Here is a 57424-nt window from a genome sequence, read left to right as displayed (position 1 = left end):
GAAGGACTCGAAGGTGATCGTCGCGATCAACAAGGACGAGGAAGCGCCGATCTTCTCGGTGGCCGACTACGGGCTCGTCGCCGACCTGTTCGTCGCCGTGCCCGAAATGATCAAGGCGCTGTAAGCGCGCCTGCAGCGGAAGACCCCAGGGGCGCTCGCCAGAGGCGCCCCTTTTTTTGCCAGTTGGAGACTGAAATGACCTACCGCGCCCCCGTCAAGGACATGCTCTTCGTGATGAAGGAGCTGGCCGGCATCGACGAACTCACGAAGCTGCCCGCGTTCGAGGACGCGGGCTACGACACCGCGCAGGCGGTGCTCGAGGAATGCGCCAAGTTCAACGAGGACGTGGTCGCGCCGCTCAACGTCGAGGGCGACCGCAATCCGTCGACCTTCAAGGACGGCAAGGTCATCGCCACGTCCGGCTTCAAGGAAGCATTCAAGCAGTTCGGCGAGGGCGGCTGGCAAGGCCTGCAGCATCCGACCGACTTCGGCGGCCAGGGCCTGCCCAAGCTGATCGGCGCGGCCTGCGGCGAGATGATCAACTCGGCCAACGTGAGCTTCGCGCTGTGCCCGCTGCTGACCGACGGCGCGATCGAGGCGCTGCTGACCGCCGGCTCCGACGAGCAGAAGCAGACCTTCCTGCCCAACATGCTCTCGGGCAAATGGACCGGTTCGATGAACCTGACCGAGCCGCAGGCGGGCTCCGACCTGTCGCTGGTGCGCACCCGCGCCGAGCCGCAGGCCGACGGCACGTACAAGATCTTCGGCACCAAGATCTTCATCACCTGGGGCGAACACGACATGGCCGAGAACATCGTCCATCTCGTGCTCGCGCGCGTGCAGGGCGCGCCCGAGGGCGTGAAGGGCATCTCGCTGTTCATCGTGCCGAAGTTCCTGGTCAACGCCGACGGTTCGCTGGGCGCGCGCAACGACGCCCACTGCGTCAGCATCGAGCACAAGATGGGCATCAAGGCCAGCCCGACCTGCGTGCTCCAGTTCGGCGACCACGGTGGTGCGATCGGCACGCTGGTCGGCCAGGAGAACCGCGGCCTCGAGTACATGTTCATCATGATGAACGCGGCCCGCTTCGGCGTCGGCGTGCAGGGCATCGCGGTGGCCGAGCGTTCGTACCAGCACGCCGTGGCGTACGCGCGCGACCGCCTGCAGTCGCGCCCGGTCGACGGCTCGATGAACAGCGCCGCGCCCATCATCCACCACCCCGACGTGCGCCGCATGCTGATGACGATGCGCGCCTACACCGAGGCCTGCCGCGCGATGGCGCTGGTGGGCGCGAGCGCGTTCGACGCGGCGCACGAGCATCCCGATGCGGCCGTGCGCGCCGAGAACCAGGCGTTCTACGAGTTCATGGTGCCGCTCATCAAGGGCTATTCCACCGAGATGAGCATCGAGGTGGCCAGTCTCGGCGTGCAGGTGCACGGCGGCATGGGCTTCATCGAGGAGACCGGTGCCGCGCAGTACATGCGCGACTCGAAGATCCTGACGATCTACGAAGGCACCACCGCGATCCAGGCCAACGACTTCGTCGGCCGCAAGACCGCGCGCGACGGCGGCACCGCCGCCAGGGCGATCGCCGCGCACGTCGAGCCGACGGAGCAGGCGCTGGCCGCCTCGTCGAACGCAGACGCCCAGGCCTTCGGCAAGCGCCTGACCGCCGCGCGCGAGGCCTTCCTCGACGCCGTCGGCTTCATCGCCGGCAACACCAAGTCCAGCCCGAACGCCGCGTTCGCCGGCTCGGTGCCGTACCTGATGCTGGCGGGCAACCTCGTCGGCGGCTGGCAGCTCGGTCGCGCGCTGCTCGTCGCGCTCGACAAGCTCGCCGCCGGCGACGACACCGCCTTCATGACCGCCAAGATCGCGACCGCGCGCTTCTACGGCGACCACATCCTCAGCAAGGCCCCTGGCGTCCGCGACTCGATCGTCGACGGCGCCGCCGGCTGCCTTGCCATGCCCCTCGAAGCCTTCTGAACATGAACATGTCCATGACCCGCCGTCCGCTCCCCGCCGCCCTCAGCAAGCTGCGCCTGCCCGTCATCGGCTCGCCGCTGTTCATCATCAGCAACCCGAAGCTGGTGATCGCCCAGTGCCAGGCCGGCATCGTCGGCTCGATGCCCTCGCTCAACGCGCGTCCCGCCGAACTGCTGGACGAGTGGCTCGCCGAGATCACCGAGACGCTGGCCGCCTACGACAAGGCGCATCCCGAGGCTCCGTCCGCGCCGTTCGCGATCAACCAGATCGTGCACAAGAGCAACGACCGCCTCGAGCACGACATGCAGGTCTGCGCGAAGTACAAGGTGCCCATCGTCATCACGTCGCTGGGCGCGCGCACCGACGTCAACGACGCGGTGCACTCGTGGGGCGGCATCGTGCTGCACGACATCATCAACAACGCCTTCGCGCACAAGGCCATCGAGAAGGGCGCGGACGGCCTGATCGCGGTGGCCACGGGCGCCGGCGGCCACGCGGGCGTCAAGAACCCGATCGCGCTGATCCAGGAGATCCGCGAATGGTTCGACGGCCCGCTGGCGCTGTCGGGCGCGATCGCCACCGGCGACGGCGTGCTGGCCGCGCAGGCGATGGGCGCCGACTTCGGCTACATCGGCTCGGCCTTCATCGCCACCGACGAGGCGCGCGCTTCCGAGGGCTACAAGCAGATGATCGTCGCCTCCACCAGCGACGACATCGTCTACTCCAACCTGTTCACCGGCGTGCTGGGCAACTACCTGCGCGGCTCGATCACCGCGTCCGGCCTCGACCCCGACAACCTGCCCACCAGCGACGCCAGCAAGATGAACTTCGCCGGTGCCGGCGCGGCCAAGGCTTGGAAGGACATCTGGGGTGCGGGGCAGGGCGTCGGCGCCGTGAAGAGCATCGTGCCGACCGCGCAGTACGTGCAGCGCCTGGCCGACGAATACGCCGCGGCCCGCGCGCGTCTCGCGCTCGCCTGAGCGCGCGTCACGCCTGCGCGCGCGCCTCGCGCGCGGGGCGGCGCGCCTTCAGGTGGCCGCTGCGCACCAGGATCAGCGTGGGCGTCTCCACGAACGGCGAGTGCCAGGCGCCCGGGTGCAGCCGGATCCAGCTGCCGGCCGGGTGCTGCTGCGCTTCGAGCAGCTCGCCCTTGACGACGAAGATCTCCTCGCCGCCCGGATGCGCGTGATGGCGCGTGCGCGTGCCCGGCTGCCACAGGACCAGGCTCAACGCGTGGCCCGCGGTGCACAGGTTGGCGATCAACATGCCAGGCGTGCGGCCCTCGCGCCACGGGCGCTCGTCGCGCGTCACGGTGATCTCGTCGCAGCGTGCGCCGGACGCGTCACGGTACGCAAACACCTGGGCGCCGGCCGGGCCCGCGCACAGCTCGGCGCCGCCGTGGCGTATCGCGAAGTCGCCGCCTTCAAGCACGCGGCCGGCGCCGATGTCGACCGTGCCGTTCAGCACCAGCAAGTCATGGCAGGCGTCGGCGGCGAGGCGCGCGCCTTCGTGCGGCCCGAGCACCATCACGCCGCTCCACAGCGGGTCGTGGGCGTCGGTGAACGGGACGAGGCGGCTCGAGACATCGAGCAGGTCGACGTGGGCGTGTTCGATCATGCGGAAGGCTGGGTCCGGAAGCGTGCTCGACGTTGGATCGGAGGATACCGCACGGCGTATGGGGTCGCCGTGTCTCGTCGGCATTGAAGCGCTTCGCGGGCCGCTCAGGGCTTGAGCGCGCTGCCTAGCCGCGTCAGCGGCGGCTGGGCCGCGAGCCAGCGGCGGGCGGCGGCCTCGTCGGCGAACGCGCAGGTCTCGTAGAGTCCGCGCAGGAACGATTTCGGGCCCGGCTGGGCCAGCGGCGCCAGGCGCGCATCCGTCGTCAGCACGATCAGGTAGATGTTCGGATTGGTGTAGCGCGCGCCGTAGCGGATCGCGGCGATCGGGTCGATGGCCTCGCGATCGATCGAATGGCCGTCGATCGCGAGCAGGTCCTTGATCACGAAGCGCAGGTCGTCGAAGCGCGGGTCGGCGCAGATCTCCTCGGCCGAGCGCACGTACTCGCCGGCGCTGACGGTGCCGGAGAAGCGCGTGCAGACCCCGCGGGATTCCCAGACGTTCGAGTACGGCATGGCCCCCTCATTTCCGCGCGCGGCCCGGTGCGGCGCTGCCTGATGTTGATCCAGCCCGGCCGGGCTGGCAAGGTCGAGCTAGGCGGACTCGACGACCAGGCTGCTGTCGCACCCGCTCGCCGCCGAGATCCAGCGCCGGGCCAGCCGGCTGACCAGCGGCGCGAGAACGCCCGGCAGCCGGGGCAACGCCGTCCCCGGCGCGTCGACCAGGCCGCAGCGGTAGAGTGAGGCGTCTGAATTCCACAACAGTGCGGCGCAGGCACCGGTCCGGCGGCCACTGACGAGCACTCCGATCGGGCAGGGCTCCGCCGCGCAGCAGACGCCGCAGCCGTTGCAGGGCGCGGCTTCGGGCGGTTTGGCCGGGGCGGCGGGGTGGAGTCGGATGACCTGGCGGGACATGGGTTGCGCGACTGTGACAGAAGCCCGCATCGTCGAGTCGGCGGAGAAAGTCCACGTTTCCGTGGCAGACCGGGTCCGGCAGCATCTCAGGGTAAGTGCTACATTCATGGTCTGAAGAGTACCCAGTCCTTCTGTGTCCCCTTGCTGGCCCCACAGCAGCAGGGCGTTTGCAATCCGCCAACCGGCTGAGCCGGGCCGCGGAAGGTTGATCAACCCATCGTAGCTTCGGAAACCGAAGCGAAAGGTGAGCGAAAGATGATGGAACAAAGCAGGTCCAACTCCTACCTGTTCGGCGGCAACGCGCCCTACGTGGAGGAGATGTACGAGGCCTATCTCGAGAACCCCGGCTCCGTGCCGGACACGTGGCGCGCCTATTTCGACGCGCTGCAGCACGTTCCTGCCGCCGACGGCTCCGACTCCCGCGACGTCCCGCACGCGCCGGTGATCGAGTCCTTCGCGCAACGCGCCAAGGCCAATGCGTTCGCCGTCAAGGCCAGCTCGACCGACCTCGCCATCGCGCGCAAGCAGGTCCACGTCCAGTCGCTGATCGCCGCCTACCGCTTCCTGGGCTCGCGCTGGGCCGACCTCGATCCGCTCAAGCGCACCGAGCGTCCGCGCATCCCCGAGCTCGATCCGGCGTTCTACGACCTGACCGAAGCCGACATGGACATCACGTTCTCGGCGACGAACACGTATTTCTCGACCAACGAGAACATGACGCTGCGCCAGATCCTGCAGGCGCTGCGCGAAACCTACTGCGGCACCATCGGCGCCGAGTACATGCACATCACCGACCCCGGTGAGAAGCGCTGGTGGCAGGAACGCATCGAGGCGATCCGCAGCAAGCCCACCTACAACGCCGCGGAAAAGAAGCACATCCTCGACCGCCTGACCGCGGCCGAAGGCCTCGAGCGCTACCTGCACACCAAGTTCGTCGGCCAGAAGCGCTTCTCGCTCGAAGGCGGCGAGAGCTTCATCGTCTCGATGGACGAGCTGGTGCAGCGCGCCGGCGTCAAGGGCGTGCAGGAAGTCGTCATCGGCATGGCCCACCGCGGCCGCCTGAACGTGCTCGTCAACACGCTGGGCAAGATGCCCAAGGACCTGTTCGCCGAGTTCGACCACACGGCGCCGGAAGACCTGCCGTCCGGCGACGTCAAGTACCACCAGGGCTTCTCCAGCGACATCACCACGGCCGGCGGCCCGGTGCACCTGTCGCTGGCGTTCAATCCCTCCCACCTCGAGATCGTCAACCCGGTGGCCGAAGGCTCGGTCAAGGCGCGCATGGATCGCCGCGGCGACGCCAAGGGCCTGCAGGTGCTGCCGGTCATCGTCCACGGCGACGCGGCCTTCGCAGGCCAGGGCGTGGTCATGGAGACGCTGGCGCTGGCGCAGACGCGTGGCTACTACACGGGCGGCACGGTCCACCTGGTCATCAACAACCAGATCGGCTTCACCACCTCCGACCCGCGCGACACGCGCTCCACGCTGTATTGCACCGACGTCGTCAAGATGATCGAGGCGCCGGTGCTGCACGTCAACGGCGACGATCCGGAAGCGGTCGTGCTGTGCACGCAGCTCGCGCTCGACTACCGCCAGCAGTTCAACAAGGACGTGGTCGTCGACATCGTCTGCTTCCGCAAGCTGGGCCACAACGAGCAGGACACGCCCAGCCTGACGCAGCCGCTGATGTACAAGAAGATCGCGGTGCACCCGGGCACGCGCAAGCTCTACGGCGAGAAGCTGGTCGCCCAGGGCGTGCTGCCGGAGTCGGGCCCCGACGACATGGTCAAGGAGTTCCGCGCCGCGATGGACGCCGGCCGCCACACGCGCGACCCCGTGCTGACCAACTTCAAGGGCAAGTACGCCGTCGACTGGTCGCCGTTCCTGCACAAGAAGTGGACCGACGCCGCCGACACCGCGCTGCCGGTGGCCGAGTTCAAGCGCCTGGCCGAGCGCATCACGACGATCCCGAGCAACTTCAAGCTGCATCCGCTGGTCGAGAAGGTGATCGCCGACCGCGCCGCGATGGGCCGGGGCGAGATCAACGTCGACTGGGGCATGGGCGAGCACATGGCGTTCGCATCGCTGGTGGCCAGCGGCTACCCGGTGCGCCTGTCGGGCGAGGACTCGGGCCGCGGCACGTTCACCCACCGCCACGCGGTGCTGCACGACCAGAACCGCGAGAAGTTCGACACCGGCACCTACACGCCGCTGCAGAACGTCACCGACAAGCAGGCGCCGTTCGTCGTCATCGACTCGCTGCTGTCCGAGGAGGCCGTGCTGGCCTTCGAGTTCGGCTATGCGTCGTCCGACCCGAACACGCTGGTCATCTGGGAAGCCCAGTTCGGCGACTTCGTCAACGGCGCCCAGGTGGTGATCGACCAGTTCATCGCCTCCGGCGAGGTGAAGTGGGGCCGCGCCAACGGCCTGACGATGATGCTGCCGCACGGCTACGAAGGCCAGGGTCCGGAGCACAGCTCGGCGCGCCTGGAGCGCTTCATGCAGCTGTCGGCCGACACCAACATGCAGGTCGTGCAGCCGACGACGGCCAGCCAGATCTTCCACCTGCTGCGACGCCAGATGGTGCGTGCGTTCCGCAAGCCGCTGGTCATCATGACCCCGAAGTCGCTGCTGCGGAACAAGGACGCCACGTCGCCGATGTCGGAGTTCACCAAGGGCGAGTTCCGCACGGTGATCCCCGAGCTCGACGCGTCGGTGGACGCGGGCAAGGTCAAGCGCATCATCGCCTGCTCGGGCAAGGTCTATTACGACCTGGTCAAGAAGCGCGCCGAGCGCAAGTCGCACGACGTCGCGATCATCCGCGTGGAGCAGCTCTACCCGTTCCCGCACAAGGCGTTCCAGGCCGAGGTCAAGAAATACGCGAACGCGACCGAGATCGTGTGGTGCCAGGACGAGCCGCAGAACCAGGGCGCCTGGTTCTTCGTGCAGCACTACATCCACGAGAACATGCTCGAGGGCCAGAAGCTCGGCTACGCCGGCCGTCCGGCCTCGGCATCGCCGGCCGTCGGCTACGCCCACCTGCACCAGGAGCAGCAGATCGCGCTGCTGGAGCAGGCGTTCGCGAAGCTCAAGGGCTTCATCCTGACCAAGTAAGACCTCGCCCGCCGGACGTGGCGCCTCGTTGCTTCGCCGACGGGGCCCGCCACGGCCCACGCACGCGTCCTCATTCACAAGAAGAGAAAATTCATGGCAATCGTAGAAGTCAAGGTTCCGCAGCTGTCGGAATCGGTGTCGGAAGCCACCCTGCTGCAATGGAAGAAGAAGGTCGGCGACGCCGTCGCCGTCGATGAGATCCTGATCGAGGTCGAGACCGACAAGGTCGTCCTCGAAGTGCCGGCGCCGTCCGCCGGCGTGATCGTCGAACTCACGCAGGCCGATGGCGCGACCGTCGCGGCCGAACAGCTGATCGCCAAGATCGACACGGCCGCCACCGCGGGTGCCTCGGCTCCGGCCGCGGCCGCGGCCCCGGCTGCGGCGCCTGCCCAAGCCGCCGCGCCGGCGCCCGCGCCCGCCGCTTCTGCTGCCGGCGGCAAGGGCGACATCGCGATGCCCGCCGCCGCCAAGCTGCTGGCCGACAACAACCTGAAGACGTCCGACGTCGCCGGCACCGGCAAGGACGGCCGCGTGACCAAGGGCGACGTGCTCGGCGCCGTCGCCGCCGGCACGAAGCCGGCCGCACCCGCACCGCTGGCCGCGCCTGCGCCCAAGGCCGCGCTGCCCGCGGTCGCCGCGCCCGTGATGCAGATGGGCGACCGCCCCGAGCAACGCGTGCCAATGTCGCGCCTGCGCGCGCGCGTCGCCGAGCGCCTGCTGCAGTCGCAGTCGCAGAACGCGATCCTGACCACCTTCAACGAAGTCGACATGGCCCCGGTCATGGCGCTGCGCAAGAAGTACCAGGAGAAGTTCGAGAAGGAACACGGCGTCAAGCTCGGCTTCATGAGCTTCTTCGTCAAGGCCGCGGTCGCCGCGCTCAAGCGCTACCCGGTGATCAACGCCTCGGTCGACGGCAACGACATCGTCTACCACGGCTACTTCGACATCGGCATCGCCGTCGGCTCGCCGCGCGGCCTGGTCGTGCCGATCCTGCGCAACGCCGACCAGATGACGTTCGCCGAGATCGAGAAGAAGATCGCCGAGTTCGGCCAGAAGGCCAAGGACGGCAAGCTGTCGCTCGACGAGCTGACCGGCGGCACGTTCTCCATTTCGAACGGCGGCACCTTCGGCTCGATGCTGTCGACGCCCATCATCAACCCGCCGCAGTCGGCCATCCTGGGCGTGCACGCCACCAAGGATCGCGCCGTGGTGGTCGACGGCCAGATCGTCATCCGCCCGATGAACTACCTCGCGATGTCGTACGACCACCGCATCATCGACGGCCGCGAAGCCGTGCTGGGCCTGGTCGCGATGAAGGATGCCCTCGAGGATCCTTCGCGTCTCCTGTTCGACATCTGAGGACGCGACCAACATGAGCAAGAACTTCGACGTCGTCGTCATCGGCGGCGGCCCCGGCGGCTACATCGCGGCGATCCGCGCGGCGCAGCTGGGCTTCAACACGGCCTGCGTGGACGAGTGGAAGAACGACAAGGGCGGCCCGGCCATCGGCGGCACCTGCACGAACGTCGGCTGCATTCCGTCCAAGGCGCTGCTGCAGTCGTCCGAGCACTTCGAGCACGCCGGCCATGCGTTCGGCGACCACGGCATCACGCTGAAGGACCTCGCGATCGACGTGCCCAGGATGCTGGCCCGCAAGGCCACCGTCGTGAAGCAGAACAACGACGGCATCGCGTATCTGTTCAAGAAGAACAAGGTGACGTTCTTCCACGGCCGCGCGAGCTTCGTGAAGGCGGTGGACGGCGGCTACGAGCTGAAGGTGGCGGGTGCGGCGGAAGAATCCGTCGTGGGCAAGCACATCATCGTCGCGACGGGCTCCAACGCCCGCGCGCTGCCGGGCGCGCCGTTCGACGAGGACAAGATCCTGTCCAACGACGGCGCGCTGCGCATCGGTGGCGTGCCGAAGAAGCTGGGCGTCATCGGCTCGGGCGTGGTCGGCCTGGAGCTGGGCTCGGTGTGGCGCCGCCTGGGCGCCGACGTGAAGATCCTCGAGGCCATGCCGTCGTTCCTGGCGGCGGCCGACGAGTCCATCGCCAAGGAGGCCGCCAAGGCCTTCACCAAGCAGAAGCTGGCGATCGAGCTGAACGTCAAGGTCACGAAGGTCGACTCCTCCGGCGACGGTGTGAAGGTTTCGTACACCGACGGCAAGGGCGCCGAGCAGGTGCTGGAGGTCGACAAGCTGATCGTCTCGATCGGCCGCGTCGCCAACACCATCGGCCTGAATCCCGAGGCCGTCGGCCTGAAGCTGGACGAGCGCGGCATGGTCGTGGTCGACGGCGAGTGCAAGACCAACCTGCCCAACGTCTGGGCCATCGGCGACGTCGTGCGCGGCCCGATGCTGGCGCACAAGGCCGAGGAAGAGGGCGTCGCGGTCGCGGAACGCATCGCCGGCCAGCACGGCCACGTCAACTTCAACACCGTGCCCTGGGTCATCTACACGAGCCCCGAGATCGCGTGGGTGGGCCAGACCGAGCAGGCGCTCAAGGCCGAGGGCCGCGAGTACAAGTCGGGCCAGTTCCCGTTCCTCGCGAACGGACGCGCGCGCGCGCTGGGCGACACGACCGGCTTCGTCAAGTTCCTCGCGGACGCGAAGACCGACGAGATCCTGGGCGTGCACATGATCGGCCCGATGGTCTCGGAGCTGATCGCCGAGGCCTGCGTCGCGATGGAGTTCAAGGCCTCGGCCGAGGACATCGCGCGCATCTGTCATGCGCATCCGTCGTTGTCCGAAGCCACGAAGGAAGCCGCGCTGGCCATCGACAAGCGCACGCTGAACTTCTAACCCGGTCACGGCCGGAGTCCATGCGGGCCAAGACCTCTCGCCACAAGCGATGAGGTTGCGGCCCGCAGTCATGTCCGCTTTCGAAGACGCCTAGATGCCCACGGTCACCGAGCTCTATCAACAAACGCTGGCCGAGCGCGGCTTCAAGGCCGACGACGCGCAGCTCAACGCCGTCGCCGCGCTGCAGCGCTGCGAGGACGAGTGGGTGGCGTACAAGTCGCGCCGCTCCAACGCGATCACCAAGATCCTGGTGCGGCCGCCGATCCCGCGCGGCGTCTACATGTACGGCGGCGTGGGCCGCGGCAAGAGCTTCCTGATGGACTGCTTCTTCCAGGCCGTCCCGCTCAAGCGCAAGGTCCGCCTGCACTTCCACGAGTTCATGCGCGAGGTGCACCGCGAGCTGCAGGACTTGAAGGGCATGGCCGACCCGCTGCAGGAGCTCGGGCGCCGCATCTCGCTGCGCTACCGGCTGATCTGCTTCGACGAGTTCCACATCTCGGACGTCACCGACGCGATGATCCTGTACCGGCTGCTGCTGTCGCTGTTCGACAACCGCGTCTCGTTCGTCACCACGTCCAACTTCAGGCCCGACGACCTCTACCCGAACGGCCTCAACCGCGAGCGCATCCTGCCCGCGATCGCCCTGCTCAACGAAAAATTGCAGGTCATCAACGTCGACGCCGGCACCGACTACCGCCGCCGCACGCTGACCGACGCCAAGCTGTACCACACCCCGCTGGGCCCGGAGGCCGATGCCGACATGGCCGCCACCTTCGACCAGCTCGCCGAGGCGCGCGACGAGGATCCGCTGCTGCACATCGAGCACCGCGAGATCCGCGCACGCCGGCGCGCCGGCGGCGTCGTGTGGTTCGACTTCAAGCAACTGTGCGGCGGCCCGCGCTCGATGAACGACTACCTCGAGCTGGCCACGCAGTTCCACACGCTGATGCTGTCGGACGTGCCGCAGATGTCGCCGCGCCTGGCGGCCGAGGCGCGACGCTTCACGTGGCTCATCGACGTGCTCTACGACCGCCGCGTCAAGCTGGTGATCTCGGCCGAGGTGGCGCCCGAGGATCTGTACACCGACGGCCCGCTCGCGCACGAGTTCCCGCGCACGATCTCGCGGCTGCGCGAGATGCAGTCGCAGGAGTACCTCGAGACCGACAAGCGGGACGTCGACACCGGGCTGACCTGAACGCCTGGGTCAGACCATCGTCAGCGGCGCCGCGCGGCGCGCCAGCGCCAGGCCGGCCAGGAAGCTCGCGCCGACCAGCGCGACGATGGCCAGCGCCAGCAGCGCCGCGTGCAGCTCGGCCCAGCTCGCGACCGCGGGCGACATCTGCGCCGCGGCGCCGAGCGCCGCCGTGCCCAGGCTGATGCCGCTGATCGCGACGCACATCACGCGGGACGCGCGCGCCGCGCCCGCGCCCGGGCGCTGGATCAACCGCGCGACCCACCAGCCGTTGAGCCCGTCGGTGACGATCATGCCGACGACGAACGCGCCGGCCAGCAGCGCCACCGCCGCCAGCCCGTGGCTCGCGGCGCCGGTGGCCGCCATCAGCGCGGCCTGGCTGACGGTGTCGAACGAGGCGGCGAACAGCACGCCCACGCCGAAGACCGCGCGCCGGCTGCACGCGCGCAGCGCGCGGTCGAACAGGCGGCTGCGCCAGCCCGTGGGCGCGACGGCCGCGCCGGGCGCCGTGCGCCGCCAGGCCACGAGGTTGAGCGTGCCGAGCAGCACCAGCATCGCGATCGAGGCCCAGGCGCCGAACGGCTCGAGCCAGCCGGGCGTGGTCCAGGCGTGGGCGCCGAGCGCCACCGCGAAGGCCACCGCGATCACCACGGCGCCATGGCCGAGCGAGAACCACAGGCCGGTGCGGCGCGCCAGCACGGGCCGGGCCTCGGCGTTGCAACGCGTCATCGCGTCGATGGCCGCGAGATGGTCGGCGTCGACGCCGTGGCGCATGCCCAGCACCCCGGCGACGACGGCGAAACCGAGCAGTTGCGAAAGCGTGTGGGCGGTGTTCATGAGGCTGCACGACTATAGACTGCCGCCCGCATGCATGAGGCATGCCATGGAGGTCGGGCAGGCGCTGCATCCGCGCCGGTGCCGTCCCCGTATACCTCGCAGGCGTCCGATGCTTGGCCGTCGCCGCTTTCCTGGATCCCATGACACGACGCCCCGACAAACCGCTGATCGCGACCGCGCTGAGCCTGGCCTGCGGCCTCGCGTGCGCGCAGGCCTCTCCGGCGGGCGCGCCGGAGCTCGTCGCGAGCGTCCAGCGGGTCGAGGTCGACGGCCACTACGCCAATGGCGTCGGCACCTCGGACGCCGCCTCGCAGGGCACCGTGCGCGGCGAGCGCCTCACCGACCTGCCGCTGCTGCGCCCCGGCGAGGTGCTCGAGACCGTGCCGGGCCTCGTCGTCACGCAGCATTCGGGCGACGGCAAGGCCAACCAGTATTTCCTGCGCGGCTACAACCTCGACCACGGCACCGACTTCGCGACCTGGGTCGACGGCGTGCCGATCAACATGCCCACCAACGCGCACGGCCAGGGCTACACCGACCTCAACTTCCTGATCCCGGAGCTGGTCGAGAAGATCGACTATCGCAAGGGCCCGTACTTCGCGGAGGACGGCGACTTCTCGTCGGCGGGGTCGGCGCGCATCCGGCTCGTCGATCATCTCGACCAGGGCCTGCTGAACCTGAGCGCCGGATCGAACGGCTACCGCCGCATGCTGCTGGGCGGATCGACGTCGCTGGCGAGCGGCCCGCGCGTGCTGGGCGCGCTCGAAGTGCAGCGCGACGACGGCCCGTGGACGACGCCGGAGGGCGTCCGCAAGTTCAACGGGCTGGTCAAGATCAGCGATGGCGACCATGCCCGCGGCTGGTCGGCCACGGCGATGGACTACACCAACCACTGGACGTCGACCGACCAGGTGCCGCTGTCCCTGATCCAGGACGGCACGCTGGGCCGCTTCTCCGCGCTCGACCCGACCGACGGTGGCAACAGCACGCGCGCGTTCGTCAGCGGCGAGTGGCACGCGCACGACGACCGCGGCTACACGAACTTGTCGGCCTGGGCGGAGCATTACAAGCTCAAGCTGTGGTCGAACTTCACCTACTTCGAGGACGACACGACCCGCGGCGACCAGTTCGAGCAGAAGGAGGCGCGCAACGTCGTCGGCGGCCAGGCGGTGCGCGGCTGGCAGCATGCGCTGTTCGGCAACGACTCGACGACCGAGGCCGGCGTGTCCGTGCGCCGCGACCACATCGACGTCGGCCTGCTGCATACGCAGGCCCGTATCCCGTTCGCGACGGTGAGCAACGACCATGTCGGCGAGACCGAGGTCGCCGCCTACGTGCAGAACACGACGACCTGGACGTCCTGGCTGCGCACGTTGCTGGGCCTGCGCGACGACCACGTCTTCATGGGCGTCAAGGCCCTGCAGGCGCCGGCCGACGGCGGCCATGCGTCGGGCAACAAGCTGTCGCCCAAGGTCTCGCTGATCCTCGGGCCGTGGGCGAAGACCGAGTTCTTCGCCAACGCCGGACGCGGTTTCCACAGCAACGACGCGCGTGGCGTCGTCGCGAATGCGGGCACGGCGGACGCGGTGCCGGCGCTGGTCGCGAGCAAGGGCGAGGAGCTGGGCCTGCGCAGCGAGATCGTGCCGGGCCTGCAGACCTCGCTGGCGTTCTGGCGCCTCGACAGCGACTCCGAGCTGGTCTATGCCGCCGACGCCGGCGACACCGAGGCCAACGGCGCCAGCAAGCGCCACGGCATCGAGCTGAACAACCACCTGGTGCTCAATCGCTGGCTGCTGGTCGACGCCGACATGGCGTGGACGCACGCGCGCTACGCCGACGCGAACGCGAACGGCGCGACGGGCAACTTCATCGGCAATGCGGTCGGCCGCGTCGGCCTGCTGGGCGTCACGCTGCACCAGCTCGGGCCGTGGTCGGCGGGGCTGGTCACGCGCTTCATCGGCGCGTATCCGCTGTCGCAGGACAACGCGCTGCGCGCACCGTCGGCCATCGTCAGCAACCTGCTGCTGCGGCGCGAGCTGACGCCGCGGGTGTCGCTGCAGCTGGACGTTCTCAACCTGTTCGACCGCAAGTTCTACGACATCGCCTACGAGCAGGACTACCGCGTCGCGCCCACGGCGCCGGTCGTTCCGAACGGCGTGACGGTGCATCCGGGCGAGCCGCGCGCATTCCGCGTCAGCCTGGACATCAAGCTCTAGCCGCCATGAAAAACGGCGCCGATCGGCGCCGTCTTCGTCAGGTGATCGCCTCGACTCTGACGAGCACCAGCGACAGGTTGTCGCCGGATCCGCGTGCGCGCTGCCGCGCCTTGCTGATCAGCATCTCCGTGGCCTCGCGCGGCGACAGTGCGTTGATGATGGCGCCGATCTCGCGTGCGGTGAGGTAGTGCCACAGGCCGTCGCTGCAGGCCATCAGCGAGTCGCCGATCTCGAGGAAGTCGATGTGGTTGAGTTCGACCGGCGGATCCTGCTGCGTGCCCAGACAGCCGGTGAGCAGGTTGGATTGCGGGTGCGTGTTGGCCTTTTCCTCGGTCAGGCGGCCCTCGTCGATCAGGCGCTGCACGTAGGAGTGATCCTTGGTGCGGCGCACCAGCTCCGCGCCGCGAAAGTGGTAGATGCGCGAGTCGCCGGCGTGCACCGTGTAGGCGTTGCGGTTGGGCATCACGAGGAAGGCGGCCAGCGTGCTGTGCGGCTCTTCCTCGGCGGTGATGGCCGTCAGCTTGATCATCAGGTGCGACTCGACGATCAGGTCGGTCAGCATCTTGGTGGGGTCGTCGCGTGCGGGCGAGAAGCGCTCGAACACCTGGCGCGCCGTCATCACCACCTGGTCGGCCGCGGTGCGCCCGCCGCTCTTGCCGCCCATGCCGTCGGCGACCAGGCCCAGCGCGCATCCGGGTATACGCGGGTGCACCAGCAGCTCGATCTGGTCCTGCTGGTAGGCGCGGTCGCCCTTGTGCAGGCCGGTCGAGGCCGAAATGCGGAAGCCTTGCGTGGTCGTGTTCATGACCGTCAATATAAACTGTCATCGCACCCGCCACCGGGCTTGCCTCATGAATGAATCCCTGCATTCCCCACAACGTCACCTGATCGAGCTGCGGATGGCCCATGCCGACCTCGACCAGCTGATCGACGCCGCCGGGGAGCAGGCCACGATCGACGAGCTGGCGCTCAAGCGACTGAAGAAGCGCCGTCTCATGTTGCGGGACCAGATCTCGCTCCTCGAAGCTGAACTCGACCCTCCCTCAAAAGCCTGAGACCGAAGACGTCCCGGGCACGCCCGATGTGCCCGCGCTGGTGCAGGCGACGCTGCGCGCGTTGTCCGCCGAGGGCCCGCTGGCGCGCGAGGACGACGCCTACCTGGAGCGCAGCGGCCAGCTGATGATGGCCGGCGCAGTGGCGCAGGCGATCGAGGATCGCTCGACACTGGTGGTCGAGGCGGGCACCGGCGTCGGCAAGACCTTCGCCTATCTCGTGCCGGTGCTGCTGGCCGGGCGCCGTGCGCTGGTCAGCACGGCGACGAAGAACCTGCAGGACCAGCTCTTCTACCGCGACCTGCCGCGCCTGACCGAGTCGCTGGGCGTGCCGGTGTCGACCGCGTTGCTCAAGGGCCGCTCGAGCTACCTGTGCCCGTATCGCATGGAACGCGCGCGCACCGAGGCGAGCTTCGCCGACCGGATGGCGATCCGCGCGCTGTCGCGCATCGAGACCTGGGCGCAGTCCACCGTGACGGGCGACCTCAGCGAACTGGAAGGTCTCGACGAGCGCTCCGAAGTCATCCCGCTGGTGACGTCCACGCGCGAGAACTGCCTCGGCAGCGAGTGCCCGAAGTTCGCCGTCTGCCCGGTGATGAAGGCGCGCCGCGAGGCGATGGCGGCCGGCGTCGTCGTCGTCAACCACCACCTGTTCTTCGCCGACATGGCGTTGCGCGAGGGCGGGGTGGCCGAGCTGCTGCCGTCGGTGGACGTCGCCGTGTTCGACGAGGCGCACCAGATGGTCGACATCGGCGTGCAGTTCCTCGGCCAGACGCTGGCCACGGGGCAGGCGATCGATCTCGCGCGCGACCTCGTCGGCGCCGGCCTGCAGCAGGCGCGCGGGCTCGCGCCGTGGACGGAGCTCGCGGCGCGCATGGAGCTGCTCGCGCGCGAGGTGCGACTGGCCGCGGGCGGCCCGCGCGCGCACGCCACGGGCGGCGGCACCGGGAGCACGCGGCGGCCGTGGGACCAGGTTGAGGCCGAAGGGCTGTTGCCCGAGGCGCTCGCGGCGTTGGCGTCCCACTGCGCACAGCTGGTGGAAACGCTGGAGCCGCTGCAGGAGATCGGCCCCGACTTCACCAAGCTGCGTGGCCGCGCCGACGCGTTGCGCAGCCTGTGCGTGCGCTTCCAGGGCGGCGCGGCCGAGGGCCAGGTGCGCTGGGTCGACCTCACCACGCACCAGGCGCGCCTGGTCGAGTCGCCGCTGGACATCGGCGGCCCGCTGAGCGTGCAGCGCGAGGCGGTGCCGCGCGCGTGGATCTTCACGTCTGCGACGCTCGGCGATGACGCGGCGCTGACCTGGTTCTCCGAGCCCGCCGGCCTCGAGGACGCGCGCAAGCTGCGCGTCGACAGCCCGTTCGACTACGAGGCCAACTCCTGCGTCTACGTGCCGCCGCGCTTCGCCGCGCCGGCCGACGCGCACCACGCCGAGAGCGTCGGCCGCGCCGCCGCGCACTGCGCCGCCGCGCTGCGCGGGCGCACCTTCGTGCTGACGACCACGTTGCGCGCGATGCGCTCGGCCGCCGACGCGCTGCAGGCCGAGCTGACGAAGCTGGGCGCGTCGCTCGAGATCCTCGTGCAGGGCACGCTGCCCAAGCGCGCGATGCTGGAGCGTTTCGCGCGCGGCGGCTGCGTGCTGGTGGGCTCGCAGAGCTTCTGGGAAGGCATCGACGTTCCCGGCGACGCGCTGCAATGCGTGCTGATCGACAAGCTGCCGTTCCCGCCGCCCAACGACCCGCTGATCGAGGCGCGCGTCAAGCGCCTGCAGGCGCAGGGCCGCGACGCGTTCAACGACTGCTTCGTGGCCGAGGCGGCGGTGTCGCTGAAGCAGGGCGCGGGGCGGCTGATCCGCACCGTCTCCGACCGCGGCCTGCTGGTGATCTGCGACTCGCGCCTGCGCACCGCGCGCTACGGCGGCCGCCTGCTCGCCGCGCTGCCGCCGATGCGCCAGCTCGACGACGGCGGACAGGCGCTCGATTTCCTGCGCACGCTGGCGCTGAGCCACGACTAGCCAATCGACGCGCGGTTGCTGGCGTCGGAATTCTTCCCGGCGCTGCCGCTCGGATCCTTCAAGAGAAGTTCAAGGGAGCGGCGGAACCGGCTCTGCCGGGCCGCTCGCGGCCGGCCCCTCGGGGGCAGGGAGCGCCAGCGACCGTGGGGCCGTCATGTCACCAGAACTTCCACCAGGCCGACTTGGGCTTGGTGTCGGAGAACGTGCTGTCCGGGAAATTCTTGTTGAGGACGCGCTGGGCATCGTCGCGCAGCTGCGTCAGGCCCAGCTTGTCGTAGGACAGCACCATGACGTGCAGCGCCTCGGCCGTCGAGGCCGTCTGCGGGAACTCGATCACCGACTCCTTGGCGCGATTGGCGGCGGCCACGTAGGCGCCCCGGCGCATGTAGTAGTTGGCCACGCGCACTTCGTACTCGGCCAGCATGTTGACGGTGAAGTCCATGCGGATGCGCGCGTCCGGCGTGTACTTGGAGTCGGGGAACTGCTCGGACAGCTGCTTGAACGACTGGTAGGACTCGCGCGCGGCGGCCTGGTCGCGCTCGGCCAGGTTCTGGCCGGTGAACGTGCTCAGCCAGCCGAGGTCGTCGTTGAAGTTGATCACGCCCCGCAGGTAAAGCGCATAGTCCAGCGCGGGGCTGGACGGGTGGAGCTTGATGAAGCGGTCGATCGTGGCCAGGGCCTGCACCTTGTCGGCCGTCTTCCAGTACAGGTAGGCGAGCTCGAGTTGCGCCTGCTGGGCGAGAATGGAGCCCGCCGCCTTGCCTTCGATGCGGTCGAGCGCCTTGATCGCGCGGTCGTAGTTCGCGCCCTCGGCGTCGTCCATCGCGTCGGCGTAGAGCTTCTCCACCGGCGTGGCGGCGTCCTTCTCGGCCTGGGTCGTGCCGCAGGCCGCCAGTGCGGCGGCCAGGGAGATCGGCGCCAGGAGCGTGACGAGGCGGCGGAAGGCAATCGAGAAGGTCATTGGCAAGGCGCCTTGCAGCGCTGGGTCGCAGGACATGTTGGAAAGAAGCCCCGGAATTATATGAGCAGTGCCCCCACAGACATCGAAACGGACCAGCGGCCCGACGAGATCGAGCCCGACGACGACGCGTCCGAGATCCGCAGCCACGCCGTCACGCTGGCCCAGCACGGCGAGCGGCTGGACAAGCTGCTGACGTCCCTCGCGCCCGAGTTCTCGCGCGCCCACCTGCAGGGGCTGATCGCCGACGGCCGCGTGCAGGTCGAAGGTAAAGTTTCGTCCACGCCCTCGACGAAGGTGAAGGCGGGCTGGCGCGTGCAGGTCGAGCTGGTCAAGCCGGCGCAGGACCAGGCGTTCAAGCCCGAGGACATCCCGCTGGACATCGTCTACGAGGACGAGCACGTGCTGGTCGTCAACAAGCCGGTGGGCCTCGTCGTGCATCCCGCGGCGGGCAACTGGTCGGGCACGCTGCTCAACGGCATCCTGTTCCGCGACCCGAAGGCCGCGGCGCTGCCGCGCGCGGGCATCGTGCACCGGCTCGACAAGGACACGTCCGGCCTGATGGTGGTCGGGCGCACGCTTGAAGCCGTCACCGGCCTCATGCGCGACATCGCCTCGCGCGTCGTCAGCCGCAAGTACCTGGCGCTGGTGCATGGCCGGCTCAAGCTGGACCAGGACTCGATCGAGGCGCCGGTCGGGCGCGACCCCAAGGTGCGCGTGCGCATGGCCGTCGTCAACAGCGGCAAGTGGGCCAGGACCGACATCGACCTCGTCGCCTACGCCGAGGGCATCGGCGCGGTGCGCTGCACCCTGCACACGGGGCGCACGCACCAGATCCGCGTGCACCTGGCGTTCCGCGGCCATCCGCTGGTGTCCGACGAACTCTACGGCGGCCGCCCCGCGCTGGGCATGACGCGCCAGGCGCTGCACGCCGCGCACCTCGCGTTCAAGCACCCGGTCACCGGCGAGAAGCTCTCGTTCGACGCCACGCCGCCCGACGACTTCCGCCACGCCTGGGCCCACATCGTCGGCGACGACCTTCTCGAGGACTTCAGCGACGAGGAGTGAACCGGGAAACTCCGGACTTCGCCGCCGAGAGATATTCCCGGCGCCACGCACCAAAGCGGTTACAATGGGCCATTCCTCCTCCAGTCAGAGACTGCGTGACCCGCCGTGAAGGCGCCCGGTGACGCACCGGCCGGGGCAAGGAATGGGGCGATTTCCAACCGCGCGCAGTGCTGATCCAAGCCCGCCGGCCCCGATTGAAACTGGAATCTCTCCTCTGAAAACGCGGCCGTGCATGGTGGTCTCCGCCTCGAATGAGGGCGTCGCCATGCCGCAGCCGATACCGGCCCCCTTGGCCTGCTGATGCAGGCGGACACCCGCTAATTCATCGATGAATACTCAGGATGCCAAGCGCGTTCTTGAAACCGCGCTGATCTGTGCCAGTCAGCCGCTGCCGCTGCGTGCCATGCGCAGCCTGTTCGATGACCAGATCGGCACGGACACGCTGCGCTCCATGCTCGACGAGCTGGTGCGCGACTGGAACGGCCGCGGCGTCGAACTGGTGTCGATTGCGTCGGGCTGGCGCTTCCAAAGCCGGCCGGAGCTGCGCGAGTTCCTCGACCGCCTGCATCCCGAGAAGCCGCCGAAGTACTCGCGCGCCGTGCTCGAGACGCTGGCCATCATCGCCTACCGCCAGCCGGTGACGCGCGGCGACATCGAGGACATCCGCGGCGTCATGGTCGGCAGCCAGATCATCAAGCAGCTCGAGGATCGCGGCTGGATCGAGGCGATCGGCCACCGCGACGCGCCGGGCCGGCCGTCGCTGTTCGCCACCACGCGCCAGTTCCTCGACGACCTCGGCCTGGCCAGCCTCGATCAGTTGCCCACGCTCGAAGGCGGCCAGGCGCCGACCGACGCGCTGGCGGACCTGCAACCCAGCCTGCTGGGCGAGGTGCAGGCCTCGCTGGAGCTGGCGCCGACGCTGGACGACGGGTCCGAAGGCGGCGAGGCCGCCAACGATGCCGACGCAGCGGCGCCCCAAGCGCCGGCGAACGGCGTGGCGGCGGAGGTCGCGGCCGAGGCCGTCCCGTCCGACGCCATCGACAGCCTGCCTGACGCCGACGCCGGCGACCTCGGCTACGAGGCAGCGATGCCCGCCGAAGTGCCGGACGCGCCGGACGTGCCCGCGGTGCCGGCGCCCGTCCATCCGGCCGAGCCCACGCTGGCCCATGCCGAGGCCGCCCAGGCGGCGCGCCAGGCCGACGCCATCGCGGCGGCCATCGCCGCCGACCAGGCCCACGCTGCCCAACTGGCCGGCCACGAACCCACCCCCGAACCCGCGCCGTCCCCGGCGTCCCCGACCACGGCCGACGAGCACCCGCCCGCGTCGCCCGCATCTCCCGAAGACCACTGAAACAAGGTCCGCTGCAATGAGTTCCGATACCCCGGATGTGACGCCCGAAGACGCGCCCGAGAGCACGACGCCCGCCGTCAAGAAGCCCCGCGCGCCGCGCAAGACCGCGGTGAAGGCGGAGGCAGCTGCCGAGGCCGCTCCGGCCGCGCAAGCGCCGGCTGCCGACAGCGAGGCCCCCGCGCCCGCGGCGCCGCGCAAGCGCGCGCGCAAGGCCGCCGAGCCCGTCGAGGCGGTTGCCGGCGAACCGGCGCCCGCGCCGGCCGTCGAGGCCGTCGCCCCGATCGAGCCTGTTCTCGAAGTGCGCGAGCCGCGTCCGCCGCGTGCGCGCGCAGAGCGTCGTCCCGCAGCGGCGGAAGAATCCGCGTCGCCGGCCGAGGCCGCCGATGCGCGTCCGAGCGGTGATTCCGAAGGCGCCGATGCCGGCGCCGCGGGCGAGGGCGCCGAGGGTGGCGACGGCGAAGACCGCGGCGAGGGCCCGGGCGAAGGTCGCCGTTCGCGCAGCAGGCGCCGCCGCCGCGGCCGCCGGGGTGGTTCCGACGACGCGGCGGCCGAAGGCGGCCAGCGTGCCGAGGGCGCCGAAGGTGGCGAAGGTGGCGAAGGCGGCGAAGGCGGCGAGGCTGAAGCGGGCGAGGAGGGCGCCGACGGCGCCGAGCCGCGCCAGCCTCGCGGCGATCGTCCGCCGCGTCCCGAGCGAGGCCCGCGCGCGGTCGTCGAGTTCGCCAGCGCCGACGTGTCCGACACCTTCGCCGGCGTGCTGTCCGGCGACTTCGACATCGATGCCGAGATCGTCGAGGGCGTCAACCCGATTCCCGCCAAGCGCGTGCTGGCCGCCGAGCCGGACGCGCCCAAGCTGCACAAGGTGCTCGCGCAGTCGGGCATCGGCTCGCGGCGCGACATGGAGCAGCTGATCACCGACGGCAAGGTCACCGTCAACGGCGAGGTCGCCCACACCGGGCAGCGCATCTCGTTCGGCGACGAGGTGCGTGTCGCCGGCCGCGTCGTCAAGCTGCGCATCGCGCCGCCGCCGGCGCGCGTGATCGCGTACCACAAGCCCGCGGGCGAAGTGGTCACGATGGACGATCCGGAAAAGCGCCCGACCGTCTTCCGCCGCCTGCCGCGCCTGGCGCACGGCAAGTGGCAGTCGGTCGGCCGCCTCGACATCAACACCGAGGGCCTGCTGCTGTTCACCAACTCCGGTGATCTCGCCAACAAGCTGATGCACCCGCGCTTCGGCGTCGAGCGCGAGTATGCGGTGCGCGTGCTGGGCACGCTCGAGACCGACTCGCGCGAGAAGCTGCTGACGGGCGTGTCCATCGACGGCCAGGAAGCGCATTTCAAGTCGATCGAGGACGGCGGCGGCGAAGGCGCCAACCGCTGGTATCGCGTGGTCATCACCGAAGGCCGCAACCGCGAGGTGCGCAAGCTGTTCGACGCGGTGGGCATGGCGGTGAGCCGGCTGATCCGCATCCGCTACGGCTCGGTGGTGCTGCCCAAGGGCCTGCGCCGCTCGGTGTGGGTCGATCTCGACGAGAACGACGTGCGCCGCCTGCGCCAGCTGGCCGGCGCGGACAACCCGCAGCGCAACCAGCAGCCGCGCGAGGAGGGTGCCCGCGAGGGCGCGCCGCGCGAGAACGCGCCGCGCGAAGGCGGCCCGCGCGAAGGCGGGCAACGCAACAGCCAGCAGCCGCGCAACGAGCGCGGCCCGCGTGCCGACAACGGCCCGCGCGGCAACAACGCCGGCGGCCAGCAGCAGCCCAAGCAACGCGACCGCGGCGACCGCAACAGCCGTGGTCGCGACCGCGGCGGCCGCCAGGAGCAGAGCCCGGCGCCGATCCGCGAGGCGGGCGACCCGGCCTACATCCCGAATCCGCTGCAGCAGACCTTCGACCGCCGGGCGATCCAGCAGCGCGAGCGTCCGATCGTGGTCGACTACGACGACGACAGCGACGGCCCGATCGGCCCGATCCCCAATCCGCTGCAGCAGACCTACGACAAGCGCGGCCTGTCCGGCAAGGTCGACCCGTTCGGCCGCAACGGCAAGGGCGGCAAGCGTGGCGGTGGCGGCGGTGGCGGCGGCGGCGGCGGCGGCGAGAAGCAGCCGGATCCGTTGAAGACGGCCGTCGGCTACATCGGCGCCGACACCTTCATCAAGAAGCTCAACAACCGCGGCGGCGGCGGCGGCCGAGGCCGGCGTTGAACCCGCGGGCGCGGATCGGCTCTCACGCAGTGGGGGCGATTCGAGCCCTTTCCCTTATCAACGGTCACGTGCTCGGTTTAAAATGCCGGGCTTTGCCCAAGTTCCAGCCCTCCAGGAGAAACCAAAATGACTGAACGCACCCTCTCGATCATCAAGCCCGACGCCGTCGCCAAGAACGTCATCGGCCAGATCGTCGCCCGTTTCGAAGGCGCTGGCCTGAAGGTCGTCGCCGCCCGCCTGACCCAGCTGTCGCAAGCCGACGCCGAAGCGTTCTACGCCGTGCACAAGGCGCGTCCGTTCTTCAAGGACCTGGTCAGCTTCATGATCTCCGGCCCGGTGTTCGTGCAAGTCCTGGAAGGCGAAGGCGCCATCCTGAAGAACCGCGACCTGATGGGCGCCACCGACCCGAAGAAGGCCGAGAAGGGCACGATCCGCGCCGACTTCGCCGACTCGATCGACGCCAACGCCGTCCACGGTTCGGACGCTGCCGAGACCGCCGCGAACGAAATCGCGTTCTTCTTCCCCGGCATGCAAATCCACTCGCGTTGAGCGTGTGCGGCCTCGCGCGTGCGAGGCCAAATGGAACCCAGCGCGATGACGACCCCTCTCGACAACCTGCTCGACTTCGACCAATCCGCCCTCAAGGCGTATTGCGAACGCGTGGGTGAGAAGTCGTTTCGCGCGACCCAGCTGTTCCGCTGGATCCACCATCGCGGCGTGGGCAGCTTCGACGACATGACCGACCTCGCGCGCTCGCTGCGCGCGAAGCTGGCCGGCGTCGCCGAGGTTCGCCCGCTGTCCGTGATCACCGACAAGACCTCGGCCGACGGCACGCGCAAGTGGCTGTTCGACGTCGGCCAGGGCAACGCGGTCGAGACGGTCTACATCCCCGAGGACGACCGCGCCACGCTGTGCATCTCGTCGCAGGCCGGATGCGCCGTCGGCTGCCGCTTCTGTTCGACCGGCCACCAGGGCTTCAGCCGCAACCTCACGACGGGCGAGATCATCGCCCAGCTGTGGCAGGCCGAGCACCAGATGAAGGCCAAGCTGGGCCTGGGCGCCAACGAGCGCGCCATCTCCAACGTCGTGATGATGGGCATGGGCGAGCCGCTGCAGAACTACTCGCAGCTGGTGCCCGCGCTGCGGATGATGCTCGACGACCACGGCTACGGGCTGTCGCGCCGGCGCGTGACGGTGTCCACCTCCGGCGTGGTGCCGATGATCGACCGCCTGCGCGAGGACTGCCCGGTCGCGCTGGCCGTGTCGCTGCACGCGCCCGACGACGCGCTGCGCGACCAGCTGGTGCCGATCAACAAGAAGTACCCGATCGACGAACTGCTGTCGGCCTGCGAGCGCTACCTCGACGCCGCGCCGCGCGACTTCATCACGATGGAGTACTGCATGCTCGATGGCGTCAACGACACGCCCGCGCAGGCGAAGCAACTCGTCAACCTGGTCAAGAACCGGTTGCCGGTCAAGTTCAACCTGATCCCGTTCAACCCGTTCCCCGAGTCGGGCCTGACGCGTTCGTCCAACGCGCGCGTGCAGGCGTTCGGCGAGGTGCTGCTCGAGGCCGGCCTCGTCACGACGATCCGCAAGACGCGCGGCGACGACATCGACGCCGCGTGTGGTCAACTCGCGGGCGAGGTGCAGGATCGCACCGATGCCCAGCGCCGCATGACGCGGGCGATCCCGATCGTCGCCGCGCCTTCCGTTCCGAACCCGTCCGCCGTCCCTCCCACCCTCAAGCAGTGAGCCACCATCGCATGCATCTCGTCTTCGGGCAAGCCAGAGTGTCGCGTTGGATGAGGGCCGCGCTCGCGGCGGCAGGCATGGCCACAGTCCTCGCGGGATGCGTGACCACCGGCGCGCCGCCGAAGTCGCCCTACCACGCCAACAACGACGACGACATCAAGACGGCGTCCGACCAGACCAATGCGGACCGGCTGTACAACACGCGCATGGAGCTGGCGCAGGCCTACCTCGGCCGCAACCAGCCCGCCGACGCGCTGGACCAGGTCAAGCAGGCGCTGGGCGCCAAGCCGGACATGCCCGCCGCCTACGGCCTGCGCGGGCTGATCTACGCGGCGCTGGGCGACTCCGAGAAGGCGGACGAGAGCTTCCACCGCGCGATGCAGCTCGCGCCGCACGATGCCGACCTGATGCACAACTACGGCTGGTACGAGTGCCAGCAGCGCCGCTTCGACGATGCCGACGCGCAGTTCAAGCGCGCGATCGCCGAGCCGAACTACCGCGGCGCGCCGCGGACGATGCTGGTCGAAGGCGTCTGCCAGGCGCGTGCCGGCAAGATGCAGGACGCCGAGCGCACGCTGTCGCGCGCGTACGAGCTGGATCCGGCCAACCCGACGATCGCGTACAACCTGTCCGAGGTGCTGTACCGCGAAGCCCAGTTCGACCGCGCGCGCTTCTACATCCGCCGCATCAACAACCGACAAGAACTGGCAAGCGCACAGTCGCTCTGGCTGGCCGCCCGGATCGAGCACAAGCTCGGCCAGGGCGAGCAGGTCAAGGCCATGGGAGCCCAACTGCGCGAACGCTTCGCGGAATCGCCGGAGGCGTTGTTGTTCGAAAAAGGCAAATTCGATGACTGACGAGCTGACGCCGGAACCGACGCAGCCTTCCTCTTTTTCGCATCCCGACGCGGAGGGCGCCGCGATGCCAGCCGAGCCGGAGCCCGCCGGGGCTTCGAGCCGGCTCGACCCCGAGCCGACGCCGTCCCGCCTCGGGCCGCCGACCGCAGGCGGCCTGATCCGCGACGCCCGCGAGGCGCAGGGCATCGACCTCGCCTCGCTCGCCGCGATGCTCAAGATCCCGCTGCGCCGCCTCGAGGCGCTCGAGATGGGCCGCCACGAGGAGCTGCAGGGCCCGACCTTCGAGCGTGCGCTCGCGCAGGCGGCCTGCCGCGTGCTCAAGATCGATCCGAAGCCGGTGCTGGCGCTGCTGCCGCAGCACGAGCGCAACACGCTCGAGCGGGTCAGCGAGGGCATCAACACGCCGTTCCGCGACGGCCAGGGCAGCGGCGGCTTCGAGCTGCCGGCGGGCATGCGGCCGGTGATCATCTTCGTGGGCATCCTGATCCTGGCGACGCTGGCGCTGCTGTTCGTGCCGGGCAGCTGGATCGCGCGCGCCAAGGCCGAGTTCGCGGGCGGCGCGGCAGCCAGCGCGCCGGCGGAGTCGGCGTCGGTGCCCGCGGTTGCCGTGCCGGTCGAGATGCCCGCGGCCAGCGCGGTCGCGCCCGCGGCGGCTGCCACGCTCGCGCCCGTCTTGTCGGCCCCGGCCCCGGCCGCGGCTTCGGCAGCCTCGTCGGTGTCGCCGACGCCCGCCGCTGCGTCGGCCACGGCCGCGCAGGGCGTCGACGAGGTGCTGGCCCACGTGGCCGGCACGCCCAGCATCCCGTTGCAGGTCATCGCGACGGCCGACTCGTGGGTCGAGGTGGTCGACGCGCAGGGCCACACGCTGCTGTCGCGCGTCGTCGTCGCCGGCGAGTCGGTGGGCCTGGACGGCGCCTTGCCCATGCGCGTAAAGATCGGCAATGCCCGTGGCACGCACCTGAAGCTGCGCGGCGACAATGTGGACCTGACGCCCTGGACGCGCGACAACGTCGCCCGCCTCGAGCTGAAGTGACCCTCCAGACGAGCTGCAAGCCATGAACGACCTGACCCTGCCCATTTCCGACGCCGGCTCCCTGCTGGACGGCGAGCCCATCGCCGAGGCGGCGCCCGCCGCGCGCCGCACGCGCCAGGCCCGCGTGGCGTGGGGCGATCACGTCGTCACTGTCGGCGGCGACGCGCCGGTGCGCGTGCAGTCGATGACCAACACCGACACGGTGCAGGTCATCGAGACGGCGATCCAGGTCAAGGAACTCGCGCTGGCCGGATCCGAGCTGGTGCGCATCACGGTCAACACGCCCGAGGCCGCCGCCGCCGTGCCGCACATCCGCGAACAGCTCGACCGGATGAACATCAACGTGCCGTTGGTGGGCGACTTCCACTACAACGGCCACCGCCTGCTGACCGAGTACCCGGCCTGCGCCGAGGCGCTGTCGAAGTACCGCATCAACCCGGGCAACGTCGGGCGCGGCGAGAAGGGCGATCGCCAGTTCGCGCAGATGGTCGAGGTCGCGTGCAAGTACGACAAGCCGGTGCGCATCGGCGTCAACTGGGGCAGCCTCGACCAGGAGCTGCTCAAGTCGCTGATGGACGCCAACGCGAAGCGTTCGAAGCCGTGGGAGCTCAAGCAGATCATGTACGAGGCGCTGGTGCGCTCGGCCATCGAATCGGCCCAGGCGGCGCGCGACGTCGGGCTGGATCCGAACCAGATCCTGCTCAGCTGCAAGATGAGCGCGGTGCAGGACCTCATCTCGGTCTACCGCGGCCTTTCGAAGCGGACGGACTACGCGCTGCACCTGGGCCTGACCGAGGCCGGCATGGGCGCCAAGGGCACGGTGGCCTCGGCGGCGGCGCTGTCGGTGCTGCTGCAGGAAGGCATCGGCGACACGATCCGCGTCTCGCTCACGCCGCAGCCGGGCGAGGCGCGCACGCAGGAGGTGGTGGTGGCGCTCGAGATCCTGCAGTCGCTGGGCCTGCGCCACTTCAACCCGAGCGTCACGGCCTGCCCGGGCTGCGGTCGCACCACCAGTACGGTGTTCCAGGATCTCACCAAGCAGATCGACGACTTCCTGCGGTCGCAGATGCCCGTGTGGCGCGACCGCTTCCCGGGCGTCGAGGGCATGAAGGTGGCCGTGATGGGCTGCATCGTCAACGGCCCCGGCGAGAGCAAGCACGCCGACATCGGCATCAGCCTGCCCGGCACCGGCGAGGCGCCGTCCGCGCCCGTCTACATCGACGGCGAACGCGTGCTGACGCTGCGCGGCGACAACATCGCCGGCGAGTTCCGGGCCATCGTCGAGCAATATATCGAACGCCGGTATGGCGCCGTGACGGCCGCGCATTGAGGCTGCCGCAGCCTCGCCCGACGTTCCCCTTCCAATCATTCGCGGCCGCACGACGGGCCGCACTGTTCCGTATTGCTCATGGCTGAAATCCTGCGTGCCGTCAAAGGCATGAACGACATCTTCCCGGCGTCCGTCCCGCGCAAGGCGAGCGAGACGCTGCCCACGTCCAACCTGTGGCAGTGGTTCGAGCAGACCGCGCGCAACGTGCTGCAGCGCTACGGCTACCAGAACCTGATGACGCCGATCGTCGAGCCGACGTCGCTGTTCGTGCGCGGCATCGGCGAGGTGACCGACATCGTCGAGAAGGAGATGTATTCCTTCGAGGACACCATGAACGGCGACAAGCTCACGTTGCGCCCCGAGTTCACCGCCGGCATCGTGCGCGCCGTGATCGAGCACAACGCGTTGTACAACGGCCCGCTGCGGCTGTGGTCGACGGGCCCGCTGTTTCGCCACGAGCGCCCGCAGAAGGGCCGTTATCGCCAGTTCCACCAGCTCGATGTCGAGGCCCTCGGCTTCGCCGGGCCGGACACCGACGCCGAGCAGATCCTGCTGACGCGCACGCTGCTGCGCGAGCTGGGCCTGAAGGAAGGCGAGCACATCCGCCTCGAGATCAACAGCCTGGGCCAGCCGGCCGAGCGCGCCGCGCATCGCGCTGCACTCGTCGGTTATTTCGAGGCCAACGCCGCGCTGCTGGACGAGGATTCGCAGCGCCGCCTGAAGACAAACCCGCTGCGCATCCTGGACAGCAAGAACCCGGCGATGCAGGCGATGATCGACGCGGCGCCGAAGCTGATGGCGTTCCTCGGGCCTGAGACGATGGCGCACTTCGACGCCGTGCGCGCGGTGCTGGACGCCGTCGGCCTCGAGTACCGCATCAACCCGCGCCTGGTGCGCGGCCTCGACTACTACAACCTGACCGTCTTCGAGTGGATCACCGAGCAGCTCGGTTCGCAGGGCACCGTGTGCGGCGGCGGCCGCTACGACGGCCTGATCGAGCAACTCGGTGGCAAGCCGGCGCCGGCCGTGGGCTGGGGCCTGGGCATCGAGCGCCTGCTGCTGCTGCTGGAGGCCGTGGGCGTCGTGCCGCCGGACCAGGCGCCGGACGCCTATGCCGTGGTCGGTGGCGACGAGGCCCGCGTGCCGGCGATGGTCGCGGCCGAGGCCTTGCGCGCGGCGGGCGTGTCGGTGCTGCAGCATGCGGCCGGTCCCGAGGGCCTGCCCAGCCTCAAGGCGCAGTTCAAGAAGGCCAACGCCAGCGGCGCGCGCTTCGCGCTGGTGTTCGCCGGCGAGGAACTTGCACGCGGTGTCGTGGGTCTGAAACCGCTGCGCGGCGGGGAGGCGGAGCAGGTCGAACGCCCCCTGTCCGACGTCGCGGCCTGGGCCGCGGAGCTGCGCAACGCATAATTGACGATTCGCCCGACTTTTCCGGGCACCGTCTTCCTTCGCCCAAGGCTCCCAGCCGCGGGCGGTTTCCCGAATTCAAGATAGACCGATACCGATGGCACAACAACTCGATCTCCAGGAACAAGAACAGATCGACGCCCTCAAGGCGTTCTGGGCCAAGTACGGCAACCTGATCATGTGGACGGTCACGCTGGTGCTGGCCGTCTTCGCCGGCTGGACGTGGTGGCAGAAGCTGGAGCGCGACAAGGCGGCCGTCGCCAGCACGATGTACGGCGAGCTGCAGACGGCCGCCGCAGCCGGGGACGCCAAGCGCGCCGCGCAGATCCTGGGCGACATGCAGTCCAAGGCGTCCAAGACCACGTACACGCAGCTCGGCGCGCTGCTCACCGCCAAGACGCAGGCCGACAAGGGCGACAGCGCCAGCGCCACGGCCAACCTGCGCTGGGTGGCCGACAACGGCAACGAAGAGAACGCCGCCGTCGCCCACCTGCGCCTGGCCGGCGTGCTGGCCGATGCGAAGAAGTACGACGACGCCCTGAAGGAACTCGTGCTGGTCAAGCCGGCGTCGTTCGCGCCGCTGGTGTCCGACCGCCGCGGGGACATCGAGCTGGCCCAGGGCCAGAAGGACGCCGCCGTCAAGGCCTACAAGGTGGCCTACGACGGCCTGCCGGAGACGACGCAGTACCGCATCCTCGTCCAGGCCAAGCTGACGGCGCTGGGCGCCGCGCCGGCCGCTTCCGCCGCCTCGGGAGCCGCGCAATGAAGGGCGCGCTGACCGTGCGTGCCCTCGCCGCGATGGCGCTCGTCGCTACTGGCGCGCTGCTGGCCGGCTGCGCCGACGACGTGGCCAAGCCCACCCCGCTGGAGCCGCTGGCGGCCAAGATCTCCGGCCACCAGGTCTGGAAGCTGAGCCTGGGTGGCGCGGCGTTCAGTTCGATCACCGGCAGCGCCGGCTTCGGCGCGCAGGGCCTGGCGGTGGCCGGCAGCAACTTCGTCATCGGCGCGCTCAACGGCGTGCTGGTCTCGGTCGACGCCGACAGCGGCAGGGAGAACTGGCGCGCGGACGTGGGCGGGCGCCTGTCCACCGGCGTCGGCAGCGACGGCCGCTTCAGCGCGGTCGTCACGCGCGACGGCGATCTGGTGACGCTGGACGGCGGCAAGATCCTCTGGCGCCAGCACCTGGAGAGCGCGGTCGTGACCGCGCCGTTCGTCGCCGGCGAGCGCGTGTTCGTGCTGGGCGTGGATCGCTCCGTGCAGGCCTTCGACGCCCTCGACGGCAAGAAGCTGTGGGTCTACGCGAAGCCGGGCGACGCCCTGACGCTGTCGCAGGCCGGCGTGTTGACGTCCTACCAGGACACGCTGCTGTTCGGCCTGGGCGCGCGCCTGACCGCGCTCGATCCGCTCAAGGGCACGGTTCGCTGGGAAGTGCCGGTGGCTGCGCCGCGCGGCACCAACGAAGTCGAGCGCCTGGCCGACCTGGTCGGCCCGGCGGCGCGCGTCGGCAGCACCTACTGCATCCGCGCATTCCAGAACGGCATCGGCTGCGTCGACGCGGAGCGCGTCACGGCGCTGTGGTCGATCAACACCGGCGGCGCGCAGGCGATCGGCGCCGACGAGGACTACGTGTTCTCCGGCGACGCCAGCGACCGCCTGAGTGCGCGCCGCCGCGCCAACGGCGAATCGTTGTGGCTCAGCGACAAGTTCCAGAACCGCAAGTTGAGCGGGATGCTGTCCATCGGCAAGGTGGTCGTGTTCGGCGACTACGAGGGCAACGTGCACTTCCTCGACCGCACCACCGGCACGCCGCTGCTGCGCCTGCCCACCGACGGCTCGGCCGTCGTCGGCGCGCCCGTGCGCGCGGGCAACACGCTGGCGGTGACGACCAAGGACGGCTCCGTCTTCGCCTTCCGTCCGGAATGAGCGCGACCTTGCGACTGACCAGGAGCCCCCGCGCGTGAAACCCGTCATTGCACTCGTCGGCCGACCCAACGTCGGCAAGTCGACGCTGTTCAATCGGCTGACGAAGACGCGCGACGCCATCGTCGCCGACTTCGCGGGCCTGACGCGCGACCGCCACTACGGCGACGGCCGCCACAACGGCGTCGAGTTCATCGTCGTCGACACCGGCGGCTTCGAGCCCGATTCCACCACCGGCATCGTCAAGGAGATGGCGCGCCAGACGCGCCAGGCCGTGGCCGAGGCCGACGTCGTCATCTTCGTCGTCGACATCCGCCTGGGCCTGTCGGTGCAGGACCACGACATCGCGCGCTACCTGCGCACGGCGCAGAAGAACGTGCTGATCGCGGTCAACAAGGCCGAGGGCATGTCCGAATCGCCGATGCTCAACGAGTTCCACGAGCTCGGCATGGGCGAGCTGCACCCGATCTCCGCGGCGCACGGCCAGGGCATCCGCAGCCTGCTGGACGCCGCGCTGGAGGGCGTCGAGCCCGAGTCCGAGGACGACGAATTCGGCGCCTCGGCGATGGACCGGCCGATCCGCCTGGCCGTGGCCGGCCGCCCCAACGTCGGCAAGTCCACGCTGATCAACACCTGGCTGGGCGAGGAGCGCCTCGTGGCGTTCGACATGCCCGGCACGACGCGCGACGCCATCACGGTGCCTTTCGAGCGCGATGGCAAGAAATTCGAGCTGATCGACACCGCCGGCCTGCGCCGCAAGGGGCAGGTGTTCGAGGCGATCGAGAAGTTCTCGGTCATCAAGACGCTGCAGGCGATCGCGGATGCCAATGTCGTCGTGCTGCTGCTCGACGCGACCCAGGGCGTGACCGACCAGGACGCCCACATCGCGGGCTACATCCTCGATTCCGGACGCGCCGTCGTCATCGCGATCAACAAGTGGGACGCCGTCGACGCCTACCAGCGCCAGATGCTGGATCGCTCGATCGAGTCGCGCCTGGCCTTCCTGAAGTTTGCGCCGGTGATCAACATCTCCGCGCTGAAGCGCCAGGGCCTGGGCCCGCTCTGGAAGTCCATCGAGGACGCGCACGCGTCGGCCAACCGCAAGATGTCCACGCCGGTGCTCACGCGCCTGCTGATGGAGGCTGTCGAGCACCAGCAGCCCCGCCGCGACGGCATGTATCGCCCCAAGATGCGCTATGCGCACCAGGGCGGCATGAATCCGCCCATCATCGTGGTGCACGGCACCTCGCTGGACCACGTCACCGACGCCTACAAGCGCTTCCTCGAGGGGCGTTTCCGCGACCACTTCAAGCTGGTGGGCACCCCGCTCAAGATCGAGCTGCGGTCGGGGCGTAACCCATTCACCGACAAAGAAGAATAAAGTTAACCCGTAGAACGGTGGGCGGGATGCCGCGTGTGATAACGTGAACTCTTTCCCAACACACGTACTTTCAACACGGAGAATATCGTGAGCAACAAAGGGCAACTCCTACAAGACCCCTTCCTGAACCTGCTGCGCAAGGAGCATGTTCCGGTGTCGATCTATCTGGTCAACGGCATCAAGCTGCAAGGCCATATCGAATCGTTTGACCAGTATGTGGTCCTGCTTCGCAACACCGTCACCCAGATGGTCTACAAGCACGCCATCTCCACGGTCGTGCCGGGTCGTGCCGTGAACTTCCATGCGGGTGACGCTCCGGAATGATGTCGCGGTCTGAGTCCGGTCTGCGGGCTTCGAATTGACTGACGACGGTTCGCAGGGCGCCCGCGGCCCTCAGCTCGGCGGTTCCACGCACGGCGCGCCTCCGCGCGTCGTCCTCGTGGGCGTCGATTTCGGGCGCGGCTCCTCGTTCGATCCGACGCTCGACGAACTCGCGCTGCTGGCCGAGTCCGCGGACGACATCCCCGTCGCCCGCGTCACGGCCAGGCGCAAGGCGCCCGATCCGGCGCTGTTCGTGGGCAGCGGCAAGGCCGACGAGATCAAGGAACTGGTGCTGGCGCACCGCGCGCAGGGCGTGCTGTTCGACCAGGCGCTGTCGCCGGCGCAGCAGCGCAACCTCGAACGCCACCTGGGCGTCGGCGTGGCCGACCGCACGGCGCTGATCCTCGAGATCTTCGCCGCGCGCGCCAAGAGCCACGAAGGCAAGCTGCAGGTGGAACTCGCGCGGCTGCAGTACCTGTCGACGCGCCTCGTGCGGCGCTGGAGCCACCTGGAACGCCAGCAGGGCGGCACCGGCGTGCGCGGCGGCCCGGGCGAGTCGCAGATCGAACTCGACAAGCGCATGATCGGCGAGCGCATCAAGCAGGTGAAGGAACGCCTGGTCAAGGTCAAGAAGCAGCGCCAGACGCAGCGCAAGTCGCGCGAGCGCAGCGGCACCTTCCGCGTCTCGCTGGTTGGCTATACCAATGCAGGCAAGTCGACGCTGTTCAACGCGCTTGTCAAGGCCGACACCTACGTCGCCAACCAGCTGTTCGCCACGCTCGACACCACCACCCGCTCGATGTACCTGCAGCAGGTGGAGGCAGCGGTCTCGCTGTCCGACACCGTGGGCTTCATCCGCGACCTGCCGCACAAGCTGGTCGAGGCCTTCCGCGCCACGCTGCAGGAGGCGGCCGATGCCGACCTGCTGCTGCACGTGATCGACGCCGCCAGCCCGCTGCTGAAGGAACAGTTCGAGGAAGTGCAGCGCGTGCTGCACGAGATCGGCGCCGACGAGGTGCCGCAGGTCCTCGTCTACAACAAGCTCGATCGCCTCGACGTCGCCCAGCGCCCGGAAAGCCTGGTCGACGCGATCGAGGGCGAGCGCGGCGTGCGCACGCCGCGCGTGTTCGTCAGCGCCCTCGGCGGCGAGGGGCTGGACGCGCTGCGCCAGGCGATCGCCGACGCCGTGGTCGCCAGCCAGGACGCGCCGCAGGAAGACTTCGAGCGCGACGAGCGGTTCGCCCGCCCCGACCTCGACGACAATGAAGACCAAAACGACGACGTCGACTCGAAAGCGCCGTCTTCGTCCCCATCATCTTCAGCATGAACATGCCAGCGAACACTTCCCCGTCTTCGGCGCCGTCACCGCGCCGGCGCGCCCTGCTGCGCAAGTTGCTTGGCCCCTTCATGGCCGCCGGCCAGGAAGGCCCGCCCGACCTCGAGGAGATGTGGCGCGACTTCACGCGCAAGCTCTCGGCGTTCGTCGGCCTCGGCAAGAAGGGCGGCGATCCGGGCAACGGCTTTCAGCCGGACGCGCGCAGCGCCGGCGTCGGCGTGGCGCTGGTCGCGCTGATCGTCGTGGTCGTCTGGCTGTTCAGCGGTTCGTTCATCGTGCAGGAAGGCCAGAAGGGCGTCGTGACCACCTTCGGCCGCTACAGCCACACCGTGGAAGCGGGCTGGGGCTGGCGCTGGCCGTATCCGTTCCAGGCCGAACAGACCATCGACTTCACGCAGACGCGCACCAAGGAGATCGGCGGCATCGGCATCTCGCCCACGAGCGGCCTGCGCGACTCCGCGATGCTGACCCAGGACGAGAACATCGTCGACGTCCGCTTCAGCGTGCAATACAGCCTGAAGGACGCGCGCGCCTACCTGTTCGAGAACTCCAAGCCGGACAAGGCGGTCGAGCAGGCCGCCGAGTCGGCGGTGCGCGAGATCGTCGGCTCCAGCCGCATCGACTCGGTGCTGTACGAGCAGCGCGGCGCGCTGACGGCGGCGCTGGTCAAGTCGATCCAGCAGCAGCTCGACACGCTGAACGCCGGCGTGCTGATCGCCAACGTCAACATCGAGAGCGTCAACCCGCCCGATCAGGTCACCGCGGCGTTCAGCGACGTGGTCAAGGCCGGGGTCGATCGCGACGCGCTGAAGAACGAGGGCCAGGCCTACGCCAACCACGTGATTCCCGCGGCGCAGGGCGACGCCGCCCGCCTGCGCGAGGACGCGCTGGCCTACAAGGCGCGCATCGTCAACGCCGCGGAGGGCGACTCCGATCGCTTCAAGGCGATCTACGCCGAGTACCAGAAGGCGCCCGGCGTGACGCGCGACCGCATGTACATCGACGCGATGCAGGACGTCTTCTCGCACGTCACCAAGGTGATGGTGGACACGCACGGCGGCAACAACCTGATCCAGCTGCCGCTGGACAAGCTGACGCAGGCGGCCGCGGCCACCAGCGCGTCGCAGCCCGCCGCGCCGGCGCAGCCCGATGCGGCCGCCGCCACCACGGTCGCCGTCTCGCCGACCGACCCCGCAGCCGATGCCCGCTCGCGCGACAACTCGCGCGGCCGCGATCGCGACAGCCGCTGAGGAGCCGACCCATGAACAGAATCTTCCTCGCGATCGGCATCGTCATCGTCGCCATCCTCGTGGCCTCGTCGTCGCTGTTCATCGTCGACCAGCGCCAGGTCGCCGTCATCAAGACCTTCGGCGAGATCAAGTCGGTCATCACCGAGCCGGGCCTGAACTTCAACTGGCCGCTGGTGCAGACGGTGTCGATGCTGGACCGCACGATCCAGACGCTGGACAACCCGTCGCCGAGCGCGATCTTCACCGCCGAGAAGAAGAGCCTCGTGATCGACTGGCTGGTGAAGTGGCGCATCAACGATCCGCGCCAGTTCGTCCGCAACAACGGCGTCGAGCAGCGCAACCTCGAGAACCGCCTGGGGGCCGTGTCGCAGGCCGCGTTCAACGAGGAAGTCACCAAGCACACCGTGCGCGGCGTGCTGTCCGACGAGCGCGCGCAGATCATGCAGAACGTCAAGACGCGCCTGGAGCAGGAATCGAAGCCGTTCGGCATCGAGATCATCGACGTGCGCATCAAGCGCGTCGACTTCGTGCCCGAGGTCACCGCCTCGGTCTACAACCGCATGATCTCCGAGCGCAAGCAGGTGGCCAACCAGCTGCGCTCCGAGGGCGAGGCGACCAAGGAGCAGATCCGCGCCGATGCCGACAAGCAGGTGTCGGTGATCGTCGCCGGGGCCACGCTGGAAGCCCAGAAGACCAAGGGCGACGCCGATGCCCAGGCCACGCAGATCTACGGCGAGGCCTTCGGGCGCGATCCGAAGTTCGCCCAGTTCTACCGCAACCTCGAGGCCTACCGCGCCAGCTTCCACAGCAAGTCGGACGTGATGGTCGTCGACACCGGCTCGGACTTCTTCAAGGCCATGCGCGGCTCCGGCGGCGCCGGCTCGGCCGACGCGGCCGCGGCCGCGGCCGCCAAGAAGAAGTAGCAGTGGGCCTGCTGCTCGCCAGCGCGATCGCGCTGGTGCTGATCCTCGAAGGCCTGCTGCCGTTCCTCGATCCGGGCGCGTGGCGCCGGATGTTCGAGCGCGCGCTGCAGCTGAGCGACGCGCAGATCCGGATGCTGGGGCTGTCCAGCCTGGGGCTGGGCGTGGCGATCCTGCTGGTCTTCGGGCCCTGACGCCGGGGCGGCGCGAAGGCTGGCTTGTCGATTTCGCCGTTGCTGGCGGCCGCCAGCGTGCCGTGCTGCGCGAAACATTCTTCGCGCCGCTGGACACATCGGTACAATCCCGGTTTTAACCCCCTCAGCATTCTCATGACGTCTGCTTGGCTACTGCCCGAGCACATCGCCGATGTCCTGCCGTCCGAAGCGCGGCGCATCGAGGAATTGCGGCGCAAGCTGCTCGACCTGGCCCGCAGCTATGGGTTCGAGCTGGTGATCCCGCCGATGCTGGAGCACCTGGAATCGCTGCTGTCGGGCACCGGCCACGCGCTCGATCTCAAGACGTTCAAGCTGGTCGACCAGCTGAGCGGCCGCATGCTCGGTGTGCGCGCCGACACTACGCCGCAGGTCGCCCGCATCGACGCCCACCTGTTGAACCGCCAGGGCGTGGCACGCCTGTGCTACTGCGGCCCGGTGCTGCACGCGCGCCCCGACCGGCCGCTGGCCACCCGCGAGCCGCTGCAGTTCGGCGCCGAGATCTACGGCCACGCCGGGCTCGAGGCCGATCTCGAGATCCAGGATCTGGCGCTCGACGGCCTGGCCGCCGCCGGCGTCGAGTCGCTCGTGCTGGACATGGGCGACGCGCGCATCGTGCGCAGCCTGCTGGCCGGCGAAAAGGCGGCGCCGGTCGCCGACATCGTCGCCGCGCTCACGCTGAAGGATCGCAGCGCGGTGGAAACGCTCAGCGCCGGCCTGTCCCCGGCCACGCGCGAGGCCTTGCTGAAGCTGCTCGATCTGTACGGCGGCGCCGAGGTCCTCGACGAGGCGCGCCGCATCCTGCCGGCGCATCCGGCCATCGCCGCCGCGCTCGACGACCTGGCCTGGCTGGGGCGCCACCTGCACGCCGCCCATCCCGGCATCGAGCTCGGCTTCGACCTGTCCGACATGAGCGGCTACGCCTACTACAGCGGCGTGCGGTTCTCCGTCTACGCCACCGGCTCGACCGACGCGCTGCTGCGCGGCGGCCGCTACGACGAGGTCGGCGCGGTGTTCGGCCGCAATCGTCCGGCCGTGGGCTTCAGCCTCGACCTGCGCCAGCTCTCGGCCGCGATGCCCGCGGCGCCGCTGCGCGCGGCCATCCGGGCGCCCTGGAGCGAGGATGCCGGACTGCGCGCTGCAATCCGCGCGCTGCGCGCCGATAACGAAACGGTGGTGTGCGCGTTGCCGGGCCACGACCACGAGACGCAGGAATTCGCCTGCGACCGCGAGCTGGTCGCCGTCGACAACCAGTGGATGCTGCGCAGTCTCGCGACCGCCTGACCACCCGCCGCCAACGAACCGCCGGCCCTCCGTGGCCGAAGAATTTCTCCTGACTGAGCTTCCCATGCAACAAGGCAACACCACCATCCCCTCGCGCGGCCGCAACGTCGTCGTCGTCGGCACCCAATGGGGCGACGAGGGCAAGGGCAAGGTCGTCGACTGGCTGACCGACCACGCGCAAGGCGTCGTCCGCTTCCAGGGCGGCCACAACGCGGGCCACACGCTGGTCATCAAGGGCGTCAAGACGGCGCTGCAGCTGATCCCGTCGGGCGTGATGCGCGACGGCGTCCACTGCTACATCGGCAACGGCGTGGTGGTCGATCCGACCCACCTGCTGTCCGAGATCGACCGTCTCGAGAAGATCGGCCTGGACGTGCGCTCGCGCCTGTTCGTCAGCGAGGCCTGCCCGCTGATCATGCCGTTCCACGTCGCGGTGGACAAGGCGCGCGAGGCGCAGCGCGAGGAGTGCGGCGACGGCAAGATCGGCACGACGGGCAAGGGCATCGGCCCGGCCTACGAGGACAAGGTCGCGCGCCGCGCGCTGCGCGTGCAGGACCTGAAGCACCCGGATCGCTTCGCCAAGAAGCTGCGCGAACTGCTCGAGGTGCACAACGCCACGCTGACGCGCCTTAAGCAGCCGACGCTGGAGTTCCAGCCGATCTTCGACCAGGCGATGCAGGTCGCCGAGCAGATCAAGCCGATGATGGCCGACGTCGGCTACGCGCTGCACAAGGCCCATCAGGCCGGCGCCAAGCTGCTGTTCGAAGGCGCGCAGGGCACGCTGCTGGACATCGACCACGGCACCTATCCGTTCGTCACCTCCAGCAACTGCGTGGCCGGCAACGCCGCCGCCGGCACGGGCCTGGGCCCGGGCATGCTGCACTACATCCTGGGCATCACCAAGGCCTACACGACGCGCGTCGGCTCGGGCCCGTTCCCGACCGAGCTCGACATCCTCGACGAGGGCGGCGTCGGCCATCACCTGTCGGTGGTCGGCCAGGAGCGCGGCACCGTCACCGGCCGCGCCCGCCGCTGCGGCTGGCTCGACGCCGCGGCGCTCAAGCGCGCCATCATCATCAACGGCATCTCCGGCCTGTGCATCACGAAGCTGGACGTGCTGGACGGCCTGTCGGAGATCAAGGTCTGCATCGGCTACAAGCTCGATGGCCTGAACGTCGACATCCTGCCCAGCGACGCCGACGACGTCGCGCGCTGCGAGCCGATCTACGAGACGTATCCGGGCTGGTCGGAGAAGACCTTCGGCCTGACCGAGTGGGACCAGCTGCCGCTCAACGCGCGCCGCTACCTCGAGCGCGTCAAGGAACTGATCGGCGCGCCGATCGACATGGTGTCCACGGGCCCGGATCGCGACCACACGATCCTGCTGCGGCACCCGTACCGCTGATCCAATTCACCGCGACCCTATTACCGACCAAAGGATCACGATGCTCACGGACGACGGCAAGCACCTCTACATTTCCTGGGGTGAATACCACCAACTGATCGAACGCCTGGCACTGAAGGTGCACCACTCGGGCTGGCAGTTCGACCAGATCCTGTGCCTGGCGCGCGGCGGCATGCGCCCCGGCGACATGCTCTCGCGCATCTTCGACAAGCCGCTGGCGATCATGTCGACGAGCTCGTACCGCGCCGAGGCCGGCACGATCCAGGGCCGTCTCGACATGGCCAAGTACATCACGCTGCCGCGCGGCGAACTGTCGGGGCGTGTGCTGCTGGTCGACGACCTGGCCGACTCCGGCGTGACGCTGGCGGCCGTCGCCGAGCGTCTGCGCGGGCTGCCGGCGATCAGCGAGCTGCGCTCGGCCGTGTTGTGGACGAAGGCGATCTCGACCTACACGCCGGACTACTTCGTCGAAGTGCTGCCGACGTCGCCGTGGATCCACCAGCCGTTCGAGGACTACGACAACATCTCGATCGAGACGCTGATCAAGCGCAACGCCGAGGAATGAGCGCGGCGCCGGGCGCGCGCGTCCACGAAGGAGAGGCCTGCCATGCGCAGGCCTTTTGCATTGTCGAGCGGGAAGGGGCGTCGGCCGGCCGACCGTCGTCTTGAGGGGCAGGCGCGAAATACGCGCCAATCACCCGGCATTTCCCGCGGCCCCGCGGCGCGCGAATCTCTAGAGTTGATCCTGCAGAAAACTCGAGAGTGATCGCTCCATGTTGAACATCGTCATTCCCATGGCCGGACTGGGTTCCCGCTTCGCCAAGGCCGGCTACACCGACCCGAAGCCGCTGATCCCGGTGAGCGGCGTGCCGATGATCCGCCTGGTGATCGAGAACATGCGCCCGAGCCAGGCGCACCGCTTCGTCTTCATCTGCCAGCAGTCCCACATCGAAGCCTACGGCCTGCGCGACAAGCTGGGCCGCTGGGGCGGCGCCGATGCCGTCGTCGTTGGCATAGCCGGCGTGACCGAAGGCGCGGCCTGCACGGTGCTCGCGGCCAAGGCGCATGTCGACAGCGACCAGCCGATGATGATCGTCAACAGCGACCAGTGGTGCGACGTCGCGGTCGACGATTACCTGGCGACGATGTCCGTCGACGACCTCGACGGCCTGATCATGACCATGACCGCCGACGACCCGAAGTGGTCCTTCGTCGGCCTCGACCCGGTCGGCCTCGTCAACCGCGTCGCCGAGAAGCAGGTCATCTCCAACGAGGCGACCGTGGGCATCTACAACTTCCGCCGCGGCGCCGACTTCGTGCGCGCGGCCGAGGCCATGGTCGCGGCGAACGAGCGCGTCAACAACGAGTTCTACGTCGCGCCGGTCTACAACCGCCTGATCGCCGACGGCCACCAGATCGGCATCCACAACATCGGCGCCGAGGCGGCCGGCATGTACGGCCTGGGCATCCCGGCCGACCTCGACCTGTTCAAGTCGCTGCCGGTGCTGCACAAGGCGCTCGCGACGTGCCAATGATGGACGTCCTCTCGCACCGAGGCTACTGGATCGACGCGTCCGAGAAGAACGCGCCCGAGGCGTTCGAGCGCAGCTTCGCGCTCGGCTTCGGCACCGAGACGGATGTGCGCGACCACGACGGCCGCCTGGTGATCAGCCATGACATGCCCACGGGCGAGGCACTGGCGTTCGAGGCCTACCTGGACTGCCTGGCACGCAGGGCGACGCGTCCGCTGCTGCAGGCGATCAACATCAAGGCCGACGGCCTGGCGACCGCGCTCGCGCGCACGATGAAGGACAGCGCGCATCCGTGGTTCGTGTTCGACATGTCGCTGCCGGACACGCTGCACCAGCTGCGCGCCGGCAACCCGGTCTATCTGCGCATGAGCGAGTACGAGACGATTCCGATGGCGCTGGAGTCGCGCATCAAGGGCATCTGGCTCGACGCCTTCGAGCGCACCTGGTACGGCGTCGACACGATCGCCGCGCTGCTCGATCGCGGTCTCGCGGTCTGCGTGGTGTCGCCGGAACTGCACGGGCGCGACGACCCTGAAGCGCTGTGGTCGGCGCTGAAGCCGCTGCGCGAGCGGTCGGGCCTGAGCCTGTGCACCGACCTGCCCGAACAGGCGCTCGCGTGCCTGGGCCTGAATTGACGAGGAACGAGTGATGGTTGCAATCAAGGCGGTTCTGTTCGACATGGACGGCGTCCTCGTCGAGGCCAAGGAATGGCATTACGAGGCGCTCAACCGGGCGCTGGACCTGTTCGGCATGGCGATCTCGCGCTACGACCACGAGACCACATTCGACGGCATTCCGACCAGCCGCAAGCTCGAGATCCTGTCGATCGAGCGCGGCCTGCCGCGCGAGCTGCACGGCTTCCTCAACGAGATGAAGCAGCGCTACACGACGGAGATGGTGCACACGCTGTGCAAGCCGCGCTTCGCGCAGGAGCGCGCGCTGTCGACGCTCAAGGCGATGGGCTACAGGATGTCGGTGTGCTCCAACTCGATCCGTTCGACGGTCCAGTTGATGATGGACAAGGCCAACCTGTCGCAGTACCTCGACCTGATGGTGTCCAACGAGGATGTCTCCAGGCCGAAGCCCGATCCGGAGATGTACTGCAAGGCCATGGCGCATTTCGGCCTGAGCCCGGACGAGTGCCTGGTCGTCGAGGACAACGAGAACGGCATCAAGGCCGCCAAGGCCTCAGGTGCGCACCTGCTCGTGGTGCAGGATGTGAGCCAGACCTCGATCGACAACATCCTCGGGCGCATCCGCGAGATCGACGCCTTCTACAACCGTTCGGCGGCATGAGGCGAGGCGACTCCATGAGCAATCCCATCAACATCCTCGTGCTCGCCGCCGGTCCGACCAGCGGCGAGGCGCCCGGCGACTATCCGCTGTGCCTGACCGAGAGCGGCGGCGTGTCGTTGCTCGAGCGCATCGTCGACAACTGCGCCGGCATCCCCGACGCCAAGTTCACCTTCGCCTTCCTCGAGACCGAGGTGCGCAAGTACCACCTGGACAACATCGTCGAGCTGCTGACGCCGCACGCGCGCATCGTCAGCGTGCTGCGCGGCACGCAGGGCTCGGGCTGCTCCGCGCTGCTCGCGGCGTCCACGATGCCTGCCGGCGACGAGCTGCTGATCGTCAGCGCCAACGAGATCGTCGACATGGACATGGCCGCCGTCGTGCGCGACTTCCGCGCGCGCAGCCTCGACGCCGGCACGCTGACCTTCTCGTCGATCCATCCGCGCTATTCGTACGTGCGGCTCGATGCCGACGGCGAGGTGATCGAGGCCGCGCAGCAGAATCCGATCAGCCGCAACGCGACCGCCGGCGTCTTCTGGTTCCGCGCGGTCGGTGGCTTCGTCGACGCGGTCAAGTCGATGATCCGCAAGGACGCGAGCGTGAACAACGCGTTCTATCCCGCGCCGGCGTTCAACGAGATGCTGCTCAAGCACGCGCGCATCGGCGCCACGCCGATCGAGCCGTCGCGCTACCAGCCGCTGAAGACCGAGCAGCAACTGGCCGCGTTCGAACAGATGCAGCTGATGGGACGCGCGGCGTGAACACCGGCAGGCTGCAGGACATGTTCAAGGGCTGGTTCGTCGGCGACTTCGACCCGTCGCTGCTGCAGACCGACGCCTGCGAAGTGGCCGTCAAGTCGTACAAGGCCGGCGACAGCGAGGAACTGCACCATCACAAGGTCGCCACCGAGGTGACGCTGATCCTGTCGGGCCGCGTGCGCATGTGCGGCAGGGAATGGGGCGAGGGCGACATCATCGTCCTCTCGCCCGGCGAGGCCACCGATTTCGTCGCCCTGACCGATGCGGTCAACGTCGTCGTGAAGACGCCCGGCGCGAAGAACGACAAGTACCTGGGCGCGGCCTGAGCGGGCCCGCGGTGCAAGGCGCGGCGACAATGGCGGGATCGCCGAGTCGCTTCTCAGGAACCTTGTCATGTCCGCCAGCCGTCCCCATGTCATCTCCACGTTGGCCGAACTCGAGGCGCTGTGCGGTCCGGTGGGCGAGGCGTCGATCCGCAAGGAAGTGCCGACGCTGCACCCGCACTACCAGGCGCTGATCGAGGCCTCGCCGTTCGCGGTGCTGGGCACGGTCGGCCCCGGCGGCCTCGATGTCTCGCCGCGCGGCGACCCGCCCGGCTTCGTCGAGGTGCAGGACGAACGCACGCTGTTGCTGCCTGAGCGCCGCGGCAACAACCGCATCGACAGCCTGCGCAACATCGTCGCCGACCCGCGTGTCGCGCTGCTGTTCCTCATCCCCGGCGTCGGCGAGACGCTGCGTGTCAACGGGCGCGCGACGATCAGCGTCGAGCCCGCGTTGCTCGAGCGCTTCGCGATGAATGGGCAGTTGCCGAAGTGCGTGCTGGTGATCGCCGTCGAGACGGCGCTGTTCCAGTGCGCGCGGGCGATCGTGCGCTCGAACCTGTGGCAGGCGGTGTCGCCCGACGCGCCGCGTCCCGTGCCCACGCCGGGCGCGATCCTCGAAGCGCTGACGCAGGCGTCGATCGACGGCGCGGCGTACGACCGCGAGCTGCCGCAGCGCCAGCGCGCGACGTTGTATTGACGCCGACGACCGCGGCGCGTTGCGGCGAAACAGGCCGCGCAATGAAAAAAGCCTCGCAGACAATGTCTGCGAGGCCTTCTCGAATTGGTGCCCAGAAGAGGACTCGAACCTCCACGCCGTTAAGCGCTAGTACCTGAAACTAGTGCGTCTACCAATTCCGCCATCTGGGCAAGGTACATTTCACGAATCGACTGTTTCGAGGAGCTCCGACTGACGTCGGCGATCGCTACGAAGCAGTAATCAGCGAAGAAAGAGATCATATCATCAAGAATAAAACAGTTGCAAGCCCCCCCGCGCTAAATGGCGCCTTGATGGGTGAAGCCGAGGGTGTGGTGTTCGGCCACCGCGACGGACACGGGTTCGTCAAGCGCGACGACGGCGAGCCCGACGTCTACATCTCGCAGCAGGAGATGCGTTCCGTGCTGCACCGCGACCGCGTCAAGGTGCGGCTCGTGCGATTCGACCGCAAGGGGCGGCCCGAGGGGCGCATCCTGGAGATCGTCGAACGCCGCAAGGCTCCGATCATCGGCCGCCTGCTCAACGAAGGCGGCGCCTGGCTGGTCGCTCCGGAAGACAGGCGCTACGGCCAGGACATCCTGATCCCGAAGAACGCCACGGCCTCCGCGGTCGCCGGCCAGGTGGTGGCGGTGGAACTCACCGAGCCGCCGTCGATGTATTCGCAGCCGGTGGGCCGCATCACCGAGGTGCTGGGCGAGATCGACGATCCCGGGATGGAGATCGAGATCGCCGTCCGCAAATACGAGGTGCCGTATCGCTTCTCGGCCGAGACGCTGGCCCAGACGGCCAAGCTGCCCGACCACGTGCGCGCGGTCGACATGAAGGGCCGCATCAACCTGACCGACGTCCCGCTCGTCACCATCGACGGCGAGGACGCGCGCGACTTCGACGACGCCGTCTACTGCGAGCCCCACAAGTCGGGCCGCGGCAAGAACGCGTTCAGCGGCTGGCGCCTGATCGTCGCGATCGCCGACGTCAGCCACTACGTCAAGCCGGGCGAGGCGTTGGACAACGACGCCTACGAGCGCGCGACCTCGGTCTACTTCCCGCGCCGCGTGATCCCGATGCTGCCCGAGAAGCTCTCGAACGGCCTGTGCTCGCTCAACCCGGAGGAAAACCGCCTCTCGATGGTGTGCGACATGCTGATCGGCGAAGACGGCGAGCAGGGCGCGTACCAGTTCTATCCGGCCGTCATCAACTCGCACGCGCGCCTCACGTACACCGAGGTCGCCGCCGTGCTGGGCAACACGCGCGGCCCCGAGGCCGCCGAGCGCGCCGAGCTGGTGCCGCACCTGCTCAACCTGCACGACGTCTACCGCGCGCTGCTGAAGGCGCGCACGCGCCGCGGCGCGATCGACTTCGAGACCACCGAGACGCAGATCATCTGCGACGACAACGGCCGCATCGAGCGCATCGTGCCGCGCACGCGCAACGACGCGCACAAGCTGATCGAGGAGGCGATGCTGGCGGCCAACGTCTGCGCCGCCGACTTCATCGCGCTGCATGAGCACCCGGCGCTGTTCCGCGTGCACGAGGGCCCGACGCCCGAGAAGAAGATCACGCTGCAGAACTACCTGAAGGCGCTGGGCCTGGGGCTGTCGATCAGCGACGACCCGAAGCCGGCCGAATACCAGGCGCTGGCGCAGGCCACCAAGGATCGCGTCGACGCGCAGCAGATCCACTCGATGCTTCTGCGCTCGATGCAGCAGGCGATCTACACGCCCAAGAACAGCGGCCACTTCGGCCTCGCCTACGAGGCCTACGCGCACTTCACGAGCCCGATCCGCCGCTACCCCGACCTGCTGGTGCACCGCGTGATCAAGGCGCTGCTCCAGGGCAGGCGCTATCACCTGCATGCGCCGGAGGTCGAGACCTCGGCGAGCGCGGGCGCGCGCAAGAGCTCGCGTGCGGCGGGCAAGACGGGCGAGTCCGAGATGGCGCACTGGGTCTCGGCCGGCGAGCACTGCAGCGCCAACGAGCGCCGCGCCGACGAGGCCTCGCGCGATGTCGAGGCCTGGCTCAAGTGCCGCTTCATGCGCGAGCGCCTGGGCGAGGAGTTCTCCGGCACCGTCAGCGCGGCCACGACCTTCGGGCTGTTCGTCACGCTCGACACGCTCTACGTCGAGGGCCTGGTGCACATCACCGAGCTCGGCGGCGAGTACTTCAAGTTCGACGAGGTGCGCCAGGAGCTGCGCGGCGAGCGCACGGGCATCCGCTATGCGATCGGCGCGCGGGTGCGGGTGCAGGTCAGCCGGGTCGACCTCGACGGCCGCAAGATCGACTTCCGCATCGTGCGCGAGGCCGAGGGCGAGCGCCTGCTGGGCCGCGGCCGCAAGACCGAGCCGGCGCAGCGCGGCTCGGCGCCGACTGCCGCCGAGCAACTGGCGTCGGTGGAGGCGCAGGATCGCCAGGTCAAGCGTGCCGGCCGCAAGCCCAAGACGGGCGGCGCCCCCGGCGTCGCGCATCGGCCGGCGATCACCAAGACGGCGTCGCGCGGCGCCAAGCCGGCGTCCAAGCGATCCAAGCGCTGACGCGCTTCGGCAGCTCGGCAGCAAGGCCCCGCCCGGCGGGGCCTTTTGCATTTTGGAGGGATGAATAGGGCGGGGTTGACCCGGCTGATGCGGTCAATGGGAAGCTGGACGGCATCGCAGAATCGATGCAACCGAATCTCCCAATCGAGAAGTCCGCGATGAACGCCTCCCCGACCTGCCGGTTGCTCGACGCCTGACGTCCCCATGAGCGACCGTCAGGATCCCTTCCTGGATTTCGAATCCGGCTCTCCCCGCGAAGGCGGCGGCGTGCCGGCGGGCGCGCGCCCGAATCTGCAGGAAGAGGGCGCCGTCGACGCGATCCCCGAGCTCGACGCGATCGGCGTCGACCACGACGCCTTGCTGCACTCGATGGTCTACCTGACCCGGCACCACGGCAAGGAGCGGTCGGCCGATTCGCTGCTCGACGGCATGCCCATCGATGGCCTGCTCAATCCCGACCAGGCCGTGCGCGTGATGCGGGCGGCCGGCTACAACGCGGGCCTGATGCAACGCGACATCGGCGACATCCACGCGCTGCTGCTGCCCGCCATCCTGCTGCTGAAGAACGGCGACGCCTGCGTGCTGGCGCGCCGCCTCGACACCCCGCGCGGCCAGTCGCCGGTGTGCGAGATCGTGATGCCCGGGCAGGAATTCCACACCTGCCAGGCGACCGAGGCCGAGCTGGAGCAGGAGTACCTCGGCTTCGCGCTGGTGGCCACGCCGCTGCCCGAACTGGCGCACGGCCAGGCCGGCCGCGAGCAGGCGCTGCTGAACCCGAACGGCCACTGGCTGTGGGGCACGCTGCGCCGCTTCATCCCCTACTACCGCTCGGCGATGATCGCCGCGCTCCTGAGCAACGTGCTGATGCTGGTCACCGGCCTCGTCACGTCGGTGATCTACGACAAGGTCATCCCGCACCAGGGCTTCGTGACGCTGTGGGCGCTGGCCGCCGGCTCGCTGATCGCGCTGATCTTCGACCTGGTCTCGCGCCAGCTGCGCAGCCACCTGATCGACACTGCCGGCAAGAAGGCCGACCTCATCATCGGCTCGCTGCTGTTCCGCCAGACGCTGGGCGTGCGCATGGAGCACCGCCCGGAGTCCGCCGGCAACTACGCGCACCACATCGCGCAGATCGAGATCGTGCGCGAGTTCTTCGCCGGCGCGACGCTGTCGGCGGTCAGCGACGTGCCGTTCATCGCGATGTACGTGGCCATGACCTTCGTCATCGGCGGCCCGCTCGGCTGGGTGCTGGTGATGGCGATCCCGATGCTGATCACGCTGGCGTTGACGGTGCAGAGCCGCCTGCGCCGCGCGATGCGCGCGAGCCTGGCGCACCAGGCCGACCTGCAGGGCGTGATCGTCGAGGCCGTCGAAGGCCTCGAGGACCTCAAGGCCGTGGGCGCGCAAGGCCGCTTCCTGCACCGCTTCGAGAACGCCAACGCCGCCGCCGCCGAGGCCGGCCTGATGTCGCGCTGGATGATGGGCTGGACCAACAACATCTCCAGCGTCTCGCAGCAGCTGATCACGCTGGTGATGCTGGTGTGGGGCGTGTACCTGATCCACGACGGCGTCGTGACCGGCGGCGCGCTGATCGGCGCCGTGATGTACGCGGGCCGCGCGGTGATGCCGGTCAACAGCGTCGTCAGCCTGGCCTCGCGCTACCAGGGCGCGCGTGCGGCGATGGTGTCGCTCGACAAGATGATGGCCGAGCCGAGCGAGCGCGAGAACGGCCGCGCCTACGTGACCGGCCATCGCGTCACCGGCCAGATCGGCCTCAACGACCTGAGCTTCGCCTACCCGCAGACGACCGACGCTGCCGCGCCGCGCGTGTTGAAGAACGTGACCGTCAAGGTCAACGCGGGCGAGCGCATCGCGATCCTCGGGCGCATCGGCAGCGGCAAGTCCACCATCCTGCGCCTGATGGCGGGCCTCTATCAGCCGAGCGAGGGCTTCGTCGACGTCGACGGCCTCGACCTGCGCCAGATCGACCCGGCCGACTACCGCATGCGCGTGGGTTTCGTCTCGCAGGAGCCGCGCCTGTTCAAGGGGACGCTGCGCGACAACGTGATGATGGGCCGCCCGCAGCTCGACGCCGCCAAGCTCGCCGAGGTGGCCAAGGTCACGGGTCTCGATCGCGTCGTGGCCGGGCATCCGCAGGGCTGGGAGCTGTCGGTGGGCGAGATGGGCGGCCTGCTGTCCGGCGGCCAGCGCCAGCTCGTCGCGCTCGCGCGCTGCCTGATCACCAAGCCGCAGATCCTGTTGATGGACGAGCCCACCAGCTCGATGGACGCGCAGTCCGAAGTCATGTTCCTGCGCCAGCTCAAGGAAGCTGCGGGCACGCGCACGCTGATCATGGTCACGCACCGTCCCGCGGTGCTGGAGCTGGTCGACCGCGTGATGGTGGTCGACGGCGGCAAGGTGGTGCTCGACGGCCCGAAGGCCGCGGTGCTGGCCGCGCTGTCCGGCATCAAGCCGCCCGGCCAGCAGCAGCTGCCGCAGCAGCGCCCGTCCGCCGAACAGCCTGTGCAGCGCCAGCCCGCGCCGCCGGCCATGGAAAGGGCGCAGGCCGCCTGACGCGCCTGTGGGTCGACCACGATGCCCCGCTTCAGCCTCCCGTTCAAGCTGCCGTTCCTGAAGGCGCCCGAGCCCGCGCTGGCCGTGCCCCAGATGGGTGGCCGCGCGCGCCGCGGCGACGCCGCCTTCATGAGCGGCGTGCGCGCGGCGCAGGTCGTCGAGGCGGCGCCGCATGTCTCGTGGGTGCTCTACCTGATGGCCGCGACGCTGGCCTCCGCGCTGACGTGGGCGTCGGTGGCGCGAGTCGACGAGGTCACCAAGGCCGATGCCCGCGTCGTGCCCGAGGGCCGCGAGCAGGTCATCGCCAGCCTCGAAGGCGGCATCCTGCGCGAGCTGTTCGTCAAGGAAGGCGAGCAGGTGGAGGAGGGCCAGGATCTCGCCGAGCTCGACCCGACCCGCTTCCAGGCGCAGCAGGCCGAAGGCGAGACCAAGATGATCGCGCTGAAGGCTCAGATCGCGCGGCTGACGGCCGAGGCCATGGGTCGCCCGCTGGCGTTCCCGGCCGAGGTCGAGGCCGCGCCCGACGTCGCGGAGAGCGAGCGCGAGTCCTACCTCGCCCGCAAGCGCGCCAACGACGACGCCGCCGGCTCCAACGCCCGCGGCATCGACATGCTGCGCCGCGAGCTGCAGATGTCGGAGGCGATGTCGGCCAAGGGCCTGCTGTCCGAGGTGGAAGTGCTGCACCTGCGGCGCCAGATCAACGAGATGTCGCTGCAGACGGAAGACCGCATGAACCGGTTCCGCCAGGACGCCAGCAGCGAGCTCGCCAAGTTGAAGACAGAGCTCGCCGCGCTCCAGGAGCAGCAGGCCGGCCGCCAGGACGTGCTCGAGCGCACGAAGATCAAGTCGCCGGTGCGCGGCATCGTCAAGAACATCCGCATCAACACGCTCGGCGGCGTGATCGGCGGCGGCGCGCCCATCATGGAGATCGTGCCGATCGGCAAGCTCACGCTGATCGAGGCGCACGTCAAGCCGGGCGAGATCGGCTTCCTGCAGGTGGGCCAGGTCGCCAAGGTCAAGCTCTCGGCCTATGACTTCGCGCTGTATGGCGCGATCGACGGCCGCATCGAGTCGATCAGCCCCGACGCCCTCGGCGACCCCGACCGCCCCGTCGGCAGTGCCGACCCGACCTACTACCGCGTGATGCTGCGCGTGGACGCCAACACGCTGCACGAGAAGGGCAAGACGCTGCCGCTGCTGCCCGGCATGACCGGCAGCGTGGAAGTGCGCATCGGCGAGCGCTCGGTGCTGAACTTCCTGCTGCGGCCAATGCTGAAGTCCAAGGAAGCGTTCCGTGAGCGTTGAGGGCGCGGATCGGGGCGGTCGCCGGGAGGCGGTCGCATTTCGGCGCCATCCGCGGTCTGTGACATAAATCACAGTCAAGAGTCTCGGCAGTTGTCAGCTTTTTTTACACTTGGACACAGCGATTTGGCGGTTATCCCCCTAAGTTGTTGATCCAAAAGGGCAATCGGAATCCGGCCCGGTTCGTGCTTTAGCTATCGGGCGTCCAATCACGGATCGCCTGTTCAGCCAATCCCAAATTCATTGGAGCTCCCTTGTTCAACATTTCCACCAAGACGATGCTGACCCGCCTGGTCCTGCCCGTCGCACTGTCCGTCCTCGCGGGCAGCGCATCGGCTTCCCTGGTCATGATCACCGCGAACGGCACGTATTCGTCCTCCGCGCCGACCACGGGCCTCAGCAAGGCCAACGAGGCCTACGCGTTGTCGTTCGAAGTGCAGAGCCCGACGACCGCGCAAGGCGCCGGCATCCAGTCGGTGATCGACGCCCTGTTCACGCTGAACGGCGTCAAGGTCGGCAACGTCACGGGCGTCACCTTCTATCCGACGTCCGAGGACGGCCTGTTCGACGTGACGATCACCGGCGCCGGCTCCACGACCCTGCTCGACTTCTACGGCCCGCAGATCTACGGCACGGGCGGCGTCCTGCTGACGGGCAACTACACGGGCGTCGTGGACGAAGGCCAGGCGCACCTGCCCGCCGGCATCGGTGGCGCCAAGCTGACGGTGTCGACCGTGGCGGAACCGGGCACGCTCGCGGGCGTCGGCATCGCCCTGGTCGCGCTCGCCGCTGCGCGCCGCAAGCAGAAGCGCGGCTGAAGCGATTCGCCGCGATGCAGAAAAGGCGCCGTCGTGGCGCCTTTTTCATTGGAGGTCGCGCGGCCGCTCAGACGGCCCGCGGCGTCCGCCGCCTCGCGTGCCCTGGCCGCGAACGCCAGCGCGCCCAGGCCCATCAGCGCCAGCAACGACGGCTCAAGCAGCAACTCGACGCCCGCGTCGGAGAACGGCGCGCCGGAGTAGACGAAGGTGGTCGTCACCGGCGTGCCGGGAAAGAAGACGCCGTCGCCCATCATCTCGGCCGGCGAGGTGTGTCGCTGTCGAACATGAAGCCGGCCAGCGACTGGCCCGGCGCGAGCAGGGCGCCGGCGCCGGCCTTCCACTGGATCGCGAAGCCGTCGCCCGCGCCGTCATGCGTGGTCTTCGCGCTCCAGCCGCTCGGGTCGGCGATGTTGGTCGGCGCCGGCCCATGCGATCGCGACCGACGCGAGGCCGAAGGCCTTGCGCTGCGACCTGGAACCGGTGCCCATGTCTGACTCCCGAAGGTGGTTGGATGTCGCACGCCCGGCGTGTCGGCGCTCGGCGCCGTGCGCTGCGTGGATGCCCCGGGGAGTGCGGGGCGGTTCAACGCCTCCGGGCTCGGCCCTTCGGCGAGTCAGGGGGTCATCAATGATTCATCGACATCGCGGGCGCCGTCGCCGGCGTCCCGTCGGACCATTTCGCGGCCACCATCATCATGATGGTCACGCGCTCTTCGGGCACGTCGGCCGCGATCAGCGGCGAGCCCGGCACATTGGCGCCCCAGGTCTTCGCGGCACTGCCGGGCACGAAGAACATCAGGTGCGGGCGCCAGGCCTTGTCCTCGTCGTTGAGGTACTGCTGCTTCGACATCATGTAGCACATCGCCCCGGGCGCGAGCTCCGGCAACTGCTTGCTGTCGAGCGCCGCCGAGGTCGCGTCGACGATCTCCCTTTTCGACCGGCCCTCGAGCGCCAGCCGGGTCTTCATCAGGAAGATCGGCGTGTAGCTGCGGGCGGCGGCGGCGTTGAAGCAGATCGGCGCACGCTGCCTCGGGTTCCAGAAGTCGGCGAAGCTCGAGTCGCCGGCCCAGCCGCGTTCGACGAGGCAAAGGAAGCCGTTGCCGCCCTTGGCGACCGTGACGTAGCCCTGTTTCGTGAGCACCATCACCTCGGCGTCGTCCGACACGGCCTTGGGCGCGGCGCTGCGCGCGAGCGCGACCTCGTCGTCCTGCGGCATCAGGTACTGCGCCAGCGGCGCCATGGCGGGATAGGGCTCGGTGGCCGCCGATGCGGCGGTGGCGAGGGCCAGCGTCGTCGACAGGAGGATGGCGGAACGCAGGGCGGTCTTGGTTCGCATGGGACTCTCCGGAGGCAAGCGCTGGGGCGATGCCGTAGCGTATCCAAGGCCGGCGCGCGCCGACATCCGGTGCTTCACCCGCTTGCGGCGGTCCGCGAACGGGCTTGCGGCCTCAGGCCGCGACCACCTCGCGCACGGCCTGGCGCTCCAGCTGGTGGCCGATCGCCGCCAGCACCGCAGGCCGCAGGAAGCGTTCGCGGTCGCGCAGGATGTTGGCCTGCAGGCGCGTCACGTCGTCGACGGGGAGGCAGCGCAGCAGGTCGATGGTGGACAGCGCGTCCTTCTCGGGCACGACGATGCAGTAGTCGTCCCAGCGGATCTGGTCGGCGAAGGGCATCACGTAGTCGTCGCACAGCAGCACGGGAATCGAGCCGTGCAGCAGCGCCTCGATGAAGCGGAAGCTCCAGCGGCCATACCCGGCGGGGCATAGCGTGAAGACGGAGCGCGCCATGATCTCGTCGTAGCTCGGCTTGCGGCCCAGGTCGGCGGTGACCTGCTCGGGCGTGCCCAGCAACACCCGCGCATCGCCTTCGTGGCGCGCCTTCAGGTTCAGCATGACGTGCCCGCGAATGTGTTCGCGCGGCAGCAGCGAGTAGCTCATCGCGCCCATGAAGGACGCGAACAGGTCGCGTGGCAGGTGCAGCGGGGCGATGTCGCGGATCGCGTAGGGCAGGAAGGCGATGTCCTGCTTGTGCAGCAGCGGCGTCGATTCGAGCGCCAGCAGGATGAAGCGGTCGTCCAGCCAGGCGTACTTCTTCTCGTAGGCGCGGCCGGCGTGCCTGAGCTCGTGGCGCGACTCGGCGCGCTGGCCGACGTCGCCGGAGGACAGCAGCACGTGGCGGCCGCGGCCGGCGTGCGCGCACATGCCGATGAAGTCCGACGGATCGTGGTTGGCGAACTGCCAGCCGGCGAGGAACAGCGGGACGAAGAAGAAGTCGGCCTCGTCCGGGTTGGTGGTCTCGAAGCCGCGGAACCACGCGTAGACGTCCTGCAGGTATTGCAGGTGCTGGCCCAGGCGGTTCGCCGCCGCCAGGCGCTCGTTGTGCTCCGCGATGGCCGGGTTGGCGATGAACTGGTGGTAGATGAAGACTTTCACGGGGCGTGCCTTTCGATGCGGTCGCGCGCGGACCTTCGACGTGTTGCCGCCGATGTTGCCAGCGCGACGTCGCGCCCACGAGCGGAACTGCGCCGCGTTCGCCCGCCATTTCCGGCAGGGGCCGCACGCGGTCGACACCTCGGCCGCCGGGTCGGGATTGCCGCGGTTTCGTCCCGCTTTTCGGCTGAACAGCAGCCCTTCAGAACGCCCATCATCCGTTCCATCGATCCATGTTGGAGCACCTCGAATGACCCAAGTCCTCGTCACCGGCGGCGCCGGCTTCCTCGGCAGCCATCTGTGCGATCGCCTGATCGCGCGCGGCGACGAAGTGCTCTGCGTGGACAACTTCTACACCGGCGGCAAGGCCAACGTGCGCCACCTGATGGGCAACAAGAACTTCGAGCTGATGCGCCACGACGTGACGTTCCCGCTCTACGTCGAGGTCGACCGCATCTTCAACCTCGCCTGCCCGGCCAGCCCCGTGCATTACCAGCACGACCCGGTGCAGACGACCAAGACCAGCGTCCACGGCGCGATCAACATGCTGGGCCTGGCCAAGCGGCTCAAGGCGCGCATCCTGCAGGCCTCGACCAGCGAGGTCTACGGCGATCCCTCGATGCACCCGCAGCGCGAGGAGTACTGGGGCAACGTCAACCCGATCGGCCCGCGCTCGTGCTACGACGAGGGCAAGCGCTGCGCCGAGACGCTGTTCTTCGACTACTGGCGCCAGCACCAGCTCGCGATCAAGGTCATCCGCATCTTCAACACCTACGGCCCGCGCATGCAGCCCGACGACGGCCGCGTGGTGAGCAACTTCATCGTGCAGGCGCTCAAGGGCGAGCCGATCACGCTGTACGGCGACGGCCTGCAGACGCGCAGCTTCTGCTACGTCGACGACCTGATCGAGGGCATGCTGCGCCTGATGGACTCGGACAAGTCCATCACCGGCCCGATCAACGTCGGCAACCCGGTGGAGTTCACGATGCGCGAGCTGGCCGAGCTGGTGGTCGCGATCACGGGCTCGAAGTCGACCATCGCGTTCCGCCCGCTGCCGCAGGACGACCCGAAGCAGCGCCGCCCGGACATCACCCAGGCGCGCGAGAAGCTGGGCTGGGAACCGAAGGTCGCGCTGGCCGACGGCCTGAAGGAGACCGTCGACTACTTCCGCCGCACGCTGGACTTCACGGCCGAACTCGCGCCGACGACGTTCCTGCCGGCGCTGCCGCCCATCCCGAACATCCGCGCCGCGCTCGCGGGCTGATCTCCCGAATCAAGGGACGGACGTCCCTGCCGAAACTCTGACCCCGCCATGGGATCCACGACTTCCAAATCGACCTGGACCGCCTGCGCGATGCTCGCCGTCGCGCTGGGCGCCGCCGTCTCGGCGCCGGCTTCCGCCGTCACGGCGCGCCGCGTGACCGTCGCCCAGGCGAGCGCGCCCGCGCCCGTGCCGGCTGCCAATGGCCGCTGCATCAGCGACGAGGGCGCCGACCCGAAGGCGACCCCCACGTTCCGCACGGTGCCCGCCACGGCCGGTGCGCGGTCGGCCGGGGCCGACAGCGTCGCGCCGCGCATGAACCTGCTGGCGATGGTGCAGTCCGCCATCCGCCGCAGCAACGCGGTCGGCGCGGCCAAGCTGCTGGCCGAGGCCGCCGCGATCGACATCGACGAGGCGCACGCCCAGCTCTATCCGCAGGTCGGCATCTCCGGCCAGATCGGCGGCATCGACGCCGGCGCGCCCAACACCGCGGCCGTGCACGGCTCGCAGTTCCAGGGCGGCCTGAACGTCTCCGCGCCGCTGTACGACGGCGGCCACATCCGCGATCTCACCGCCTATCGCTCGCACCTCGCCGAGGTCGCCAAGTTCGGCGAGATCGGGGCGCAGGAGCAGGTCGCGCTGCAGACGGTGTCGCTGGCGCTGGACCGCAGCCGCTACACCGTCGAGGCGCAGGTCTACGACCAGTACGCCCGCAAGATGGGCTGCCTGGTCGACGCGCTGCAGCAGATCGTCGCGGCAGACCGCGGCCGCACCAGCGAACTCGTGCAGGCGAGGAAGACGCAGCAGCAGGCCGAGCTGTCGCGCGACCAGACGCTGTCGCAGAAGCGGCTCACCGAGATCCGCCTGAAGCGCTTCGTCGGCGACGACCTGCCGCCCACCGAGGGCATCACGTCGGTGATGCTGGACACGCCGGCGCTCGACGACCTGCTGACGATCGCGTCGCGGGCGTCCGAGATCCGCGCGCTCGACTCGCAGGCCGACGCGCTCGACGCCTACGTGCGCTCGGTGCTCGACGGCCAGAAGCCGCAGCTGGGCGTGCTGGTGGCCGCGACGAAGTCGGCCGGGGCGGGCACGTCGCGCTCGGTGTCGGGCGGGCTGACCTTCAACTGGCAGATCTTCAACGCGTCCAACAACTACACGACCGAGTCCGCCCGCAAGCGCGCCGCGGCCGCGCGCCTGACGCGCGAGGACGCGCTCGAGTCGCGCAAGTACCGCATGGCCGAGGTGCACGAGCAGGCCGAGCACGCGATGGAGCGGGCGCGCAGCGTCATCGAGATCCTGCACAACAGCGAGCTGGTGCGCAACTTCACGCTGCAGCAGTGGCAGCAGCTCGGCCGGCGCTCGCTGTTCGACGTCATGGCCGCCGAGGGCGACCACTACAACATGCGGGTGCAGTACGTCGACGCGCTGTACGACACGCAGCAGTCCAACGCGCTGCTGTGGTCGCTGGGCCTGGGCCTGGCGGTGCACCTGGAGTAGCGGCGGGCGCACCCGTCTGGCGGACGCCGGGAGGCGTCCTGGCGGCGCCGTGGGCGCCGCTTTCGCGCTTCCGGCGCCGATATGCGGCCCCGCATCCGGCCTTTTCGCCCGATTGGAATGGGCCCCGGCGCGCGACCATTCGGATCATTCCCATAAAGTTTTCCTTGGAGTCGCCGAATGCAGCAGTCCAGCCAGGTCGCCCCCCACGTCGCAGCGCAGCGCGCCCCCGGGATGGCTGCCGGCGCGATGCCCGCCGACCCGGCCAGCGCCGCGCTCGCGGCCGTCGCGGCCCCCGGCGCCGAGCGCATCGTCATCGACCGCAACCTGCTGCTGCAGGGCATCGCGCTGCAGAACGAAGGCAAGCTGGAGCAGGCGCAGGCCGTCTTCGAGCTGTTCCTGACCCACATCCCCAACGAAGGCGTCGCGCTGTATTCGCTGGCCGTCGTGCTGATGGAACGCTTCGGCGCCGAGCGCGCGCTGCCGGTCGTCGAGCGCGGGGTCCAGGTCGCGTCGACCTTCGCCCCGATCTGGTACGCCGCCGGCGCCGTCCAGCAACGCCTGGGCCTGCGCGAGGCGGCCATCGCCAGCTACGACAAGGCGCTGGAGCTCAAGCCCGACTACGTCGAGGCGCTGATCAACAGCGGCACGCTCCACCGCGAGCAGCTGAACCA

50 protein-coding genes, 1 tRNA gene and 1 pseudogene (1 of these 52 cut by a window edge) are annotated in these 57424 nt (G+C 69.2%); 43 read left to right on the top strand and 9 right to left on the bottom strand.

Annotated elements, in window-relative coordinates; translation table 11 throughout:
- The 3 genes and pseudogenes from LPC04_RS13020 to LPC04_RS13010 all read left to right on the top strand — a co-directional run.
- Positions 1–124, top strand: a pseudogene (locus LPC04_RS13020) (electron transfer flavoprotein subunit alpha/FixB family protein); the annotation flags it as partial.
- Positions 125–195: 71 nt separating this feature from the next.
- Positions 196–1986 (top strand): acyl-CoA dehydrogenase, encoded by a 1791-nt coding sequence (locus LPC04_RS13015; RefSeq protein ID WP_275682647.1) that lies wholly within the window; start codon positions 196–198, stop codon positions 1984–1986.
- A 14-nt stretch (positions 1987–2000) separates the two neighbouring features.
- Positions 2001–2966 (top strand): NAD(P)H-dependent flavin oxidoreductase, encoded by a 966-nt coding sequence (locus tag LPC04_RS13010; RefSeq protein WP_275682675.1) that lies wholly within the window; start codon positions 2001–2003, stop codon positions 2964–2966.
- A gap of 7 nt (positions 2967–2973) precedes the next feature.
- On the opposite strand, the gene LPC04_RS13005 is transcribed toward LPC04_RS13010, so the two are convergent.
- The 3 genes from LPC04_RS13005 to LPC04_RS12995 form a co-directional block, all read right to left on the bottom strand.
- A complete protein-coding gene (locus LPC04_RS13005; protein ID WP_275682646.1) occupies positions 2974–3603 on the bottom strand; it encodes a cupin domain-containing protein in 630 nt (209 codons plus the stop codon).
- 104 nt (positions 3604–3707) lie between these two features.
- Positions 3708–4115, bottom strand: a complete 408-nt coding sequence (locus LPC04_RS13000; protein ID WP_275682645.1) for a hypothetical protein — start codon at positions 4113–4115, stop codon at positions 3708–3710.
- A gap of 78 nt (positions 4116–4193) precedes the next feature.
- Positions 4194–4514, bottom strand: a complete 321-nt coding sequence (locus LPC04_RS12995) for a hypothetical protein (protein WP_275682644.1) — start codon at positions 4512–4514, stop codon at positions 4194–4196.
- Between the two features lie 255 nt (positions 4515–4769).
- Here LPC04_RS12995 and LPC04_RS12990 point away from each other — a divergent pair, with 255 nt between their 5' ends.
- The 4 genes from LPC04_RS12990 to zapE all read left to right on the top strand — a co-directional run bounded on the left by LPC04_RS12990 (position 4770) and on the right by zapE (position 11623).
- Entirely contained in the window at positions 4770–7628 is a 2859-nt protein-coding gene (locus LPC04_RS12990) for a 2-oxoglutarate dehydrogenase E1 component (RefSeq protein WP_275682643.1), read from the top strand.
- A gap of 93 nt (positions 7629–7721) precedes the next feature.
- Complete coding sequence (gene odhB, locus LPC04_RS12985; RefSeq protein WP_275682642.1) at positions 7722–8987, top strand: 2-oxoglutarate dehydrogenase complex dihydrolipoyllysine-residue succinyltransferase; 1266 nt, start codon at positions 7722–7724, stop codon at positions 8985–8987.
- Between the two features lie 13 nt (positions 8988–9000).
- Complete coding sequence (gene lpdA, locus LPC04_RS12980) at positions 9001–10428, top strand: dihydrolipoyl dehydrogenase (RefSeq protein ID WP_275682641.1); 1428 nt, start codon at positions 9001–9003, stop codon at positions 10426–10428.
- A gap of 94 nt (positions 10429–10522) precedes the next feature.
- Positions 10523–11623 carry a cell division protein ZapE gene (gene zapE / locus LPC04_RS12975; RefSeq protein ID WP_275682640.1) on the top strand — a complete coding sequence of 367 codons (1101 nt, stop codon included), beginning with the start codon at positions 10523–10525 and terminating at the stop codon, positions 11621–11623.
- A gap of 9 nt (positions 11624–11632) precedes the next feature.
- Here zapE and LPC04_RS12970 read toward each other — a convergent pair whose 3' ends face one another.
- Positions 11633–12457, bottom strand: a complete 825-nt coding sequence (locus tag LPC04_RS12970; protein ID WP_275682639.1) for a HoxN/HupN/NixA family nickel/cobalt transporter — start codon at positions 12455–12457, stop codon at positions 11633–11635.
- 140 nt (positions 12458–12597) lie between these two features.
- Here LPC04_RS12970 and LPC04_RS12965 point away from each other — a divergent pair, with 140 nt between their 5' ends.
- On the top strand, positions 12598–14673 hold the full coding sequence (locus LPC04_RS12965) for a TonB-dependent receptor (protein ID WP_275682638.1): 2076 nt from the start codon (positions 12598–12600) through the stop codon (positions 14671–14673).
- Positions 14674–14710: 37 nt separating this feature from the next.
- Here the strand turns inward: LPC04_RS12965 and LPC04_RS12960 are convergent, their stop codons facing one another.
- Complete coding sequence (locus LPC04_RS12960; protein ID WP_275682637.1) at positions 14711–15478, bottom strand: PP2C family protein-serine/threonine phosphatase; 768 nt, start codon at positions 15476–15478, stop codon at positions 14711–14713.
- A gap of 46 nt (positions 15479–15524) precedes the next feature.
- Between LPC04_RS12960 and LPC04_RS12955 the strand changes: the two genes are divergently transcribed.
- Together LPC04_RS12955 and LPC04_RS12950 are read left to right on the top strand one after the other, a co-directional pair.
- Positions 15525–15728 (top strand): YdcH family protein, encoded by a 204-nt coding sequence (locus tag LPC04_RS12955; RefSeq protein WP_275682636.1) that lies wholly within the window; start codon positions 15525–15527, stop codon positions 15726–15728.
- 28 nt (positions 15729–15756) lie between these two features.
- On the top strand, positions 15757–17736 hold the full coding sequence (locus tag LPC04_RS12950) for a DNA repair helicase YoaA (protein ID WP_338055442.1): 1980 nt from the start codon (positions 15757–15759) through the stop codon (positions 17734–17736).
- 157 nt (positions 17737–17893) lie between these two features.
- Here LPC04_RS12950 and LPC04_RS12945 read toward each other — a convergent pair whose 3' ends face one another.
- On the bottom strand, positions 17894–18697 hold the full coding sequence (locus LPC04_RS12945) for an outer membrane protein assembly factor BamD (protein WP_275682635.1): 804 nt from the start codon (positions 18695–18697) through the stop codon (positions 17894–17896).
- 60 nt (positions 18698–18757) lie between these two features.
- Here LPC04_RS12945 and LPC04_RS12940 point away from each other — a divergent pair, with 60 nt between their 5' ends.
- From LPC04_RS12940 to LPC04_RS12815, 26 genes are all read left to right on the top strand, one after another.
- A complete protein-coding gene (locus LPC04_RS12940) occupies positions 18758–19762 on the top strand; it encodes an RluA family pseudouridine synthase (protein WP_275682634.1) in 1005 nt (334 codons plus the stop codon).
- A gap of 328 nt (positions 19763–20090) precedes the next feature.
- The gene (scpB, locus tag LPC04_RS12935; RefSeq protein ID WP_275682633.1) at positions 20091–21113 is read left to right on the top strand and encodes an SMC-Scp complex subunit ScpB; all 1023 of its coding nucleotides are present in this window, start codon (positions 20091–20093) and stop codon (positions 21111–21113) included.
- A 16-nt stretch (positions 21114–21129) separates the two neighbouring features.
- The gene (locus LPC04_RS12930) at positions 21130–23310 is read left to right on the top strand and encodes a pseudouridine synthase (protein ID WP_275682632.1); all 2181 of its coding nucleotides are present in this window, start codon (positions 21130–21132) and stop codon (positions 23308–23310) included.
- Between the two features lie 126 nt (positions 23311–23436).
- On the top strand, positions 23437–23859 hold the full coding sequence (ndk, locus tag LPC04_RS12925; protein ID WP_275682631.1) for a nucleoside-diphosphate kinase: 423 nt from the start codon (positions 23437–23439) through the stop codon (positions 23857–23859).
- A 45-nt stretch (positions 23860–23904) separates the two neighbouring features.
- Positions 23905–25065 (top strand): dual-specificity RNA methyltransferase RlmN, encoded by a 1161-nt coding sequence (gene rlmN / locus LPC04_RS12920; RefSeq protein WP_275682630.1) that lies wholly within the window; start codon positions 23905–23907, stop codon positions 25063–25065.
- 77 nt (positions 25066–25142) lie between these two features.
- Complete coding sequence (gene pilW, locus LPC04_RS12915; RefSeq protein WP_275682629.1) at positions 25143–25922, top strand: type IV pilus biogenesis/stability protein PilW; 780 nt, start codon at positions 25143–25145, stop codon at positions 25920–25922.
- Between the two features lie 64 nt (positions 25923–25986).
- Positions 25987–26955 carry a helix-turn-helix domain-containing protein gene (locus LPC04_RS12910; RefSeq protein ID WP_275682628.1) on the top strand — a complete coding sequence of 323 codons (969 nt, stop codon included), beginning with the start codon at positions 25987–25989 and terminating at the stop codon, positions 26953–26955.
- Positions 26956–26977: 22 nt separating this feature from the next.
- Positions 26978–28285: a flavodoxin-dependent (E)-4-hydroxy-3-methylbut-2-enyl-diphosphate synthase gene (gene ispG / locus LPC04_RS12905; RefSeq protein ID WP_275682627.1), complete on the top strand. Its 1308-nt coding sequence runs from the start codon at positions 26978–26980 to the stop codon at positions 28283–28285.
- Positions 28286–28363: 78 nt separating this feature from the next.
- Complete coding sequence (gene hisS, locus LPC04_RS12900) at positions 28364–29692, top strand: histidine--tRNA ligase (protein ID WP_275682626.1); 1329 nt, start codon at positions 28364–28366, stop codon at positions 29690–29692.
- 94 nt (positions 29693–29786) lie between these two features.
- Complete coding sequence (locus LPC04_RS12895) at positions 29787–30455, top strand: YfgM family protein (RefSeq protein ID WP_275682625.1); 669 nt, start codon at positions 29787–29789, stop codon at positions 30453–30455.
- Positions 30452–31612 carry an outer membrane protein assembly factor BamB gene (locus tag LPC04_RS12890; protein WP_275682624.1) on the top strand — a complete coding sequence of 387 codons (1161 nt, stop codon included), beginning with the start codon at positions 30452–30454 and terminating at the stop codon, positions 31610–31612. The genes LPC04_RS12895 and LPC04_RS12890 overlap by 4 nt, the downstream gene beginning before the upstream one ends.
- Before the next feature lie 34 nt (positions 31613–31646).
- Positions 31647–32990: a ribosome biogenesis GTPase Der gene (gene der, locus LPC04_RS12885; RefSeq protein WP_275682623.1), complete on the top strand. Its 1344-nt coding sequence runs from the start codon at positions 31647–31649 to the stop codon at positions 32988–32990.
- A gap of 87 nt (positions 32991–33077) precedes the next feature.
- Complete coding sequence (gene hfq, locus LPC04_RS12880) at positions 33078–33314, top strand: RNA chaperone Hfq (protein ID WP_275682622.1); 237 nt, start codon at positions 33078–33080, stop codon at positions 33312–33314.
- Between the two features lie 115 nt (positions 33315–33429).
- Complete coding sequence (gene hflX, locus LPC04_RS12875) at positions 33430–34638, top strand: GTPase HflX (protein WP_275682673.1); 1209 nt, start codon at positions 33430–33432, stop codon at positions 34636–34638.
- 65 nt (positions 34639–34703) lie between these two features.
- Positions 34704–35897, top strand: a complete 1194-nt coding sequence (gene hflK / locus LPC04_RS12870; protein WP_275682621.1) for an FtsH protease activity modulator HflK — start codon at positions 34704–34706, stop codon at positions 35895–35897.
- 11 nt (positions 35898–35908) lie between these two features.
- Positions 35909–36820: a protease modulator HflC gene (gene hflC, locus LPC04_RS12865; protein WP_275682620.1), complete on the top strand. Its 912-nt coding sequence runs from the start codon at positions 35909–35911 to the stop codon at positions 36818–36820.
- Positions 36821–36822: 2 nt separating this feature from the next.
- Positions 36823–37011: a DUF2065 domain-containing protein gene (locus tag LPC04_RS12860; RefSeq protein ID WP_275682619.1), complete on the top strand. Its 189-nt coding sequence runs from the start codon at positions 36823–36825 to the stop codon at positions 37009–37011.
- A 135-nt stretch (positions 37012–37146) separates the two neighbouring features.
- The gene (locus LPC04_RS12855) at positions 37147–38313 is read left to right on the top strand and encodes an ATP phosphoribosyltransferase regulatory subunit (RefSeq protein ID WP_275682618.1); all 1167 of its coding nucleotides are present in this window, start codon (positions 37147–37149) and stop codon (positions 38311–38313) included.
- Positions 38314–38377: 64 nt separating this feature from the next.
- Positions 38378–39718 (top strand): adenylosuccinate synthase, encoded by a 1341-nt coding sequence (locus LPC04_RS12850; protein ID WP_275682617.1) that lies wholly within the window; start codon positions 38378–38380, stop codon positions 39716–39718.
- Between the two features lie 40 nt (positions 39719–39758).
- Positions 39759–40283 carry a phosphoribosyltransferase gene (locus tag LPC04_RS12845; protein ID WP_275682616.1) on the top strand — a complete coding sequence of 175 codons (525 nt, stop codon included), beginning with the start codon at positions 39759–39761 and terminating at the stop codon, positions 40281–40283.
- A gap of 208 nt (positions 40284–40491) precedes the next feature.
- The gene (locus LPC04_RS12840) at positions 40492–41253 is read left to right on the top strand and encodes a glycosyltransferase family 2 protein (RefSeq protein WP_275682615.1); all 762 of its coding nucleotides are present in this window, start codon (positions 40492–40494) and stop codon (positions 41251–41253) included.
- Complete coding sequence (locus LPC04_RS12835; protein WP_275682614.1) at positions 41253–41885, top strand: PI-PLC domain-containing protein; 633 nt, start codon at positions 41253–41255, stop codon at positions 41883–41885. The genes LPC04_RS12840 and LPC04_RS12835 overlap by 1 nt, the downstream gene beginning before the upstream one ends.
- Positions 41886–41898: 13 nt before the next feature.
- Entirely contained in the window at positions 41899–42546 is a 648-nt protein-coding gene (locus tag LPC04_RS12830; protein ID WP_275682613.1) for an HAD family hydrolase, read from the top strand.
- A 14-nt stretch (positions 42547–42560) separates the two neighbouring features.
- Entirely contained in the window at positions 42561–43304 is a 744-nt protein-coding gene (locus LPC04_RS12825) for a glycosyltransferase family 2 protein (protein ID WP_275682612.1), read from the top strand.
- A complete protein-coding gene (locus LPC04_RS12820) occupies positions 43301–43627 on the top strand; it encodes a cupin domain-containing protein (protein WP_275682611.1) in 327 nt (108 codons plus the stop codon). The genes LPC04_RS12825 and LPC04_RS12820 overlap by 4 nt, the downstream gene beginning before the upstream one ends.
- 67 nt (positions 43628–43694) lie before the next feature.
- Positions 43695–44321 (top strand): pyridoxamine 5'-phosphate oxidase family protein, encoded by a 627-nt coding sequence (locus tag LPC04_RS12815; protein ID WP_275682610.1) that lies wholly within the window; start codon positions 43695–43697, stop codon positions 44319–44321.
- Between the two features lie 85 nt (positions 44322–44406).
- Here LPC04_RS12815 and LPC04_RS12810 read toward each other — a convergent pair.
- Positions 44407–44491: transfer RNA gene (locus tag LPC04_RS12810), tRNA-Leu, on the bottom strand.
- Positions 44492–44632: 141 nt separating this feature from the next.
- Between LPC04_RS12810 and rnr the strand changes: the two genes are divergently transcribed.
- The 4 genes from rnr to LPC04_RS12790 all read left to right on the top strand — a co-directional run bounded on the left by rnr (position 44633) and on the right by LPC04_RS12790 (position 51564).
- Positions 44633–46870, top strand: a complete 2238-nt coding sequence (gene rnr, locus LPC04_RS12805; RefSeq protein WP_420854717.1) for a ribonuclease R — start codon at positions 44633–44635, stop codon at positions 46868–46870.
- 204 nt (positions 46871–47074) lie between these two features.
- Positions 47075–49444 carry a type I secretion system permease/ATPase gene (locus tag LPC04_RS12800; protein WP_275682609.1) on the top strand — a complete coding sequence of 790 codons (2370 nt, stop codon included), beginning with the start codon at positions 47075–47077 and terminating at the stop codon, positions 49442–49444.
- Between the two features lie 21 nt (positions 49445–49465).
- Positions 49466–50749 carry an HlyD family type I secretion periplasmic adaptor subunit gene (locus LPC04_RS12795; protein ID WP_275682608.1) on the top strand — a complete coding sequence of 428 codons (1284 nt, stop codon included), beginning with the start codon at positions 49466–49468 and terminating at the stop codon, positions 50747–50749.
- A 251-nt stretch (positions 50750–51000) separates the two neighbouring features.
- Positions 51001–51564, top strand: coding sequence for a PEP-CTERM sorting domain-containing protein (locus tag LPC04_RS12790; RefSeq protein WP_275682607.1), 564 nt, complete (start codon positions 51001–51003; stop codon positions 51562–51564).
- 624 nt (positions 51565–52188) lie between these two features.
- Here LPC04_RS12790 and LPC04_RS12785 read toward each other — a convergent pair.
- Positions 52189–52899, bottom strand: a complete 711-nt coding sequence (locus tag LPC04_RS12785) for a hypothetical protein (protein ID WP_275682606.1) — start codon at positions 52897–52899, stop codon at positions 52189–52191.
- A 112-nt stretch (positions 52900–53011) separates the two neighbouring features.
- Complete coding sequence (locus tag LPC04_RS12780; RefSeq protein WP_275682605.1) at positions 53012–53995, bottom strand: exostosin domain-containing protein; 984 nt, start codon at positions 53993–53995, stop codon at positions 53012–53014.
- Between the two features lie 247 nt (positions 53996–54242).
- On the opposite strand from LPC04_RS12780, the gene LPC04_RS12775 reads away from it, so the two are divergent.
- The 3 genes from LPC04_RS12775 to LPC04_RS12765 form a co-directional block, all read left to right on the top strand.
- Positions 54243–55256 (top strand): UDP-glucuronic acid decarboxylase family protein, encoded by a 1014-nt coding sequence (locus tag LPC04_RS12775; protein ID WP_275682604.1) that lies wholly within the window; start codon positions 54243–54245, stop codon positions 55254–55256.
- 48 nt (positions 55257–55304) lie between these two features.
- The gene (locus LPC04_RS12770) at positions 55305–56753 is read left to right on the top strand and encodes a TolC family protein (RefSeq protein WP_275682603.1); all 1449 of its coding nucleotides are present in this window, start codon (positions 55305–55307) and stop codon (positions 56751–56753) included.
- Between the two features lie 177 nt (positions 56754–56930).
- Positions 56931–57424: the start of an O-linked N-acetylglucosamine transferase, SPINDLY family protein gene (locus tag LPC04_RS12765; protein WP_275682602.1), read on the top strand. The gene runs 1522 nt beyond the window's last position; 494 of the gene's 2016 nt are visible here — the first part of the coding sequence; the start codon lies at positions 56931–56933; its stop codon lies off the right edge, out of view.

The organism is Scleromatobacter humisilvae (assembly GCF_023231945.1).
Taxonomy (GTDB): Bacteria; Pseudomonadota; Gammaproteobacteria; order Burkholderiales; family Burkholderiaceae_C; genus Scleromatobacter; species Scleromatobacter humisilvae.
This window is presented reverse-complemented; position numbering and strand designations above follow the sequence as displayed.

Excerpts from the sequence above, each read along its gene's own strand:
- LPC04_RS12850 (WP_275682617.1), top strand. The coding sequence starts at position 38,378 with ATGCAACAAGGCAACACCACCATCCCCTCGCGCGGCCGCAACGTCGTC.
- LPC04_RS12775 (WP_275682604.1), top strand. The coding sequence starts at position 54,243 with ATGACCCAAGTCCTCGTCACCGGCGGCGCCGGCTTCCTCGGCAGCCAT.
- ndk (WP_275682631.1), top strand. The coding sequence starts at position 23,437 with ATGACTGAACGCACCCTCTCGATCATCAAGCCCGACGCCGTCGCCAAG.
- LPC04_RS12890 (WP_275682624.1), top strand. The coding sequence starts at position 30,452 with ATGAAGGGCGCGCTGACCGTGCGTGCCCTCGCCGCGATGGCGCTCGTC.
- LPC04_RS12785 (WP_275682606.1), bottom strand. The coding sequence starts at position 52,899 with ATGCGAACCAAGACCGCCCTGCGTTCCGCCATCCTCCTGTCGACGACG.
- odhB (WP_275682642.1), top strand. The coding sequence starts at position 7,722 with ATGGCAATCGTAGAAGTCAAGGTTCCGCAGCTGTCGGAATCGGTGTCG.
- rnr (WP_420854717.1), top strand. The coding sequence starts at position 44,633 with ATGGGTGAAGCCGAGGGTGTGGTGTTCGGCCACCGCGACGGACACGGG.
- pilW (WP_275682629.1), top strand. The coding sequence starts at position 25,143 with ATGGCCACAGTCCTCGCGGGATGCGTGACCACCGGCGCGCCGCCGAAG.
- LPC04_RS12855 (WP_275682618.1), top strand. The coding sequence starts at position 37,147 with ATGACGTCTGCTTGGCTACTGCCCGAGCACATCGCCGATGTCCTGCCG.
- LPC04_RS12800 (WP_275682609.1), top strand. The coding sequence starts at position 47,075 with ATGAGCGACCGTCAGGATCCCTTCCTGGATTTCGAATCCGGCTCTCCC.
- hisS (WP_275682626.1), top strand. The coding sequence starts at position 28,364 with ATGGCTGAAATCCTGCGTGCCGTCAAAGGCATGAACGACATCTTCCCG.
- scpB (WP_275682633.1), top strand. The coding sequence starts at position 20,091 with ATGAATACTCAGGATGCCAAGCGCGTTCTTGAAACCGCGCTGATCTGT.
- LPC04_RS13015 (WP_275682647.1), top strand. The coding sequence starts at position 196 with ATGACCTACCGCGCCCCCGTCAAGGACATGCTCTTCGTGATGAAGGAG.
- LPC04_RS12945 (WP_275682635.1), bottom strand. The coding sequence starts at position 18,697 with ATGACCTTCTCGATTGCCTTCCGCCGCCTCGTCACGCTCCTGGCGCCG.
- LPC04_RS12830 (WP_275682613.1), top strand. The coding sequence starts at position 41,899 with ATGGTTGCAATCAAGGCGGTTCTGTTCGACATGGACGGCGTCCTCGTC.
- LPC04_RS12970 (WP_275682639.1), bottom strand. The coding sequence starts at position 12,457 with ATGAACACCGCCCACACGCTTTCGCAACTGCTCGGTTTCGCCGTCGTC.
- LPC04_RS12990 (WP_275682643.1), top strand. The coding sequence starts at position 4,770 with ATGATGGAACAAAGCAGGTCCAACTCCTACCTGTTCGGCGGCAACGCG.
- zapE (WP_275682640.1), top strand. The coding sequence starts at position 10,523 with ATGCCCACGGTCACCGAGCTCTATCAACAAACGCTGGCCGAGCGCGGC.
- LPC04_RS13005 (WP_275682646.1), bottom strand. The coding sequence starts at position 3,603 with ATGATCGAACACGCCCACGTCGACCTGCTCGATGTCTCGAGCCGCCTC.
- LPC04_RS12845 (WP_275682616.1), top strand. The coding sequence starts at position 39,759 with ATGCTCACGGACGACGGCAAGCACCTCTACATTTCCTGGGGTGAATAC.
- LPC04_RS12835 (WP_275682614.1), top strand. The coding sequence starts at position 41,253 with ATGGACGTCCTCTCGCACCGAGGCTACTGGATCGACGCGTCCGAGAAG.
- LPC04_RS12840 (WP_275682615.1), top strand. The coding sequence starts at position 40,492 with ATGTTGAACATCGTCATTCCCATGGCCGGACTGGGTTCCCGCTTCGCC.
- LPC04_RS12910 (WP_275682628.1), top strand. The coding sequence starts at position 25,987 with ATGCCAGCCGAGCCGGAGCCCGCCGGGGCTTCGAGCCGGCTCGACCCC.
- LPC04_RS12825 (WP_275682612.1), top strand. The coding sequence starts at position 42,561 with ATGAGCAATCCCATCAACATCCTCGTGCTCGCCGCCGGTCCGACCAGC.
- LPC04_RS12955 (WP_275682636.1), top strand. The coding sequence starts at position 15,525 with ATGAATGAATCCCTGCATTCCCCACAACGTCACCTGATCGAGCTGCGG.
- LPC04_RS12930 (WP_275682632.1), top strand. The coding sequence starts at position 21,130 with ATGAGTTCCGATACCCCGGATGTGACGCCCGAAGACGCGCCCGAGAGC.
- LPC04_RS12995 (WP_275682644.1), bottom strand. The coding sequence starts at position 4,514 with ATGTCCCGCCAGGTCATCCGACTCCACCCCGCCGCCCCGGCCAAACCG.
- hflC (WP_275682620.1), top strand. The coding sequence starts at position 35,909 with ATGAACAGAATCTTCCTCGCGATCGGCATCGTCATCGTCGCCATCCTC.
- LPC04_RS12940 (WP_275682634.1), top strand. The coding sequence starts at position 18,758 with ATGAGCAGTGCCCCCACAGACATCGAAACGGACCAGCGGCCCGACGAG.
- LPC04_RS12770 (WP_275682603.1), top strand. The coding sequence starts at position 55,305 with ATGGGATCCACGACTTCCAAATCGACCTGGACCGCCTGCGCGATGCTC.
- LPC04_RS12815 (WP_275682610.1), top strand. The coding sequence starts at position 43,695 with ATGTCCGCCAGCCGTCCCCATGTCATCTCCACGTTGGCCGAACTCGAG.
- LPC04_RS12795 (WP_275682608.1), top strand. The coding sequence starts at position 49,466 with ATGCCCCGCTTCAGCCTCCCGTTCAAGCTGCCGTTCCTGAAGGCGCCC.
- LPC04_RS13000 (WP_275682645.1), bottom strand. The coding sequence starts at position 4,115 with ATGCCGTACTCGAACGTCTGGGAATCCCGCGGGGTCTGCACGCGCTTC.
- LPC04_RS12960 (WP_275682637.1), bottom strand. The coding sequence starts at position 15,478 with ATGAACACGACCACGCAAGGCTTCCGCATTTCGGCCTCGACCGGCCTG.
- LPC04_RS12965 (WP_275682638.1), top strand. The coding sequence starts at position 12,598 with ATGACACGACGCCCCGACAAACCGCTGATCGCGACCGCGCTGAGCCTG.
- ispG (WP_275682627.1), top strand. The coding sequence starts at position 26,978 with ATGAACGACCTGACCCTGCCCATTTCCGACGCCGGCTCCCTGCTGGAC.
- rlmN (WP_275682630.1), top strand. The coding sequence starts at position 23,905 with ATGACGACCCCTCTCGACAACCTGCTCGACTTCGACCAATCCGCCCTC.
- lpdA (WP_275682641.1), top strand. The coding sequence starts at position 9,001 with ATGAGCAAGAACTTCGACGTCGTCGTCATCGGCGGCGGCCCCGGCGGC.
- LPC04_RS12895 (WP_275682625.1), top strand. The coding sequence starts at position 29,787 with ATGGCACAACAACTCGATCTCCAGGAACAAGAACAGATCGACGCCCTC.
- LPC04_RS13010 (WP_275682675.1), top strand. The coding sequence starts at position 2,001 with ATGACCCGCCGTCCGCTCCCCGCCGCCCTCAGCAAGCTGCGCCTGCCC.